This is a genomic window from Streptococcus halichoeri (assembly GCF_009870755.1).
Taxonomy (GTDB): Bacteria; Bacillota; Bacilli; order Lactobacillales; family Streptococcaceae; genus Streptococcus; species Streptococcus halichoeri.
Map to the genome: position 1 here is coordinate 1 of NZ_WLZU01000007.1, position 57,671 is coordinate 57,671.

Here is a 57,671-nt window from a genome sequence, read left to right on the forward strand (position 1 = left end):
AGTCGAGCAATCTCAACGGGTTTCTTTCCCATTTTGAGATAAGCAGCAATTTCACCCCGTTCTGTGGCTGAAAGATGAGAATAGGATGATTTTCTGGTAGAATTAATGTTGGACATGTTCATCTGCTTTCCATACTGAATTGGGGAATTCTAGTATATCAGACGAACATGTCTTTTTTGTTGCACTTGACTTGACAACTTGCGAAAATAGCTGACTCGTAACAATACTTTCAAAATAACTTGCTCACACATTTAATTAAAGACAAACTTCTTTTGGGAAAGCTCTATTATTTCTGTAGAGGCTCCATAAGACCGCAACTGGCCTTATGGAGCCTCTCTTTATTAGTGGCTTTAGTTCGTTTCGCTCCGTAGGTGCGAAACAATGATTTGCTTTGATTTGCTTTGATTTAAATACAAGACGCCTTTTGTCTCCTCTTTTCTGGCTTGGTCATAAGTTTCCCATTACAGTTGGTTGACCCGACCCTGGGCCACTTATATTGTAATTCAAGACACACAAAAAAACTCTACAATAGCCAAAGTGAGCTTACCCACGACAGAAATTATAGAGCTTTTTGATTGTTTGAAAAAATTCCCTCTGACTTATAATGAAAAGCGTTCAAATTCACCTTAGAAAGTGACCTATGGAATATCTTAAGCATACCACAAATTTAATCGGGTTGATTGAAAGATAAAATAGTTCCCATGAGGCTTACTCCTCTCTAAAGTGATAAATATAGAGCTCTTCCAAAGTTGGTTGCACCGATTGAACTTGCTGGTTTGGTCGTTCGTCGCTGACCATACGCAAAACACGGTCAGATGAGGTTAATTTCTCATTGACCACAACATAATGCTCACCGCTGTTTAGATAGGAACCGTCAGGCACAGGAAACTCCCAAACCTTACCAGACATAGTCGCAAGTAGTTCTTGGCTGTTGCCTTTCTGGAGAAATTGCCCATTTTTCAAAATAATGATTTCCTTAGCGATGGTCTCCACGTCAGAGACGATATGAGTGGACAAGAGGATAATCTTGTGAGCAGATAAGTCATTGATGATATTGCGAAACTTAACCCGTTCCTTGGGGTCAAGATCAACTGTCGGCTCGTCCAAAATCAGAATTTTAGAATCGTTTAGCAAAGCTTGGGCAATACCTAGACGCTGCTTCATACCACCAGAATAAGAAGCAATCCTCTTGTAACGAACATCGTTTAGACCAACGAGCTGGAGCAAGTGATCAGCCTCTTTTTGAGCTTGTCTTTTGGGCATGCCCTTTAAGGTTGCCATGTAGAGTAGAAAATTTAGGCCAGTAAAATTTTCGTAATAGCTAAAGTGCTGGGGCAAAAAACCGATATACTGATAAAAATCAGTTGATTGCACTTGATCATCCAGCAAAATCTGTCCCTCATCAGGACGCGTAAAGTGACTAATCAAATTGAGAAGAGTCGTTTTTTTCGGTCCCATTTGCTCCCAAGATTCCATACAGGCCTGGCGTAAACTGAGCGAAAACCTGATGGATAATGGTCCTTGAGCCGTAGCTCTTGGAAATCTTACTGAGTAATAATTTCATAATCTTACTTCCTGATATTAGTAAACTCTCCCTATTCGATAGCCTAAAACTCCAAATAAGGAAAGCCAGCAACTAGCTATTAAGCATGGAAAATGGCACAGGTTGCACCTGAAATGTTTATAGATGCTTTCATATTGTCTTTTTGCTGTAGACCTAAATAAGTGCCAATGGCTAGATTTGCCATCCAAACATGCCCAAGTATATCCAACACCACCTTCTACGGTCGCTAGAACATCAGCATTAAGTGTGTTGAATTGTTTCATTGTTTTTGGATTCATGACGAATACATTCTACATGATGTGAATTTTTTTATTTTGTCCAGTTGCAACCTGGACAAGTTTAGCATAGCACGAGAAAAGAGATTATTACCTCAGAATCTTCAAATGTATGATTTTCATCCTGAAATGTACTTTGAAGCATTTTAGAGAAGAAAACGACTCCAATTCAAGCGATTGCTCGCATTTTTTTACAGTCAAACATACCATTCAGGGTATTATAGATACCATTTAAGAATTTACGATTTTTTTATCAGTTGTTTTGCCATAATGAATCTGTAATTTACTGAAAGGGTATATTAAATGACATCATACAAACGTACTTTTGTTCCTCAAATCGATGCTAGAGACTGCGGAGTGGCTGCACTAGCTTCTATTGCTAAGTTTTATGGCTCTGATTATTCACTAGCACACTTAAGAGAACTGGCTAAGACGACTAAGGAGGGGACAACTGCACTTGGCATTGTTAAGGCCGCAAAGAAAATGGGATTTGAAACACGACCCATCCAGGCAGACATGACCCTTTTTGATATGGATGATGTACCTTATCCTTTCATCGTTCACGTCAATAAAGACGGAAAACTCCAACACTACTATGTTGTCTATCAAAACAAAAAAGACCATCTCATCATTGGTGACCCTGACCCCACGGTCAAAATAACCAAGATGACCAAAGAGCGGTTTGCGTCTGAGTGGACTGGTGTTGCTATGTTTCTTGCGCCAGAGCCTAGCTACAAGCCTCATAAGGATAAAAAGAATGGTTTGATGAGCTTTCTCCCCTTAATTTTCAGGCAACGCTCGCTTATCTTTTATATCGTCTTGGCTAGCCTTTTGGTGACACTTATCAATATCGGCGGCTCTTACTACCTTCAAGGGATTTTAGATGACTACATTCCTAATCAGATGAAGTCAACCCTTGGCATTATCTCCATCGGCCTGATCATCACCTACATCCTGCAACAGATGATGAGTTTCTCACGGGATTATCTTCTAACTGTCCTCAGTCAACGACTAACGATTGATGTCATTTTGTCCTATATTCGCCATATCTTCGAACTACCCATGTCTTTCTTTGCGACAAGACGGACTGGTGAGGTCATTTCGCGTTTTACAGATGCTAATTCAATTATTGATGCTCTTGCTTCGACGATTCTGTCTCTTTTTCTAGATGTCTCTATTTTGATAATTGTCGGCAGTGCGTTGCTCGTACAAAATACCAATCTCTTTCTTCTCTCGCTGATTTCAGTTCCTATTTACATCATTATCATTTTTACCTTTATGAAGCCCTTTGAGAAGATGAATAACGCTGTCATGCAGAGTAATTCCATGGTCAGCTCAGCCATTATCGAAGATATTAATGGAATCGAAACGATTAAATCACTGACTAGCGAAGAGTGTTGTTACCAGAAAATTGATAGTGACTTTGTAGATTACCTGGATAAGTCCTTTAGACTCAGCCAGTACTCTATTTTGCAAAGTAGCCTCAAACAAGGGGCACAGCTGGTTTTAAACGTTATTATCTTATGGTTTGGAGCTCAACGCGTTATAAAAGGAGAAATCTCCATTGGACAACTCATCACCTTTAATACCCTGTTATCTTACTTTACCAATCCTTTGGAAAATATCATCAACCTACAAACTAAATTACAATCTGCCAAGGTGGCTAATAACCGACTTAATGAAGTTTATCTCGTTGAGTCTGAATTCAAAGATGCACAGCTATTGACCAACACTCAATGCTTACATGGCGATATAGAGTTTGAAGGTGTGTCCTATAAATATGGTTTTGGGCCTGATACCTTATCTGACATCCAGTTAACCATTAAAAAAGGAGACAAGGTCAGTCTAGTCGGTATTAGTGGCTCGGGTAAGACAACATTAGCAAAAATAATTGTCAATTTCTTTGAGCCTTACAAGGGACGAATTGCCCTCAAGCAGCACGATCTTAAACTAATAGATAAAAAGATTTTGCGGCAACACATCAACTATCTTCCTCAACAAGCCTATATCTTTAGTGGTTCAATCTTGGAAAATCTGACACTTGGTGCTAATCAAGCGATTAGCCAAGAGGATATTCTAAAAGCATGTGACCTGGCAGAAATTAGAAAAGACATCGAACAGATGCCGATGGGCTATCACACAGAACTTTCTGATGGAGCTGGACTTTCTGGAGGACAAAAGCAACGAATTGCCCTTGCTAGAGCTCTTTTAACCAAAGCACCTGTTTTGATCCTTGATGAAGCAACCAGTGGGCTTGATGTGCTGACTGAGAAAAAAGTCATTGATAACCTTATGGCCATGGCAGATAAGACCATTATCTTTGTCGCGCACCGGCTCAGTATAGCGGAGCGAACCAACCAAGTCATTGTCCTTGATCAGGGGAAGATTATTGAGATTGGTTCACATAAAGAATTAATGGCTAAACAAGGTTTTTACCATCATTTATTTAGCAAGTAAGGAGCATTATCATGAACCCCAATTTGTTTAAAAGTGCTGAATTTTATCAGCGACGTTACCATAATTTTGCGACACTCTTGATAATTCCCTTCGCTTTATTGGTGAGTTTTCTTCTGTTTTTTTCTCTCTTGGCCCAAAAAGAGGTAACCGTCACGTCAAGAGGGGAGATTAGACCAACTAAAGTCATCGCTTCAATCCAATCAACTAGCAATAATCCAATCACAATTAATAAACTCATCAATAATCAGCTGGTCAAAAAAGGGGATAGCATCATTCAACTTGCTTATCATTGTCCAAACTTATATTCAGGTCTTCATCTATGATAGGAAGTTTAAGAATAATTGATTTTAGCAATTGTCCATTTGACTGTTTCTCTTCATAGATTTGGATTTCTGAAATAAGAGCTTCTATAAGTTGTCTGCGTTCGACATCATCCATAACTTTATATAGTTTATCAAAATAAATCAATACTTTATATATATTATCACCAGTCAGTTTTTCTGCTTCTATAGTTTCTTTCTTTGTTTTAGCTTCTATTAATTGAACTTCCAATTCTTCTATCTTATCATACATTCGATAAAGCCTATCGTCTAAATCGGCTTTTCTTCTTTTATAGTGCTTATCATCAACATCTAAATTATCTATTTCTTCAATGATCTTAAATTTTGTTGAATGACTTTTCCTTAGCTCCTTTTGATAATTATCTATCTCATTTTCGATAGCTGATGTATCAACTTTCATGTTAATTTTTTCTTGCATCATAGCTGCAAATTTAGGATTACTCACTAATTTTATTATCACTTCCGATACGGCATCATCTAACAGTTCCTCTCTAATCTGCTTATTAAAAGTACATTTATGTCCTCTATTCATCTGCCTATGTTTACAACCATAGTAATAGAAGTCTTTATACTTTGTCCCATCTTTTTTATATTTTATGGATTTGTTCCCAAACATTCCAGCTCCACATATTGGACACTTTACTATTCCTGATAATAAGTGCGTCCTCATGTTCTTGCCCTTATTCACATGTTCATACTTTTTAGCTTGTGCTTTCAGTTTCACTTGTGCAGCCTGCCATAATTCATCTGGGATTATTGCTTCATGAATACCTTCCGCTACTAAATAATCGTCCTGCTCTACTTGTCTGTATTCATTTCTTGTGCCATGAACTTTTTCTAAAGTTCTTCTTCCAAATGCTATTTTCCCATTATATACAGGATTCTTTAATATCTTTCTTATAAGACCGGCATCAAACAAAGGATTCTTTCCATTTTGTCTTGGTATTTTCCTTATACCATGATTTTCTAAATATTTAGAAAGACCATTCGCTCCAATACTTGTATTTACATACTGGTCAAAAATAGTTCTTATTGCAATTGCTTCTTCCTCATTGATTATCAATTTTCCATCAATAAGTTGATAACCATACGGAGCAAATCCACCGTTCCATTTACCTTCTCTTGCCTTTTGAATACGACCTTCCATTGTTTGGACACGAATGTTTTCTCTTTCTATTTCAGCCACAGCTGACAAAACAGAAATCATCAATTTACCAGCATCTTTAGATGAATCGATTCCATCTTCAACGCAAATAAGATTTACTCCAAAATCTTGCATTATTTGTAAAGTCGAAAGTACATCAGCAGCATTTCTTGCAAATCTCGATAACTTGAATACAAGAACAAAAGATACTCCATCCTTTCCGGATTTTATATCTTCCATCATACGAGTAAACTGAACTCTTCCTTCTATAGATTTTCCAGACTTACCCGCATCTTCATATTCTCCAACAATTTCATAGTCATTATAAAGAGCAAAAGCTTTCATTCTTGATTTTTGTGCCTCTAAAGAATAGCCATCTATCTGTATTGATGTAGATACTCTTGTGTAGAGGTATACTTTTATTTTTTCTTTTGACATAGCATTAACCTCAATATCCTTTTTATATCTTTATATTTTTTCATTTAAGTTTGGACTTATATATCAAGTATATTATAGTACTTTTATTACTTTTTCTCAATCCGTGTTTTTGCCATGTCAAAACCATTTTTATCTTCTATATTTTTTACTGGAGTTGGATTAGGAAGATTATCTAAATCTAAAACTCCAGCATACTTTGTAATTAGATTTGCAATTAAATCTGCCAATCCATTCCAGTCATTATCCACTAATACACCTCCTCTGTTTTAAAGTTTCTATAATAAAATATAATTTTTCTCACTAAGTTTTATGACATTGGTAGGTGCTTGGCAGCAACATAGGAATCTCACCTCCGCCCCTTATTACAGACGAGCCGGCTTAAACTATTGAAGTATCATTATCACTACTTGTATCATTGAACAGATTGCCACTTCTGTTTTTTATGTATTCTTATTTATCGCTCGCTTTCTTGTTTCCTTGGCGAAGTCCAGTATTCATGAAACCAAAATTTATTTCAGCAGAAAGGTCTTGGCGTAAGTCATAATTCTCCACAAGTAGATAAAGTCCTACCTTGGTCTATTCAATTGTCAAAGAACAATATTTGAAAGGGATTATTTTCTTTACATTTTCCTATTTGCCATAAGCAGGCTATCTCTTATTGAAGAAAATAAAGAAGGTCAAACTCCCCTTCACTTTACATAAGGAAAATTTGACCCCTTTGGTTACCGAAGTGCTAAAGTTCTTCGATGAAATTTTTCAGTTTTTCAAGAATTTTGTTTCTTCTTTTGATTAAAGCCGGGTGTGTAATACTTTTGAGTTTTGCCACTGAACGAACAGTTTCATCATTGAAATATAGGCGTTCAATAATATCTCTTTCTTCTGCATTGAGTCTTGATATAGCATTTCTGACTGCTTCAATCATCATCTGTGTTTCTACCAGTTTTTCTACATCTACACTCTCATCGACAATGTTATCTACAAAATGTCCATCATGATCCAATACTGAAAAAAAGAGCAAGTGGTTTTTCTTGTCCACCTGCTCTAAATACCTTTCGTGTTCTCTCTCGCCAGTAGACTTTATATATCTGCTCGCTGACTTTAATTTTTTGTCCATTGACATAAAGATAATATTCTTTTGGCATTTTATTTCCTCCATCTCTTTTTTGTCTGCGTGTTTTGGGACAAAAAAAAGGAGGACTTCTACATCTAAACGTAGTAAGTCCTCTGAAATGAAAGAAACTTCCTCTTTCACAAAAAATATTTAATTTTTCGATATAATCTGCTAATCCATTAACTGCTATAAAGCAAACCGAAAAAAGGTATAAAAATGTTCTTTCTATTTTTCGATATTAGATATAAAGACTTTTTCATATTTTATGTCCCTCCAACATTTAAATATCCATCTCTTACTTCCGCCTTTCTTACAGCCATATATCTACTTTTATCAACGATTTTTTAATTGATTTTCTTTTCTTTTCCCATCTTATTTAATTCTCCAACCATCATTAAAATTCCAACAATAATCATAATGAAATCTACAAGTGGCTGTGTAAACCACACTGCTTTTACGCCAAAAAACATAGGGAGAAAAATCATGGCAGGAACAAACAGAAACAGTTGTCTAAGCATAACGATAATTCCTGCTTTTTTTCCATTTCCTATAGATTGAAAGAATGTAATAGACATGACCATCACACCATATAGAATAAACACAGAATAGAATAATCTAAAGTTGCCAACTCCTTGTGCAATAATATTTGCTTCTACTCCAAACAATGAAAGTATCTGACTTGACAGCAACAAGGATGGAATCCATAAAACTGCTGCAAGAACAAGCCCACCTATAGAAAATACTTTCATAGCCTGTTTTACTCTGTCATATTGCTTTGCTCCAAAGTTCGTTCCAACAACAGGTTGCAAACCCTGACTCATTCCCCAAAGAGGAATAAATGAAAAAGCATATATACGAAGTGATGCAGCCATTAAAATCCCATTAGGATCCCCACCATACTTAAATGCCATTTTGTATAACATTGTCTGCTGTATCATAAAAAGAACCTGCATCATCATAGCTGATGCACCTACTCCAAATATATCCTTCTTTATTTCTGAATCAGATTTGATTTTATGGATCTTAACAACTTTACTTTTTTTCAAAAAGTAATAAAGTGTTACTACTGCTTGAACAAACTGTGCTGTTATTGTGGCAAGGGCTGCACCTTCAATCGCATGCTCTCCCATAAGTATCATTAAAATTGGATCAAGCACAATATTAAGCAAGGCTCCCAGTCCCATAATCATCATAGCTTTTTTCATTACCCCTTCCCCACGCATAACCATATTGGCACTTTGTGTGAAGTTTACAAACAGAGAACCTATAAAAATAACTCTCAAATATCTGACACCAAACTCTTTTATTTCACCTGTAGCTCCAACCATTGACAAAAAATGTGGTGCAAGAAGTATTCCCCCAATTGTAATAATCAGCGAAAATAGCACAACCCAATAGATAAGATTTCCCATGATTTTATCTACAGTCTTTTGATCACCTTTTCCAATTGCTCTTGAAAGAACTGATGCCGATCCAACACCAAGAAGTGTGGACACTCCACTATTAAAGAATGTTAATGGCATAGCAACGCCACAAGCAGTCATAGCATTTTGGCCTATAATTTTCCCTGCAAATATTCCATCCATTAAAGGATAAAGACCAATAACTATCATTCCGATAACAGCCGGAATGGACAATTGAAACAACAAATCTATTGGTCTTTTGGTTAATAATTGCTCTTTCATATCTTGCTTCATAAACGACCTCCCTATTTTTAATGTGTTATTCTTCATATTTGATATTTATAACTTCGAAAGTCCTCTAAGTAAAGGATATAATCAGTTGTTGCATTTAGAAATTCAATATCGTGAGAAACAATAAATATGATGTTATTTTCTGTTTTCATTTCCTTTATCAATTTTGAAATTTTCAGCATATTGTTATAATCCATGCCACTTGTCGGTTCATCAAAGTATACAAATCGGGAATCTTTACACAAAACAGAAGCAATTGCCACTCTTTGTTTTTGCCCACCTGATAAGCTCATGGGATGCCTGTCCTTTAATTTACTAAGTCCAAGACCTAAAAGAACTCGTTCTATTTTTTCTTGACTTAAATCCCTAACGCCAAGTTTTAATTCTTCCTCAACAGAATCAGTAAAAAGTTGATGATTTACGTCTTGCATGACTAGGGCTGAGTTTTTGATTCTTTCTTTTTTGCTTAGTTTTCGACCTTCAAAAACAATTTCATTTTTATCTTTTTTGTTGAGTCCTGTCATTACACGTAAAAAAGTTGACTTGCCACACCCATTTCTACCAACAATGCCATAAATCTTTCCCAAATCAAAAGATACATTGTTAAGTCTTAGTTCACATTTATCTTCAAACTCAATCTTCATCGTTTGAATAATTAAGTCCTTGCCTTGAGGTCTTTGATTCTTAGTTAAAGGTGTTTTTTGTCTTGAACGAAGTCCACACCTAAGTAAATATTCGCTTGGCAAAGATAAAAATTCTTCTTTACTGAAAGCCTGATTTATCCTTCCTTGGTGAATCAAATAAATATGATCAACCAAATCCATTAGGTAATAAATTCGATGCTCTGCAAGAATAAGTGTTACCTTTTTTTCCTTTAGAATTTTCAGCATTTCTGTTAGAACATCAATATGCTTATCATCTAGGTTTGATGACGGTTCATCAAGGACTATGATTTTACACCCTGAGATGTAGCAAGAAGCTACACATAAAATTTGCTTTTCACCGCCGGACAATTCAAAAATACTACGTCCAAGTAAATGCTCTATATGAAAAATTCTTAACATTTCTTCCATACGAACATCCATCTCTTCTTTCGCTAGTCCAATATTTTCTAAATAAAATAAGAGTTCAAGTGTCGTGTTAACATTAAAAAAATGTGTCTTTGGATTTTGAAAAACACTAGCAATAGCTAAGGATATTTCATATAGTTCTAAGTTTTTTATTTCTTTATTATTGACTTTGATACTTCCTTCACTACTGGCGTTTTCATAGGCAAAAGCCAATCCATTGATTGAATTAATAATGGAAGATTTCCCACTTCCACTTTCACCAGTAAGTAAAATACATTCTCCATCGAGAGCTTTAAGGGAAATATCGTCTAATACTCCATTATTTCCCCCATAGGATAAAGAAAAGCCTTTTATTTCAAGCATAACCACCCTCCTATCACTATTGCTGCCATCGTTAGCCCATAGATGAAATCAATCAGTCCTACACCCACAGTAATATATCTTGTTTTCTTTATGGGATTTGCAATACATTTTGTTTCTGCCGCCTTGGATATGTCATCAGCGATATTAGATGAAATAATTAAAAGAGGTACAGCTACATACTCTAAGTATTTCAAAGGATTTTTTGTCTCTATCCCCCTTATTTTCATTGCCATTTTGATATTATTCTTTTCTTCCACAAAAGACGGAAAAAATCGAAACATCACTGCTACAGGAACGGATATAACATTTGGAATCTTTAAGACATCCATAGATGAAATAATACTTCCAACATCTGATGTTTTAATTAAAAATTTCCCTGCAGCATATGGAATATAAAACATACGAAGCACGAAAATCAAAGAAAAAAACATCTTTATTATGAACGGTAACTGAGCTAATACCTTAAAATTCGGTGCAAGAAACAAAATACCAAAGACTACGATATTTTTTACTAGATCTTTTCTAAATCCATTTATTAAATACATTATGGAAATAATAAATATTACTGTCCATTCAAAAACAGGGTTAATAGAATGTACAACAGTTAAACCCAATAACCCCACAACGAAAAACTTCGTTATGGGATTTGGATTTAATCTGCTGCTTTTAACAGCCCACATTAAACAATACCTGCTTTCTTAAAGTGTTTCTTAAGGAGAGCCTTTCCTATATATGCTCCGATAATTCCACCAACAATAGCACCCAAATACACTAATACCATATGTGGATAGGTGATTAACTTTTCTAATGCATCTACATATTCTTTGCCCATCATCATTGATAATTCAATATATTTTTTCTTTGCCCAGAGCATTTGCATTAAAGAACCACAAATCCATGTATTGAAAACAGCAAAAGCTATCATATTGTATTTAAAAGAATTGTATCCACCTGCTCTTCTGATCATTTCAGCGATAAACATAACAACAACAGCATGGACTGCTATTATATAGGTGTGTCCCATGGCAAACATCAGTAATGGCGAAAGTATTCCTAGTATGAATAAGCCCCAAGGCTTTTGTACTTTTGCCATAAAGAGCATGATAATTGTTCCTGTTACAATACCAAGTATTGTAGGGTAGATTAAGAATAAAATCGGCACCATACCAATCATTCCTGCCCCAAACATCACCACAAAATAGATTACAGCAAACACACCGATGGTTACTAAATCTTTGATTTTTAGCTTCTTTTCTTTCATTTTCTTCCTCCTAATAGCTAAATTCTTCTGCTAATTTTGTTTTTTGAATTAAGTTTTTATATACCTTTGATATTTCTTTTAATTCTTCATGAATTCCCTCTTTTTCAACCAAACCATTTTCAATAACAACAATCTTATCGACATTCTCAATGGATTTTAGTCTATGCGAAATAATAATGACGGTCTTATTCTTGATTAGCATATTCAAGCTATCTTGGATTTTCTTTTCATTATCAACATCAAGACTTGCTGAAATTTCATCAAGTATTAATATTGGTGCATCCTTAAGGAAGGCTCTAGCAATAGATAGCCTTTGTCTCTCCCCTCCTGATAACTCTGATCCGTTTTCACCAATAGCTGTATCAAAACCCTGAGGTAGTTTGTCAATAAAATCCATACAATTTGCTAATTTAGCTGCTTCCTTTACTTCCTCATCAGTCGCATTTTCTCTACCAAGACGGATATTCTCTAAAATACTTGTATTAAATAAAGTAACATCCTGAAAAACGATAGAAATATCTTTAAATAGTGAATCAGTAGAGATATGCTTAATATCTTTTCCATCAATTAAGATACTTCCACTATCATAGTCATAAAGCCTAGATATTAGCCTTAGGATAGACGTTTTACCTGAGCCGGACTCACCTACAAGAGCTGTCACTTCACCTTGCTTGGCTGTAAAACTTACATCCTTTAAAACCTTTGTATCCTCATCATAGGCAAAGGCTACATTTTTAAATTCGATGTCGTAATGATTAAAGCTTGTATCTTCTCCCTCTTGAATAACTGCACTCTTCATCTCCTTGATACGCCTTACTGCTGGCTCGATGTAAAACATTTCAATTGTTCCTTCTTTAGAAATATCAAAGAGTTCTTTTACTTTAATTGCTCCAATAATATAGCCAATTAGATATAACAGACTTATTTCATTTTGAATAAGTAGGTTAATGCCCACAGCTATAACTACAGCAACACTGATGTAAGAAAAAAGTGTTGATATCCCTAAAACCGCCATTGATCCAAATTCAACCTTAAAGTGAATCTTCTCACTTTCTTCCATTTTTTCATATAAGGCTTTTTTCACCTTTGCAGACTGATTAAAGCTACTGATTTCCTGTTGTAATTCTATGGTTTCTTGGAACATTTCGGAGTTATCTCTTAAAACATTAAAATACTTGCTATATGCAGACACTTCCTTTTTCTTGGCTAGTGGTAAAACAGCAAAACTTAAAAGTGTTGGAATAATCGCAGCGAGTCCCAGTTTCCAATTACCAATAAACATCGCAAGTCCCAGCAGTGGGAAAAAAAGCCACATACCAATTACTTTAGGTACTGAATGACTCATGGCATGTTCAATTGTTTCCACATCAGACATAATTGTCTGTGATAAATCGGATAGATTATGCTTAGAAAAGTAAGCAATCGGAAGATCTGCTAAATTTTCTGCAATCCCCTTTCTTAATGTAGCAGATTCTTTGTAGGTAACATTGAAAAGGCTCACATATTCATTTGATAAAAGGACATACATCACACCTAAAGTAAGTACAGCAATAGCGATATAATACCAAGTATCTGTGACATTACCTAAAATAAGCTGATTTAAAAGTGCCATTAAAATAAACATCGGTGCTAAATTAATCAGATACGTCAAAAAACAAAACCAAGTCGCTTTTGTTAAATTCTTTGCACCTTGTTCAGACAAAGAATAACGTTTTTTATAATAATTCTTCATTTGACACCCTCCAATCATTTGCAGTTTCATATAGACTTACAAGTCTACTGTATAAGCCTTGTTTTTCTCTTAATGTTTTGTTATCTCCTCTTTCCATAACTTTGCCATGTTCTAAGACAAGTATTTCATCGACATTAGTGATACTTGTTATTCTATGAGCAATCATAATGACGGTTTTATCCTTCATAAGATTCTTAAAGGCTTTTTGAAGTTCATATTCATTGTCCGCATCAATAGAAGCACTTGCTTCATCCATAATGACAATTGGTGATTTTTTAAGTATTGCTCTAGCTATGGCAATTCTTTGTTTCTCACCACCTGATAGATAAACTCCTTTAGTACCTATAATGGTATTTTCTTTATCCTTAAACTTAGAGATTATTTCATCACAGCCTGCAAGACTCATTGCCTGCATCACTTCTTCTCTACTTGCATTTTCATCAGCTAAAGCAACATTTTCATATATGGTTTTTTTGAATAGCTTACTATCTTGAAATACAAAAGAAATGTTTTTTATAATTGCTTCTTTTGTATACTCTTCCAGTGAATGACCACCAATTTTGATGCTACCGCTATCTACTTTATAAAATCCTGATAGAAGATTAGCAATCGTCGATTTACCTGAACCAGAATGACCCACTAGTGCATAAGTCTTTTTCTCCGGTAAAGATAAAGACAAATTTTCTAAAACTTTATTCTCTCCATAAGAGAAACTCACATTGTCAAATTCAATGTTTGAGTTTTCAAAATGTGTTCTCTTACCATAAGAAAGCTTGTCTTCTTGCATTTGGCTATAAAGTTTTTCCAAATTATCAACTGCATAATTTGCCGTAAATATATTTTGCCCTGCCCACATGATTTTCATAAAGGAAACCATCATTACACCACTTAAAAAGAAAATCGTAATGAGTTCTACAGCCACCATCTTAGGATCACTTAAATTAGACAAGAAGAAGCTTAACGGAATTGTGATGATTGCAATCAATCCTAAAAATATAAGCTGATAAATAACATAAGGCTTTTTACAAGAAATCGAATAGTTGTATGCATATTTTGAATAATTCATAATCGCTTCATGAAGTGCCTTAAAAGATTTAAGCTTGCTGCCAAATATTTTTACTACTTGCATTCCTCTTATATATTCCACTGTTTCGCTACTGAGTTTTCCAAGAGAATCTTGATATAATTTCATAAACTCGCCATTACCCATCATACCTTTTAAGATAAGACCGCTAACAATAGATAGAGTAATAATAACAACTCCCACACGTAAACTAATGATAAATGACAATAAAAGGGCAAAAATCGGAACTAAAAATGCCTGCATATTATCAGGAAGCATATGAGCAACTGCCATATGCGTTTTTGCTGCATTATCATCTATCGTTTTTCTTATATAACCTGATGAATTCAAATCGAAGAAACGAAAACTTGAATCCGTCAGTCCGTCAATGCCCTTTTTTCTTAAATTCGTCTCTAATCTAAAAGCTAACTTGTGTGATGCTAATCCCGATAAAAGATAAAGCAAGGCACTTAAGGTTAGGTAGATAACAATTTTGATAGAATGAACACTTGCATTTTCAAAATTGCCACTTACTACAATGTCATTGAAAAATCGGTATATGTAATAGTAGCCATACACCATAAAAAAAGCTGAAACACCAGATATTATAATTGCTAAATATCCACTTAGCTTTTCATCCGGTACATAGGAAAATAATTTTTTATAGACCTTCATTTTGTTCCTCCTCTCCTTGAGTAAATATATAAATAAGCATCTTTTCTAAAAGATTCCTATTTTGCTTAAAATTTTCTCTTGCTTCTAAGACATCCGATGCCAGAATAATTGCGTTGATAAAATCGGTAACCAATTGAAACCTATCCGAGTCAGATATCCATCTTGGAACTTCACTCATAACTGTTTTAAAACTTTCTTTTGTATGTTCTTGTAGTTCTATCATGAGAGTGTTCAACTCTGGATTTCTTTTTTTAGCAATTAGAAACTCAATATAAAGAGGCATGTAAGGATTATCGTCAATCATCTTTGTAACAACCTCCTTGGCCATAAACTCCTTTGTTACAATCTTTTTAGATTCACCCAAATGTTCTTTTATTATTTCGTTCCTATATTCAATTCCATAAATCATGATGTCTTTGAAGATTTCGATAACACTTCCATAATAGTGGTAGACACCACCCTTAGATAAAGTTGTTCCTGCAATAATTTCTTCCATGGTTGTCTTTTCAAAACCTTTTTCCATGATTACCTTAGCCGCTGAATTCATAATTTCTTTTTTTCTTTCAGCTTCAGTTAATCTCTTCGCAGCACACATTCTTATTCCCTCCTTTTTGTTACCGACGATACCGTCTATAAAAATAGAATACATCACTTATCCTTGTTTAACAACCCTTTTTTTAAGTTTTTAGTGTAAAAAGCAGACAGATTTTATTCTGTCCGCTCCTTTTCAAAATTCCTCTCTTTAATTAATGTACACACAATGACATTAGTTTTCTTTTATGATATAATCAAATAATAAATTCAAAACTTGCTTAATGCTTGCTATCTAATACATTCTTTTGTAGCTTTCGTAGCAAGCACAGTAAGTGTACGGACACTTACGAAAAAATTGATGAAGCAGCCCTTTGGGATCTGCTTCTTTTTTTATCAATTTTTAACTTGTTAGGGTGTACCCTAAGACCCCGAAATACATTCAAAGGAGGATTTACCTATGGCAAATAGAATACGAAATGAAAGACTTGAAATTAAATTGACAGAAGAAGAAAAGATTCTTTTTGAGGAGAAAAGAAAACTTGCGAAATGCAAAAATATGAGTCATTTCATCCGCAAGTGCGTTCTAGAAAAGGAAATATATCAAGTGGATTTAGAACCGTTTAGAGATTTACAGGGATTACTTTCCAATGCTACAAGCAATATCAATCAGATTGCAAAGCGTGTAAATTCCACTGGCATAATCTATAAAGACGATATAAACGATATGAAAAAGCAGATTGAATATTTCTCAAAAGAGTTGTGGCAAATACATTCTCTGCTTCTTAACAGAACTTCCGGAGGTGATTAAACTTTATGGCTATTACAAAAATACATCCTATAAAATCAACCCTTAATCTTGCCATTTCATATATTGTTAATGGAGAAAAAACAGATAAGCAAATCTTAATAAGCACTCATAAATGCCATCAGGAAACTGCCCATACCCAGTTTCTAAGAACACGAAATGATGTCGAAACAAACGGAACTGTTCTTGCAAGACATCTTATTCAATCCTTTTTTACCGGGAGAAACAAGTCCGGAAATTGCACATCAAATCGGTCTTGAACTATGTAAAAAGATATTAAAAGATGAGTACGAATATGTCTTATCTACCCACATAGATAAAGGTCATATCCATAATCATATCATCTTCAATAATGTAAATATGGTAACGGGTAAATGCTACCAATCCAACAAGAAAAGCTACCACCAAATCAGGTATCAAAGCGATAAGCTATGCAAAGAAAACAACCTATCTGTGATTGATGAGTTCTACGAGAGCTATAAGAGAAAGTACAAAACGAATGGTAAGTCATGGTATGAAAATGAGCAATCTAAGAAAGGCACTTCTTGGAAAAGCAGACTTCAATTTGATATTGATCGTCTGATAAAACAGTCTAAGGATTGGGAAGAATTTCTAAAGAAGATGGCGGAACTTGGTTATGAAATAAAGTATGGAAAACATATAGCCTTTAAGCCAAAAGATAAGCAGAGATTTACCAGAGCTAAGACGATTGGTGAGGACTATACAGAAGAAAGATTAAAAAATCGTATTACAGAAAATCAAATGATTAAAACTCCACCTATCAAAAAACGAATCGGAAATGTCATCAATATGAATACCAATGCCAAAGTGAAAGAGAGCAAAGGCTATGAATACTGGGCAACAAAACATAACTTAAATACAATGGCTGAGTCGGTTATTTTCATCAGAGAACATGGCATTAACTCCGTTAAACAGCTTGATGAATACATCAAGAAAAGTGCTGAAGAAAGACAGAACTTACAAGATAAAATCAAGGAAATTGATAAGGATATGCAGCTACTTTCTGATACGATGGAACAAGTTCATACTGTTAAAAAATATCGAGCCTACTACAAAGAATATAAAGCAAATCCATCCGATAAGGCATTTTTTGAGGAGCATAAGGCTGAAATCACATGCTATGAAACGGCTCTTGCAAAACTTAAAAAGTCCTATTCAAAGCTTCCTGATTCAAAGGGTATTTTAGATAAACTTGATAAATTGCAAGAAAAAAAGAATACCCTAATGCAAGAGTATTCTTCTACAAAATCTACTATGGACGAGCTTTATCAAATACGAAAGAACTATGGAATTTATATGGATAAGGAGATGGAGAGATAATTTTTCTCTCCACTCTCATTTATTACCAAGTAGACGGTTTGTGCTCAATGCCATATTCGATCAAATCTTCTATGTTATCCTTAATATCATTGTAAACATATTTACTTGATGCATAACTCGAATCAAAACATTTAACATACTTAGAAAGTTTCTCTCCTTCTAATGTCAAATAATCAAATGGATTATTTCCCTTATCATCTTGTTCACCTGATGAATTCTCTAATTTATGAATATAGATTCCTACAATTCCTTTATTTAACTCATATGCTTTTTTAATTTCATAATTTATCCATTTTCTATTTGCAGTCTTTTCTCCGATTAAAACCACTAAACATGAACGCTTATTTAATTGTTCATCAATCCATTCTTTGATTTTACTGTCTGTTTTTTCTTTTACTTCCTCCCAATCATTATCAGAAAAAGTAGAGCTGCTATCCACCTTTCCCATATTGCGTACCTGTCCTGCTCTCCAATTATCATTGTCATAATGAAAACTGAAAAATACTTGCCTTTTTGACATTTAAAAATCCTCCTTATTTAATATTTTAACTGCTTGCACTATGTTTTTAACAGATATATCAATATCTCCATCGCATTGTTTATTTGCCTGTTCAATTGCGCTTATTGTATTTTTATCTGAAATTTCTTGAGTTGTTTTATCATATATTTCTTTAGATGCCCCACCAGTATTTTCAATAGGCAAACATACTAATCCATGCTCTTTAGATAACTCATATTCGTCCATAACTCCACTTGCAATATTTTCTGTTTCATTATTTCCAAAAACAAATATTGCTATGCCACAATTTTCAATCATCTGCTCTCTATTTTCTTTATACAAGGTATCTAAATCTATTTCTAATGAACTATTTTGAGGAAAAGGCATAAGCGTCAAAAAATCATTTATTTTTGCTTTGTGAGTCAAACAAAAATCTGCAACACCATTTAATATAAATTCTCCTACACCTTTTCCATATCCATTAACAATGCGATAACCATTCTTCGATAGTTCAAAAGATAATTTATGAATAAAATTTTGAGCGGTTTCATGAGAATAACCCGGATAATTGTATGCACTGCCTGAAATAAATATTGTTTTCCTTCTAAATCTATCGACAAGAGTGCTTAATAATTCGGTAATTTCATCATATCTATTTACTAAATATGTAAAAATACCATATCTATTTAAATCTTCAATTTGTAGCTCCTGTTTTACTTTTTTGTATTCATAATCCTCATCAGTATCTTGGACTCTTTTCATAATACAATAATGCTTTCTTGTATTCTTTTCATCGAGCAATACCCTTAATCTTCCAATTACATAGTTAAAGTTTGGATCTTCAAAACTAAATCCTAAAAATAGAAATGTCTTGGTAAGCAAATCTCCTTCTAAAACTTCTCTGAATAATTTTCTTTTGTTATATCCAAATTCTTCATAATCACTTCTTGTTAGTACTGCGTCTTCAGGAGATTCTACATCGCCATGCAATTTATATACTATTGCATCAAAATCATGATTTGTACCTCTTAATTGTTCATCCTTTGTTTTTACATAAGGCTTTTTCATATTATCTTCTAAAGCTTTTTCAATTAACTTATCATAATTAGTTGTCCAAAAAGTGAAAATCGGTAACTGTGATAATAATTTATGGTTTTCAGTAGGTTTTACTAATTGAGAAAATTGACCCTTGATCAAGTCATCTATCGATGTTCTTTTTTTTGAATTAGAATAATACTGAGCCAAGTTAACCAAATCATTTTCTTTTTCAACATCTAGTCCAATTTCTTCTGCAGGTTCTTTTAGAAGTTCTTTCCAACTACAAAATCCGGCAGGAATTGATAGTCCTGCTCCAATAAATGCTCCTAATTCATCACTTTTAATAGCTTTTTCAATTTCTCTAATCAAATCTTTTTTTGATACTTCACCTTTAATAATAAGCACCTCCTCCTTTATTTTCTCGGTCCTAAGAATTTATCACCATTTAGATGAATCATATGGTCCGGCATATCCGCAATCCATACTTCCGTTTCCCAAGCTAAAGACTCTGAAAATTTCTTAAATGTTTTAAAGTCTAAAAATGCTGTTACATATATTTTCCCAGCAGAAACATTTTCTGTCATTTCTTCAATTTCTTTTATTCGCTTTGGCTCCATTGCACCCACAGAAGTTACAGACTCAATAAAGTAAATCCAGTTCTTATCCTCTGAATATAAAACAACATCTGGCATCTTATCATGAAGTGTTATCTCAAAACCAAGTTCTTTTAATTTCTCCTCATTTTTCACCAAATCCTTTTGAATTGTATCTCCAACATATAGGCATTCAGAGTTCTCAGCGAATCGGGGAGCAAATTCTTCAATAATCAATTTCTGTAATTGATTATGCTTACCAGGAGAAAATGTAAAATCGACTCCGTTTATTTTAACAGGCATTTTTCTTACTGCCTTTTTGGAACTATACAAATCAATTAAGTTCTGATGAGATTTCAAAAAATTATTTTTTTGTTCTTCCCACTGATTTGATTGAAATGTTTTTACTAATAACAACATTTCATCAGTTAAACGATACCTATAATTAGGGCTATTTGTTGCTTTGCCATTATCCTCAATAAACGCTGCATTTCTAAAATGATGTATTGCTTGCTTACGGAATGTTTCTCTACTATTCTCTGCATATGAAACTTCATAAAAATCTCTAATAAAAGCGATAACATCATGTATTCTTATCCATTTATTAGTTGCATTAGCCCATTCATCATTCTTTTTAATATCTGCCATTGCTAAAATAACATATCCACATAGATCTGACTGCTGTTTTGGTGGAACTTTCAACTCATTCAAAATATTCTTTGCTTCTTCTAATTTAGACATATATAAATCTCCCTAATATTTCATCACAATTTTCTTCAGACATATCCTTTAATTTAATCAGTTCCTTTCCCATATTCTCAATACAGGTTAGTGGTGGAATTGGCATCGAGTTAATTTCAGTAGCATTCACTTGAGTTGATCCATTTAAAATTCTGTAATAATTATCATAAAGCGTAGAGTTCATTACAACATACAAACCATAAACCAAACAATCTGATAATCCTTGTAAGCCTGTAATAAAATTTATCTTATTCTGTGTGCTAATTGCCTTATATGTTGGAAATTTTTTAGCTAAATAAATTCCACATTGTAATCTACGCTTTTCTTCCTTTGCCGTAAATCTTTTCACAAATAAATAATTAGTGTTCTCCTGCAATAATCCTTTTTGCTCCGTTAATAGATACTCATTTTCTTTTCCAACAGGAAAAATCACTTTACCATCTTTTATATGTTGCGAATAAAATAAAGGAACTGCTTTTTCCTCTGCATCATTTCTTAGAGCCTCTCGATTTCTAAAATCAACTGTCAAACCAGTTTTCATTTTCAAGCCAAGAGTTGGCAAGGTATCATTCCATTCATTTACCTTTTTAATCGTATCAGCTTCTTCTTTATCAGTTATCAAAAAAACATATTTGTGTTCTCCAGAAACAACCATATCGTAAGGAGCTTCAAAAACAGTCTTGCTGTCGAAATCAAAATTAGCGTTCGTTGTAGTTATAGTAATATTTTTAGGCTTGTTAGATTCTTTCTTAGCCTTAATAATTATTGTTTCTTGCAAAACAGCTTCCTTATCGAAAACTTTATCTCTGCTCACAAATAAATGAATATGCCTCAAAACTACTTCTCTTAAAAATTTCTCGCGAAACTTTCTGAAATAAGCTCCAGAAGTCCATGATCTCGGAACGATAAATACTAATTCGCCATTATCGACTAAATTAAAACTTGCCATCTCCATAAAAAGAAAATACAAGTTCGGTGCTCCATAACAGATGTCAGGCATAGATAAAGCTTCATTAGACGTTTTCCCAATCTTTAAATAAGGCGGATTTCCTATAATCACATCGTATTTTTCAGGTTTAGTACTCGCCCCCAACATATTGTTATATTCAAGCGTTTGACTCGTTATATAATTATCTTTGACTATTTTGTATTCAATTTTTAATGGTGAATTGTCTCTTATCCACAACAAATTTTTATTTAAAAGTTCTAAAATATCACCATCAGTTTCATAACAAGTTATTTTTATCGTTTTAATCTTATCCGTATCAATTATTCTTTGGACCAGTGCCGCAGTAAGTATCCCTGAACCCGCTCCTGGATCAAGTATAGAAATTTCTTTTGAAAATGATGATAAATCAAATAATGATGCCATAAAAAGAGCTGTTTCTTTGCTTGTAAAAAATTGCCCATTTTTCTTGCGAATTTCTTTTGGCATCTGTTCAATATATTTATTTGTAGATTCAATTACATAATCAATTATTTTCATCATTCACCAACTCCATAATTTCATTTATACCACAGTTCAAACTATCACATATTCTGACAATCACATCAGTAGTGATATTCTCACTATTCTTCATTTTATAAAAAGTACTTCGACTAACTTCCGCTTTTTCCATTAGCTCAGAGTTTTTCATGTCTAAATCTATCATTTTTTTAAATAGCTTTTTATAACTTATTTTTGACACAATTGTCCTCCCCATGCATCTGATTTCGTTTTTATCATTATATCATATTTATTCACTTTTTTCACTACAAACTTCCTTTTACGCAAACATACACCATTTGTATAAAGTCATGTACCACCAGCTAAGCTGGTGGCTTGATTAAGCCCTATAAGGGCATGGTACTGGCAGCGCTACTCGCGCTCTGAAAAACCGACAATCGCAAAACTACTACAGCGGCCATCCTCATCGGATGGCTCTTTTATTTGCTACCTTTTGCCGGCTGTCCCGTAAACGGGTCAATGTATTCTTTCATACTTATCTGCTCTGCTATTTGGTCTTCTTCTAACTGGTTTTGTATATATTTTGCTATTGCAGTTTTATTTCTTCCTACTGTATCAACATAATATCCCCTGCACCAAAAATGCCTATTTCCATATTTATATTTTAAATTTGCAAATCTATCAAATATCATCAGACTACTTTTACCTTTTAAAATCCCCATAAACTTTGATACACTCATTTTTGGTGGAATGCTTACTAACATATGTATATGATCCGGACATGCATTAGCTTCTATTATTTCTACACCATTTCTCCTACATATTTCTCTCAATATCTTCCCAATCTCACTTTTATATTTTCCGTATATTATCTGTCTTCTGTATTTTGGTGCAAAGACTATATGATATTGACACCTCCATTTTGAATGTGTTAATCTGTCTATGTCGTTTACCATGCGACACCTCCTATGATTTATTTGTTTTGCGATTGTCAGTCGATTTCATTTTATCATAGGAGTTCTTTTTTTCTTCAGAGCTAAAGCCTTTTTATCCACTGGCATAGCCAGTGGCTTTCAACGCAAAAAGAGTCGGTGCAGTCCTAAGACCACACCGACCATAAATTTATCTCTCAGCTTCTTTGGTTGCTTCTTTCTTTTCTTCTTGTCCTCTCATCTGTTCCTTTGCCTTTAGTAGCTTTGAAGAAAGTATTCTGATATTGCTATGCTCCTTGCCGTTATCATCAATGGATATTCTGATTTGTCCAAAGAGCTTAACAAAATCTCCCTGCTTAAAGTCCTTTGGAATATCACTTTTTTCTCCATAAGCGGAACAATTATGATATATCTTGTTACCTTCATCATCTTTGGATATTACGGAAAAATTCGCTACCTTGAAGGCTTCTCCGTTTTTGTTTTCCCTTTCTACTATATCGACCTCTCCAACAATATTTCCGACAATATTGATAAGATTATCCTTTTCTTCCTGAACATAAGGTAAGTCTTTTATCTGCCCCTGTTCCCTTAAATCTTCAATCATATAGTCAAATTCCTCATGCAGTAAATTAACAGTGTCATTATCCATATAAGCGTCATAGAGCTTGTCTAAAGCACTTTCATCGTTGATACCTTTTTCCATGCTTATAATCGCCTTAACGAAGTCCTTGTGGTTATCATTTGCCATATCTTCAATCTGATTTCTCATTGTTTTGTAATCCATGTTTTTGTCTCCTTTCATGGTAAAAGGGAGGTTTCCCTCCCCTTATCTTAAAATTTCCTGTTCTTTTGTTTTTTGCTTTTCTTCTGTTTTGCTTTCATTTTGATAGGCTCTTATCTGTCCTAAAATAGATGGCTTATCATCTGATTTTTGTGAGTTTTCTTCTTTGCTATGAAGATTATCCTCCACATCATAAGTGGACTCAAAATAATCACTATCCTTAAAGTCATTGTCATATCTATCAGGGATACCGTCATTATCAAGGTCTTTAGAAAGTGGATCATAAAAGTTACCTTCATCATCAATATCAAGTCCCGTTGCTGCTCTTAAATCTTCGGAATCAACATAAACCAAATCGCTAAAAGAGGACATTTCTATTTCATTTTTCATATTCCTTAGAGCTTCATTTTCTCCTTTATTCTCGTAATCAAAGCTCTCTGTTTTGATAGGAGTATCATCAATGTACTGTGTCCAAGTTTTCTCCTCTAAATCAAGTTCATATTGAATACCATGCCTTTCATCTGGTGTATTGGTATAGGCGATGCCGATATGCTTCAAATCAGGATACAAGGTATTAAATTCATCATAGCTATGATTTTCTTCGTACTCTCTGTTGCAGAAGTCGATGATTGCCCTTTTTACATCTTCTACGAGCGGATTATCATTTCTCTTTTCTTCCACTTCTCCCATATCGAGGAGCTTATTCAGTTCTGCAAGTCTTAATACCTTAGTTTTTAGCTCATCTGCTTTTTCAAAAGGCTTTTTGAGTTCTTCTTTTGCATTTGCCAGTTGTTCCTTTGTGCTAACAAGTTTTTCTTCAAGATGATTTAACTTTTCTGGCATTTTATCAATAGCATTATCCAGTCTTGTAATGTTACCGTCCGCACTTGTTCCAAGCTCTCCTGAATGACTTGCAGCACCATTTAGGCTAAAGTTATGTTCGTTGGTAAAGAAGTTATAGCTTACCTCTAAATCCATATTTCTATACTTGCCTATCACCTTGCTTTCATTGATTTTAACCTTTGAAATAGCTTCAAGCAGTCTTTCTCCAGCTAATTTCTTATCGGTAATCTTTTCTCCTGCAATGGTAATGGAAGTAAATTTTTCCTCACCTTCCGCTTTAGGCTCTACACTTGCTATATCTTTCGTAACAGCTTCTATGAGCTTTTCCGTTCTTGCGATTTCTTCAGGATAGTTTTTCGCCACCTTATCCTCTAATCTGTAACGATTAGACTTATAGTTTACTTCAAGCATTTTAAGTTTTGTAACTTCATTGTCCAAATCCATCTTTTCCTTGATTTTTGGATCTCCTGTGGCAAGTGCCTTAATCTCTGCATAGTTTAAGCTGCTTTCGTCCACATCTTCTGCCACACGAACAGGAGTCTTTGAAGTCATAATTTGAGAAATGAACTTTTGTTTATTCTCTATAGTTTGCCATAAGTATGCATCAAAAGTATTCTCTGTAACATAACGATAGATATTTACTTTCTCATTTTCATTACCTTGTCTTACAATTCTACCTGCTCTTTGCTCTAAATCGGCAGGACGCCAAGGTACATCCAAATCATGAAGTGCAATCAGCTTATTTTGTACATTCGTTCCGGCTCCCATTTTCTGCGTTGAACCCATAAGGATACGAACTTCGCCTTTTCTTACCTTTGCAAAGAGTTCATCTTTTTGCTTATCAGAATTGGCTTCATGGATAAAAGCGATTTCTTCTTTTGGTATTCCCATTGCTACAAGTTTTTCTCTAATATCATCATAAATGTTAAATTCACCATCTCCTTTTGGAGTTGACATATCGGAGAAAAGTAACTGCGTTGACTTATTTTCTTTTGTCTTATCCCAAATTGCAAAAACATTTTTAACGCAAACATTGACCTTACTATCGGGATTATCAGGAAGAAGTGGATTTATCAAACGCTGATCTAAGGCAAGTTTCTTACCGTCATTGGTGATTTTAAGCATATTATCTTCATCAGGTTCAACAACTCTATTTCTTACATCATCTACCCTTTCAGACAGGCTCTTTAAGATTTCCTTTTGTTCTTTAGATGGCTCTGTTTTAATAACTTCATAGTTAGCTTCTGGTGTAGGAAGATTAAGCATATCCGCAGTCTGAATATCTGCAACTTCCTTAAACATACTCATAAGTTCAGGCAAATTATAAAACTTAGAAAATCTCGTTTTTACTCTATATCCTGTTCCTTCAGGAGATAATTCAAAAGAACTTTGCGTTTCTCCAAAAGTAGAAGCCCAAGAGTCAAAATGCTCCAGTCCATTCTTTTTTAGGCTATCATACTGAAGATAACGCTGCATCGTATATAGCTCTGTCATAGAGTTACTTACAGGCGTTCCTGTGGCAAAGACAATACCTTTCCCACCTGTCATTTCATCCATGTAACGGCATTTCATGAACATATCAGAGGATTTAAAGGCTTCTGACTGCCCGATACCTGCAACATTTCTCATTTTGGTATAGAGATAAAGGTTCTTAAATCCATGTGCCTCATCAACAAAGAGCTTATCAACCCCTAATTCCTCGAAGGTAATAACATCATCTTTCTTAAAATCATCGTTTAATTTCTCAAGTCTTGCCTCCAGTTTTTTCTTCGTCTTTTCAAGCTGTTTTACCGTAAAGTTCTGATTTCTGTCATGCTTATATTCTTCTACATAGTTTACGATTTCATCAATCTGATCTTGAATATGCTTCTCTTGATATTCCTTACTCATAGGGATTTTTTCAAACTGCGTATGCCCGATGACAACCGCATCATATTCCCCTGTGGCAATCTTGCCGATAAATCTCTTTCTGTTCTTCGGCTCAAAGTCTTTTTTATCAGCCACCATAATGTTAGCCGACGGATATAGCTGCATAAACTCACGACCTATTTGCCCTGTTAGGTGGTTAGGTACAACAAACAAGGACTTACTGCACATTCCAAGCCTTTTACTTTCCATTGCGGAAGCCACCATTTCAAAGGTCTTTCCACTGCCTACTACATGGGCAAGTAGGGTATTACCTCCATACAAACTTCTTGCTATGGCATTTCTTTGATGAGGTCTTAAATCAATCTCCGTATTCATTCCTTCAAAAGATAGATTGCTTCCATCATATTCTCTATTGCGGATGGAGTTAAAACGCTCGTTATAAAGTTTTACAAGACGGTTTCTTCTCTCCTGATCGTTAAATATCCAGTTCTTAAATTCTTCTTTTAATAACTCCTGCTTTTGTCCTGCAAGCATGGTTTCTTTTTTATTTAAGACAGAAGTTTTAGAGCCGTCCGGATTTACAATCTGGTCAAATACCTTTGTTTCTTTCAGGTTTAAGGCATCTTCAATCAGCTTATAGGCATTTACCCTTGATGTACCAAATGTCATTTCAGCAAGGTCATTTCCTCTGTCCCTGCTTTTTCCTTCTACATTCCATTCGCTTGTAAGATTTGAAAATTTAATCTTAATATCCCATCTTGTATATCCCGGTGTTTTTAATGTTTCAAAGATGAATTTCTCAATATCTTTAATCGGTATCCAAGTTGCACCAAGACGCACATTGATTTCACTTGCTTCTAATTCCTTTGGAAGAACTTTGGTAAGCTCTGCTTTTTGGTATTCCAAGCGGTTCATTTCATAGCTTATCAGCTCCTTTTCTTTTCCGTTCTCAGCAAAACCAAGATGAAGAAGCTCTCGTTCCGTTTGTCTGAGCTTTGATAGATAGCTATCTACAATGGCAATCTTACCCCTGATATTTCCACTTAAATATTCATCTTTTGTTACATATCCATATTTATAGGAATTGCTGTCATTTGCACAGGCAAAAGGCAGATCACCAACCTCCAAGTTAAATGAAAGTGGTCTGTAAAAGTTTTGTTCTTCTATGATATTCAGGTAGATTTCCCCTCGAAGCTCTTCAATTAAAGCCGGTCTGTCTTTTCCGGTAAGACTTCCCATATAGTCAAAGTCCACATATCCTTTTTCAGATACCGATAAAACAAGGGCTTCCAAAGAAGTATCAACATGGTCTATGACTTTGGCTTTTGTAATGGTTCTTTTGGAGAAAATATCTCCCTTCGCCTTGAAGTTTTCTTCTTCATCAAGGATTTCAATGGACGATACCAAAGGGAAGTTGCTATCCTCTTTCAAGGCTCTGGTATTGCTTAGGTTATTTACAAAGCCATGCTTCTTTGAAAAGTTATCATAGACTTCATTTAATTTTTCCTGTGAAGCCTTGATTTCTTCTTCGCTAAAATCTTCTTTCTGCTTGTAAATCACATCTTTTAAGGCAGCAGTCAGCTCAAGGTAATCCTTGATTTTTTCTTTATTCTTGTCTGATACTTCCTTTTTAATAAAGAGTGAGTTTTCTCTGTAATAGACTTCATCATCAATTAAGGTATATGAGAAGTTTTTTACATCATCGGTTGCAGGAATGGATGTTACTTCATCATCTAATAACTCTATTTCTTCATACTTGGTATCTTTTGAAATTCTTTCTCCTGCAATCTCGATACGCTCCTTTAATGAAGCCATATTTATCTCTTGCCCTAAAAAAGCTATCGGTTCACAAGTTAGAGTTTTTCCAAACCTTCCGCTTACTTCACGCATAGAACCAAGCACCTGCTCAGGATGATCGACAAAGTATTTGTTATATACAAGCCCCTTTTCATCTTCCGCAAGGTGTATCCAATCCTCATCTCGCTCTAATACGCTATCTCTTTTCTTTAGGAAGATAATATCCGAAGTTACTCCTGTGCCGGCTACACCCTTAAAGGTATCGTTTGGAAGTCTGATTGCACCCAAAAATTCGGCTCTTGCTGCAAGATAGCGTCTTATATATTCCGTCAATGACTGCTTTCGGTGTGTAAAAACTCGTCAATGTAGATTCTCTTGCAGCTTCGTATTCTGCTTGTGATAGGTTATCTTTTAAGAAGGCTCTTGCCTCTTTCCACTGTCCATCCTTACTTTCATCAAAGACATCTGAAAGTCCTCCCCATCCTACATATTTTGCTAAAATTTCCTGAGCTGTAATATCAAGCTCTCGCTCTCCGCTTTCCACTCTGTTAAGCATAGAGATTGCTTCAAGGTTATTGTTTAGCCTCTCACTTGGAGATAACTTTGCAGGGAGCGTTTCTTCTGTAATCTTGAAATTATGAACTTCATTTTTCTTTATTCCTATTTCCTCAAAAGTCTTTTCGGGCTTCTCATTGGTCAGATTTTCAAAGATTCTATCAAGCTCACTTTCCTTACGATAAGGAATTACATCGGAGCCTGTAATCATACCTCCAAGATATTCGGTATTATCCTTAACTGTTACCGTCTTTAGGTTATTTCCCATATCATCAAATCTTGTGATGGTATAATCTTTCCCCTTATATCTCACTTCATCACCGATGATAAAGTCAGGTCTTTCAAGACTTATTTGGCTTAATAAATCCTCATTATCTGTAAAGGCTACAATCGGAATTTGATGATTACCTTGCCTTACAGGATCAAGCCACAAATCATTTCTTCCTGTGATGTGATTTTTGGAAATCTCTCTTACTTTGTACTCCTCATGATTAAAATAGACGGTATCGCCTTCTTTAACTGCAAACTCATCTAAAAGGCTGTCCTCTTTTTCGTTGAGCTCTACTTCTTCTTTTTCCTTTAGATAATCAAATAAGGTAGCCTGAAAAGGTTCTGCTTGTATGCTTTCTTCTACTTCTTCAGGTGCTTCAAGCTGTGTATTATTCTCCTCAAAACTTAGCTCTCCGTTAAAGACATGATGAAGCTCCTGCTCATCCATCTGCTTTTTAAGTTCACTGTCTTTAAGTTCTCTAAATGTCTTTGGAAAATCTTCTAAAACAAGCCTTTGGGCATTTAGTTCCTTTAGCTCATCAAGATTAAAATATCCCCATTCCGGTTCTATTCCAAGCACAAGACCAAAAGCATCTTTACTTTCCCTATCATATTCCGTCATATACCAAGTCCAGTTACTTCTAAATGGAATGATGTATGCTGCATGAACCTGTTTATCCGCTAAAGCTACATCCTCTTGTGCATAAAGCTCAGGCACTTTCTCAAGCATTTCATCAGTCATTAAATTATATGGATCGTCTTTAGAGTAATAGCTTGGTTCTTTTTGTTCTTCTATCTCTGCCTTACTTTCAATTTTATTTTCTTCAAGATAAAGATCTTTAGAGAGCAGCTCATCTATATGCTTTGCTACATTTGACCATGTAAGAAAAACATCGTTGCAATGATTCTTCTGTAATTTAAGCCCCTTTGCATCGTGCCATTCATCACTTCCATTTGCTCCTGAAACTGCATGAGAATGACCTCCGATTCCGTATTCATCTTTTAGGAAATTCGCTTTTTCCTGCAAGGTATGATTTTCTTTGAAAAACTTAGTAATTCGCTCTTTCCCTTTATCAACTCCACTTCCTCTTGAAATCGTAGCAAGGACTTCATCTTCTGTAATAAAGCCATGTGCCTTTGGAAATTCGGTAAGGTTAGAGGTATATTCCTTTCTTGGGAGTGCAAGCTCCTGTAATTTCTGATAAAGGCTGTCTACCTTGTGATAATGAAATCTTAGTACATCTTTGTTTTCTTTGTATCCTGCTAAAAAACGGCTGTATTCCCTAATTATGTCTTTTAGATATTGGGGATTTTTTAATGCCTCAGATAATCTTTTCGTTTCTTCCGGAAAGCCACCACCTCTTTCTATAAAGCCAAAATATCCCTGTGCTTTCCCTTCTTCGCTTAAATCATGATATAGATACCATAGCGATTCTGAAACTCTATCTCTTTCATAGTCCTGTGCTTCTAAAAGCTCTACATTTGTAGCAAATTCACCTCTATCAAGAAGCTCATTTATTCTTCTTGCAACATCACTCCAGCTTAAAATTTGCGTCATATCATCTCTTGCTGAAGTTCCATAAGCTAAATGAATGCCTTTATCCGAATACCAGGAAGATACTTCTGCTCCATTAAGAAATAAACCATTTCCGCCTCTAAAGGTATCTTTAAGGTATTCTCCTAATTCTTCTACTGTTTTTCCTTTGGAAAATTCAACAATGATAGGAAGTCTTTCACCTTCATGGTTTCCACCGTTTACAAGAATACTGTCAATATCATTTTGGGCAAGAGGTATCGTAAGTTTAATCTGTCCTAAGCTGTTTTCAGGCAAAGAAAAAGAAGCCTTGTCAGCTTCTCTTATCTCTTTATCCGTATTTTCTTTTAGATTTCCACTACTTCCTTGATTGTCATCTCTTTGAGTGCTGAAATCATCGCTTTGTACTGCGAATGGCTCTTGTCCTCTATCTGCCAAGCCATCATCAGTTTCGGCTTCTCTGCTCTCATAAACTCTATCGCTTGTTTCTGAATATCCATCAGGTGTCCCATCAGCTTCTTCTCCTTGTATAGATCCACTAACATCTCGAAGTGGCTCTGTTCCTCGCTGCTTGAAAGATAATCCAGCCTCATCACTGCGTATATCGGATTCGGATATTCCCTCATAAAGTCCATCTCTTCCTCTAACTGATTCATCGTATTCTCTTTGATTTTCTCTATTATCTCGTCCGTACTCTCTATTTCGGAAAATTCGCTCGTTTTCAATAATTCTCTCCTGATCATCTCGTCGAAGTACATTTTCTTCTACCTCCTCTAATTCTTCTTTTATTTTATTATATTCTACTTCTTTACCTCTTAAAACTTCTTTTTGAAGCTCTAACTCTTTACTTTTTTGAATGGTTGCATCAATGACTGTTCCACTAATATCCGACACCGTTTCTCCAAGGCTCATAAGAGAAATGCTGTCAAGCATTGCAAAGTTTTCCTTTAACACTTCCTTATCCACAGGATAGTCTAACTTAAATCTTGAAGCCACTGCATAACTTATCGAATCCCTCACAAATTTAGTAAAGGAAATCCTATCTTCATCGGATATTCTAAGCTCATTCATCAGACTATCTATTTTTTCATCTCCGTAAAGCCTGCTTACAGAAAAGATGTTTTCTAAGGTGCTTTCGCTTTCTTCATAGCCTTCAGCTTTTATCATTTCTTTTAATACATCTCTATGAGCTTCTTTATCAAATCTCCAAAGATTTACCTCATTAACATCTCTATTTTTTGAAACGGTCTGACTTATATCAAAGATATAGTCCACCTTTTTGTATGTGTCATAGTCCTCTAAGATTGGTATTCCTTTTTGCCCTCGCATGACTGTACGATTAAAATATTCTCTCCAGTAATCAAACTTGGCACAAGCTGTCGCTTCAGGATTTTTATCATAAATACTTAACTGACTTCTAAAATCATATCTTTGATTATTTCCTACAACTTTTAAAAGCTTCAGATATTCTGCTTCAGTATGCAGAACATCTTGTTTTATTAGCTCCAAAATGTTATGAAAATCATTTATTCGCATGTTTACCTCCTTCTTCTAATTCCCTCGATTTCGAGGGAATTGATATTCTATTCCTAATTTTTAATATTGCTTTATAACAAATTTTATTTGTCCTTCTATTTCGTTCAAAAATTCTTCTCTTGAAGATTTTCCTTGTGCAATATCCGATAACTCCATTTCCCACTTTGCGGTTGTTTCTGCCGATTTAAAAGTATCTGCTACAATCGTTATAAGGCTAATTCCTTTATGTGTGGCAATAATTTTCTTCTTATCTCTTTCAATAAACCCTTTAAAGATTAAATTTTCAATGATTCCTGCTCTTGTTGCAGGTGTTCCAAGTCCTTTTCTTTCTACCTCTACACCTTTTTCAAGTGCGTCATTTCCTGCAAGCTCCATAGCCTTTAGGAGAAGATCTTCTGTAAAATGTTTAGCCGGTAATGTGTATTTTTCTTTTATCTCTTTGTCCTTAATATCAAGACTATCACCAATCTTTACATCCAGAAGTACTGTATCTTCATTTTTCTTTTTTGAATATTCGTTTAGGTATTTGGTAAAGCCCTCATCTACAATCACCTTGCCACTACTTGTAAATTCAAATCCGTCAAATACAGCTACAATCTTTGTTGTATTCTCAATTAAAGGATACCCTACACTTGCATGTAGCTTATTTAATACAAGTTCATATACCTTCAATTCGCTTTCCGGAAGTGAAGCTAATTCCTCATTCATACTGCTTGCTGTCGGTATAATCGCATGATGGTCTGTAACCTTTTTAGAATTAAATACCGTCTTAATGCGACCTGTATCAAAATCATACTTTCCAATAATGTTGTTGATCGTACTTGTAATCATATCTTCTGTTAAGTATCTACTGTCTGTCCTGGGATAGGTAATCAGTTTTTTCTCGTATAAACTTTGTGCATAATCAAGTGTTTGTTTTGCTGAATACCCGAAATATTTATTGCACTCTCTTTGAAGCGTTGTAAGGTCAAAGGGAAGCTCAGGTTTTGTTACCTTTTCTTTTTGAATAACATCAGTAATTTCTATGGAATTACCTAATAGATTGATAAGCTGCTCTGCAACTGTCTTATCGTCAATTCTATCGGTAGAAAGAGAAAAGCCATCTAAATCAAGCTCTACTGTAAAATATTTTTCTTTCTTGAAATTTGCTATCTCATCATCTCTTTTTACTATCATTGCAAGGGTAGGTGTTTGCACTCTGCCTACACTATAATTTTGTTTATATAGGCACGAGTACAGCCTACTCAAATTCATGCCCACAAGCCAATCCGCAATCGCTCTTGCCTGTGCAGACTCAAAGAGATTATCGTAAAAACTTCCGTCTTTTAGATTATCAAAACCATCTTTAATTGCACTATCTTCCATTGATGAAATCCAAAGTCGTTTCATCTTCTTTTTACAATTTGCCTGATGATATACAAGCCTGAAGATCGCTTCTCCTTCACGCCCTGCATCGCAAGCATTTATCACAATATCTATTTCCTTATCGTTCATCAACTTTTTAAGAATCATAAATTGTTTCTTTGTGGACTTTGCAATCTCATACTTATATTCTTTTGGAATAATCGGTAAATCCACCATATTCCACTTGGCGTACTTTTCATCATAGCTTTCCGGATTTGCCATTTGAATTAAGTGTCCAACACACCAAGAAACCCTATATCCATTTCCCTCATAATATCCGTCTTTCTTTTTTGTTGCTCCAATTACCTTTGCAATAGAGATTGCTACACTTGGCTTTTCAGCAATTACAAGTTTCATATATAGTTTTCCTCCTGTTTTCAATATAAGAGGGCGAAAGATTTTACTCTCCCACCCTGTGTTTTGCACCAAATATTATATAGTTTTAGGTACAAGTTTACTCTAACTCATCATCTTCTTTATCTTGTGTTTCTGCTTCATCTGCTTCATTTTCACTTTCTTCCGCTTCTGAAAAGAAATCATCATCTTCCTCCTCAAAGCCTTCAAGCTCCTTATCTTCTTTTTTCTTAATAATCTTAAAATAATATCCTGCACCTAATGCTCCTGCTACTACAAGAATGAGAATTAAGTAGGTTCCTGTATTGTTGCTTTCTTCTTTTTTAACTGGTTTAGGCTCTTCTTTTTGTGGTTCTTCTTTAACAATCTCTTTCTCCGGTGCTTTCTTTTCTACCATATTTAAGAGATCATCTTCGGATACTTCTGTTAGGAGCATGACATTCTCACTATCCTCATCATGGTTAATGATTAGATGAAAAGGCTTACCATTTTTAGTTGTAAAGGTAACAAACTGTCTTGCATCAGCGGAATATTTATCCATTTCTTTATTATCTTTACTGTCATTATGATGAATAGGATAATCCTTATTTGCATTATCCTTATTTTCCGTAACAGTTCCTCTTGCCTTTGATGGTGCTGAAGCAACCCCCTTATTGGTATTTACATTCTTACTCGAACCGTCCATTGAAGAATCCTGACTACCGTTATTGGCAGGCTGCTTCGGCGTCAGCTTATTTGGATAACGAACTTCCTTTTCTTTCTCCTTTGTTTTATCGCTATTTGTATCTTTTGTATTTGCTCCTTTACTTTCCTGCGTAGCAGAACCTTTACCACTGCTATTTATAGATGTTTGTGGTGATACATTTCCTGTTCCTTGTTTAATCCCGGAGATAGGGCTAATCGGTGTTACAGTAGGATTATGCGTAACAGGAGCTTTACCGACCTCATTAGCCTTTTTCTCAAGATCCTTAATCTTATCAGTTAGCTTGTCTATCTCATTTTTCATATCTGCCGATAAGTCCTTATCGTCTTTGCCCTTTTCAAGTTTTTCCTTCAGCTTATCTATCTTTTCCTCAAGGTCTTTGATTTTATCCTTTTGCTTCTCGCTTAGTTTATCCTTGTCCTTAATATCCTGATTTAGCTTATCAAGTTTTTCTTTAAGTTCTTTAGACTCCTTTTCCATTTTAGAAATATCATCTTTGCTAAGCTCTGTTTGAGTTCCCTTATTTTCTGTCTTTGAAGCATTTGATTGAGAGCTTTGCTCAGATTTTGAGCTTTCATTTTCCGGTTGCGTTTCCTTATCCTTAGACTCAATCTTTGCTACTTTACGGATAATTTCATATTTACCATCACCCTTAACTTCATAAAATAGAAATTCATCAATAAATTTCATATCATCAGGAATCATCGGAAGATCTCCACTATCAAGAAGCTGTCCTTTCTCTGCCTTTATCTTTTCTTCCTTAAATACTTTTTCATCTTCAAAGATATACTTAACATTAACTTCTACTTCTATTTGAGCAACGGCTTCTATCGGATTTACAAGTGTCGTAAACAACCCTCCTTGTGCAAATACAATCTTACTACCTGCAAATAAAGAAATTACTACTCCCACTATCAAAAGCACTGCTCCAAGAATTGATCCCGCAGCCTTTTTATTCTTCATTTTTTTCATTTCCGTTCTCCTTTTTCATTTCTGATTTTTCTCTGTTTACTTTTGCCATAAGAGCAGAAATTGTAATGTTATTTTTTCTGCAAATGGCAATAATTTCTTCGTTTTCAAGTTCTTCTTCACGAATGAACAAAGGCTCCAATTCTTCATCAATCAGAGCCTTTTTATCTTTCAATTTCTTTATCCTATTTTTTACTGCTGTCAGTTCTTTTTTCAAATTGTATCCTCCTATCTTGGTCTTCCAAACCCATAAAAATGTTCTCTCCAATATGGTGAGTTAATAGAAGTATATTGAATAGGATCCCCTGCATGTATCATCATCCCTTTTCCGGCATATATACCTACATGAGAAATCGGGCTTCCACTATTATAGGTATTTTTAAAGAATATTATATCTCCTGCCTTGGCTTCACCTGTACTTACAGGATTACAGTAATCCGTATAAATTCTCCAAGCTGTTGTTCTTGGCATATTTTTAATACCTGAATGAGTAAAACTCCAACACACAAATGAAGAGCAGTCAAAATTTGACGGCCCATTTGCACCAAAAACATACCTCTTTCCTATATGTCTTTCTGCTTCTGAGAAAAGTCGTTTAACCGTTTCTTCATTGAAAGCTATTCCCGGATTGCCAAAATTAGGATTGTTTATTATTTCAGAATAATCATTACTTCCACTTCCAAAAAAGTCACTCATATTACCAAGACTTGCAAGTAATGCTTCATAATGTTTCACATTATCTGGATAATTTTGAAACACTTCTCGAACAACACTATCCATTTCTCTTTTATAAAGAGTTACAATGAGTTTCTTATACTCATAAGGTTCTTCATGGCTTTCGGTATATTCGTTTCCATCTTCATCAGTATAGGTTTCTGTAACTGTTCTGTATCTGATTTCAATTTCTTCCTTATACTCAAGCCTATACATCGACTTAAATAACTCATCTAAAATTCTACTAACTTCTGATATGCTTTTAACATCTCCACATCTCGAAGTAATGTATGATAAAAGTTCATGGGTATTATGACCAATATCTTCCTCTTTATTAACAATATACTCATCATAGCCGGGATGATTTTCTTCAACGCTTTCAAGCTCATCTTGTAATCCTTGCTCCATACTAGAAAATTGTTGGTTAATTTCTGTGAGAACATTGGGCTTTGATAAATAACTTGTTGTAAGAACTGTACTTGTAGAGTTCATAAAACCTGTCATTCCTATCCCTGCAAAGTTAATGAAGAAAGTTCCCAAAATAATAAGACCTATAAAAATAATCATAAGTCCTTTCGTTTTTCTTAATATAACTTCCTTTGAACTTTTAAGACTGCCGATAAGACCTTCCTTAATGCGATCTCTAAGTCTTGACTTATTCTGCCTTTTAATGGAATCTTTCATCTGCTTTCGCTTTTGAAATCGCTTAAAGTTATTTGATTTTTGATACTCCTCTGTCTTTTTCAGTTCCTCTTTGGCATCTCGAAACTCTAATTTGGATTTTCTCTTTCTGATTTTATAGTCCTTATTCGTAAGGTCATATCCTTTTTTTGATCTTTTTTTATCCGAATAGTTTTTAATGCCATGAATGAGTTTTGAGCTTGTATCTGCTGTCTTTTCTCCTGCCTCTACGCCTTGATTTTCATCACTTCCATGAGATAAGTAATCTCTTACTGTTTCGCTTCCTTTTGCTAAGCCTGATAAAGCAGATACTTTAGACGCCTTATTCCTAAAAGTTCTTTCCTGTTTGTTTTTCTTTTCTCTATCAAGGACAGCTTCTTTTCCGCTTTGTTTATTATCCGCCTTTTCCTTTTTGGCTTCAGCATCCTTTTTTCTGGTATAGAACTTATCGGAATAGTTTTTTCTCTTATATTTTTTCTTTTGAGTGTTTTGCTTATTTACTGGATTTCCGCTAATCTCATCTTTTTTTAATCCATCTACATCATAGGTTGACTCAAAGTAGTCGCTATCTCTAAAATCATTGTCATACCTGTCTGTGATTCCATCATTATCAAGGTCTTGCTCTAAAGGATCATAGATTTTGTCTTTCTTTACCTCAGTATCATAGTCAGATTTCCCTATTTCATTTAAAGGATTTACACTGTCTTTATCGGAAGCCCTATACTTTGCATTTCTCTTAGAAGTTCCCTCTATTTTCTCGTTTTCAGAACTTACCTTGCTTGTCTTTTCATGTACCTTGTCCTGAAATCTGTCTTTGTCATGGACAATTTTTTCTCTGTAATCATCGTTATGCTTTAGCTTACATTCTTCAGATATGGAGCTTGTTTCATCTTTAAGCATTTCTCTTTCAAGACTTGCCTTATGCCTTTCCCTAAAATCCTTTTTCAGCTTCCTATCCATAAGCTACCTCACTTCTTCAGGCTTGGTAGTCATCTTTTGATAAAGAATTGTATCTTTCGGAAACTTATCAAGGAAAGGCATAATGGTATTTCCAAAGAAAAGTAGTCCCTCACCCTCATTAGAGTTAGTTACATATCTAAGCTGAGGAAGTGAGATTTTAAGCTTTCTTGCTAAAATTTCTCTATCTCCCGAAGCCTGATTAAGCATTAATACAAAGTCCGTATTATCAAAGATATTTTCGATTTCCTTACTCATCAGTAGGTCTTTGACATTCTGCGTAATACCTGTCGGGATACCTCCCCATTTACGGAATCTTTTCCAAATCTCAACCGAATAGGAAGCTGTCTGCTCATCTTTTAACAGTAAGTGAAACTCATCTATATAGTACCTTGTAGACTTATTTCCTCTGTTTTGCGATACCTTGTTCCACACCTGATCCTGAATAACAAGCATTCCAATTTTTTTAAGCTGAGAGCCTAACTCCTTAATGTCAAAACAAAGAAGCTGCTTATTTAAGTCTACATTGGACTGATGATTAAATACATTAAGAGAGCCTGTTACATAAATCTCCATTTCCGTTGCCAACTTCTTGCCGACTTTTTCTTCCTGATTTTTTAACATATCATACAAATTTTGAAGAATCGGCATATTACAAGGCTGCGGATTTTCAAAATACTTTTCATAAATCTTAGGTAGGCATCTATCTATAACCGACTTTTCTTCTGCTGTAAGACCACTACCACCTACAACAAGCTCAAGCATCGACATAATGAAGTTTGCTTTGTCCTTTAGTGGTGCGTCACCATCTCCATAGTTCATATTTATATCTAAAGGATTGAGATAGTCCTTCGACTTACTGCTGACCTTTATGACTTCTCCCTTAAATTGTCTTACAAGGTTTCCGTATTCGCCTTCCGGATCACAGATAATCACATCGTCATCGGTTGTAAGAATGGCATTTGCCATTTCTCTTTTTGCACTAAAGGATTTACCACTTCCCGGAGTTCCAAGGATTAGACCGTTCGGGTTTTTTAACTTCTTTCTATCTGCCATAATCAGGTTATGACTTAGGGCATTTAGTCCATAGTACAAACTGTTTGCCGAGTTTATGAAAAGCTCCTCTGTGGTAAACGGCATAAAGACCGCCGTAGATGATGAGGTTAGCCCTCTATCAATTTCAATCTTATTTACCCCAAGTGGAAGTACACTGATTAAGCCCTGCTCCTGTGAGTGGTCAAGCCTTTTTAACTTGCAATTATGCTTATTGGCAATGGAGCTAATTTGAGAAATGGTGTTATCCAGCTTTTGAATTGTCCTTGCAAAGTTCATAAAAATGATGGTTACAACAAACATTCTCTCATCTCTTGTCTGTAAGTCTTTTAATAGGCTTTTCACATCTTCCCCATAGGTAATTAAATCACTTGGAAGAATGTCCATGTCATACCCTGACCTTACAGCCTTTTTGTTTTCCTCAATCTTCATCTTGTCAATATCGGTATTTTTTCTTTTGACCATCTTGATGGCTTCTGACTGCTCAATTGCCTTGATATGAAAAGAGATATTGATGTTATCATCTATATCCAAAAACTCTGACAGCATACGATCTGAAAGCTCACTTGCAAGAATTTGAAAATGACTTGCTGCTCCGATAAAATTTCCAAACTTAAAATACCTTGACGGTGCAAAGTTAAATTCATCTGGAGCAATATATGTCTTTGTACTTTCCTTTTTCTTTAAGTCCTTATATGAAAATTCAAAGGTCTTATTCGGATTTAAAACATCATGAAGTATCTTTAGCCTTTCCTCGCCGTTAAGGCTTTCTGCTCTTACTCCCATACTTTTAAAGCTTGATAATATATCTATCTCCATTCTTTCCAGTTTTGATGTTGCCTGTTCTAAATTATCCGCTTCTACTGTAAAAGTTACATATTTTGATTTTTTCAGTCCGTTATTTCCTTTTACAATCTGGCTTTTAAGCATTTCTCGAAATTCAAGACGTATATCGTCAAAACCATCTCCTTTATCCGGTATTTTAATTGCCGATTTCATTTCTTCGTTTCTTCCAAGCTGATTGATGTAAGAAAACTCAATACTAATGCTTGGATCAAATGAATTAAGAAAGTTTGCAAACTGGTTAAATATAAGATCCCTATCTTCTTCTAAAGCAAGCTGATAGTTTATATCCTCAAAGGCGATACTCTTATTAAAATGATTTTCATCAATCTGACATATCCCACTTTTTAATAGTCTAAGGTAGGGAATGGTATCTTCAACAGTATATCTTTTTGGTTCTTTCCTAAAGATAAGGTCAAGTAGCCCGCCTTTATCTTTTTTAGATTTTCCCTTATTTTGCTTTAAGTCTTGTCTTTGACTTCTTAACTTCTTTTTGTTTTGTTCTAACTTTAGCTGCTGAATCTTTCTTTTTTTGTTCAATGTAAACCTCCTTTCTCACTCTTTTTTGTGGCTGATAAAACTTATGAAGGTAAATATATTTAAAATATTTTTCAAATGTTAGTCCGTCCTTTTCAAAAAGAGTGATGAAAAATATAGGGAGAGTGGACACAATGAGAAATAAGACTGCTATATCATTAGGAACGACCTTTCACATAAATAAATAGATAGGTATTCCAATAAGTCCTGCAATCGTAAAACCTATCAGTTGTCTTTTCGTCAAGTTAAATGCCACCTTTGTTTTTACCTTCTTTAAGTCTTTGGGGATAGGTACATACGCCATAACTTACCTCCCATCTTCTTTTCCCTTTGAAAGCTCCTCGATATGCTCATATACGGAGCCGATTTCTTCCTGAATACTTGTAATCTGTTCATCTGTACTTCTGTTAAATCTTTCCTGCATTAAGCAAAAATCATTATGGCAGCGACCAATGTCTTTTGTTCTTTCTTCCAAGTCATTTACCTTGCTGTGAAGTCTGATCCTATCTATCACCGCCATAATACCTGCTCCAATTACTACTATAAATACTGTTTTTCTTTTGTTCATAGTACCCTTCCTTTCTTTTAGTGTGCATTTAATACGCTTTTGGCCAGTGTTCCGCTCTTTAACATCATTAACCCTAGCAAAACCGCATATCCAAGTATCGTAAAGGTACTTGTGTGTATATCTGTTATCTGTATTGTCTTAACTAATACTGCGTATATTCCAAGACAAACCATTAAAAAGAGTCCTTGTAAACCTATGGCAAACAATCCTTTGATATAGTTTGTTCCAATCTGTCCCCACTCTTTGTTTCCCATTGTGGCAAATGGAATGGCTGAAACGGATGAGTAAACATAAATCTCAAACATTCTTCCGTAAACCACAAGCATAATCACAATTGAAATGACCTGTATTGCCACCTTTATAAGCGAGGTTTCAAAGAGTATCATGACAAGCTCTCCAAGACCTTTATCCTTTAATCCATCTACCATTTTTACTATCTGATCTCCGGAGATAACGGCAGAAGTATTGATTACCCCTGCCGCTTTATTTACCATGTGCTGTGCCACATCAAAGACCGCCATTGAAAACTCAAATGCATGTGATACTAACCATACAGCAATCCACATCTTGATGATGTACTTGAAAAATTCAAAAGTATCTGTATCGTGCATATTGTTCTTTTGCATAACCATATTGATAAGCTCAATACAAAGGACTGCCGTTATGATTAGCCCTGCTATGGGGATGATAACGGAATCGTTAATGCTTTTGATAAAGCTGAAAACTTGTCCGTTCCACCCCATCGGTGTCTTTCCTACATCTGTTGCAATCGCACCAACTTTATCGTTGATGTCAAGAAACATAGACTCTAGGTTTGCTTGGATACCGCCCAGTAGAAGTTCTTTAAAAAATTCTTCTATTTTGTCGAATATCCCAAACATAGGCTATCTCCCTACTTTAATACATTAGCAAGCAGTGGAATCAGCTTTAATCCAATAAGAACAATACCTCCCCCAGCCATAAGCTGCTTTATTCCTTGGGATTTAGCTCCGGGATTGTCATTACCATATCCTTCCATAAGATTGATAACACCCCATGCTCCAAGTCCAGCACCTACTGCCATTACTAAAATCTTTAATACATTAACTGCCTGTCCAAAAAATTCCATGATTTATTCCTCCTCGTTTTTTTCTTTCTTTTCAATCTTGTTATATGACTTCACAACAAAATTCTTGTAAGTCTTTCCCTCTTTTTCCCTTTCCTTAAAGTATCCAAAGACATGGATAAAATCTCCTTTTTCAAAATCTTTCGCTGTTTCTACCTTCTCACCATAAGCAGCACAATTGATATATTCCTTGCCTTTTCCATACTTCTTTACAAGGGTAAAATTTGCAACTTCTACCGTTTCTCCGTCCTTTTCAAATTTTGAGAAAGTCGGTTCTGCCAACAAGTTGGCATTAATATTAATCATTTCTTGCTTCATTAAAATTTCTCCTTTTCTTTTAAATAAAAAAGCGACCGGACTTAATACTTTGCCAATCGCTTATACTCTTACTATTTAATTTTCCTTTAAGTAGGACTTCTTATATTTATCATTCTATCTCCTTAAATTTTTACATAAAAAAGGCGATAGCTTTTACTTTCTATCACCTTGTATTTTATATATTTTGTTTTAAAACTATAGACTGAAATTTGTTAAGATTTACATACTGGAATCCAAAGTTCCATTTTGTAGTCTTTACTATACATATCTCCTTCATAATAATATTCAAAGTCCGGCTTTCCTGAATGAACATATCCATGCTCGGGAAAGAACACTTCCATCGCATACTTCCAACCGTTATGAATACACTCTGGAACACTACCTGTTAACTCTACAACCGCATACTCTGTTTCTCCAATTTCTAAAATATCTAGTCCCATACTTCTTGCCTTATCTACATCTGTAACAATATATCCTGCCATATAATTTATCGTGTTGCTATCTAAAACATCATGATTATCAAGACTTAATATATCATGGCATACTCCTACAGTTTCTCCGGTCCCTAAGTTTAACATTTCTTCATGAGATACCTTTGAAAATAGTTTTTGCCATAGGCTTGCACATATTGATGAATTGATGTTTTGCTCATTTACACCTGCAACTGTAAATGCTTTTTTCTTTTGAATCCTAATATTCATACTTCTTCCTCCTCTTACACTTAATGCCAATTGCATCCTGGAAACTAATTTAAATGGTTTTCCATTTCTTACCTCAGAAGGAGTAAATCCATGAAAATTCTTAAAAGCAGTCCCAAACGAATCTGATGACTCATATCCAAATTTGAATGCAACATCAATAATTTTTTCATCTGTATCTCTTAATATAATCGCAGCTTCCGTCAATCTTCTGCTTCTTAAATATTCTGAAAGTGTCATTTCAGTTAGAATAGAAAACAAGCGACTAAACATCGAATAAGAATATCCGGATATTCTAGTTACTTTCTTTTCATCAATTTCATCATCAAGAACTGTTTCAAGATAATCAATTGTACTGTTAAATGACTTGATAATATTCATTCTAATTTCCTCCTTTCTTTCGGTTGATTTTAGTATATAGGAATTTTTCTTTTCCTACCCCACAGTATTAGTACAAATATTATAGGTTTCATACATAAAATATCATTCATATAAACAACATTATACCAAATTTATACATCTATATATAGTAATAAGAAGAATATTACAATCTTGTAATTACAGTATGTCTATTCATTTTCACTTCCCCTTTACGCTTAATGTAGCTCTCTATATCAAACAAATTCCTCTTGTCATAGTCCTCAAGGAGCTTGTAATTTTTATGCTTTGTAATATCGTATTTATCTGATAGAAAAGGTCGAACACCTCTAAGCTGAAATATACATTTCCCACCGTCCATTACTGTTATCTCATCTTGGCTCATTAGCTCCTTTCCTGTCTTTTGATAATTCAATCCAAAGCTCTTTTGATTGCTTCTTGTTTCCGAGGTATTGTAAAGGTCTATCGTTTCCTTTCCAAGTGTTTCAGAAAGCTCTTTTAATGTAGTCTTTTCCTTCCCACCAAGAAACAAGGTGCTATCACAATTACCTACAATGGTATCTGCATTATCTTTGTAGATTGCTTTTAACTGAGATTGTGCTTGAAGTATTATACTTGCTGAAATCTCTCTTGAACGGATTGTTGCAATTAACTTCTCAAACTTAGGAATTAAGCCGATATTAGCGAACTCATCAAGTAGACACCTCACATGGACAGGTAATCGTCCGCCATATACATCATCCGCCTTATCACATAAGAGATTAAATAACTGCGAATACATAATAGACACTACAAAGTTAAAGGTATCATCGGTATCGGAGATAATGACAAAGAGTGCTGCCTTTCTATCTCCAAGAGTATCAAGTTCCAGTTCATCTTCTTTCATCAAGTCTCTCAATTCTTGAATATCAAATGGAGCAAGCCTTGCACCGCAAGAAATGAGAATAGATTTTGCTGTTTTTCCGGCAGCAAGTTTATATTTTTTATATTGCTTCACCGCAAAGTGCGTAGGCTCTCTTTTTTCTAAGGCTTCAAAGAGTCTATCTATTGGATTCATATAGGTTTCATCATCTTCTCTAACTTCTGAAGCATCTATCATATCAAGGAGTGTTGCAAAGTTCTTTTCTTCCCTTGGAGCTTCATAGAAGATATATCCAATCAGAGCTGTATAGTAGAGTTTTTCGGCTTTGACCCAAAAATCTTCCCCCGCTTTTTCACCCTCTCCCTTAGTGTTTGCAATGATTGTCTGCACCAATTTAAGTATGTCTTTTTCACTGCGGAGGTAGGCGAATGGATTGTATTTCATAGACTTTTTAAAGTTAATGGTATTAAGGATTTTTATCTCATATCCGTTATCTTCAAGCATTTTGCCGCACTCAAGGACTAATGTTCCTTTCGGGTCCGTAACGCAATAGCTACTGTGCATTTGCATTAGGTTCGGCTTGACATAAAACCTTGTCTTACCACTTCCAGATCCTCCTATGACAAGCACATTTTTATTTCTTGCATATTTAGGATTAGCAGGTCTGCCGTTCATGGTTAATCGCTCTGTTTGTGTTAGCAAGATATTGTTTTGAAACTTCTCATCTACATAAGGCTCAATATCTTTCGCTGTTCCCCATCTTGCCGAGCCATACTCTTTTCCCTGCCTAAACTTTTTCGCATTTTTCCCTTTTGTATAGACAATGAATTTGATTAAAGCATCTACTCCTACGCCTATTAGAATATCAGTTGGATGAAGACTTGGAAGAAAGCTCATAGTATTAAGCTCTAATATTCCTTGAAAGATTTTGTCTATCACATCGCCACCAGTATATGCTCCTACATGATGAGAGAAGATATTACCAACATAGAAAAATGCAAGATAGGGAATGTTTTGCTTGAAAAACTTTGCCTTATCTTGCACATTAAATAAGCCTTTGATGTCTTTTAGTATCTTATCTATCATAGGCTTTGCTCCTTTTGTTTATTCTTGACTTTGTCTTTAGAAATAGTATTCTTTGCCATTTCCTTGAACTTCTCAATATTCTTGTGAATGGATTCTTTCCTTTCCGTTTTCTTTTCTGATTTTGAAAGAGCGTGCTTAAAAGCTTTATCCATCACTTTCATATCTTTGGCTTGAAAGAATACAGAGTTTTTACCTGTCTCTTTATTTTTCATCACTGAAAATTTAACACCGTATCTATTCAACTCTTTTTTAAGTTCTTTAAGCTCAGCTTCTTCCACTGGGATTTCTTCAAGCTGTCCCTTTTTAACCATATCTTTTAGCTTTACTTCATTTCCGTTGGCATTGACCAGTTTTTCAAGTCCTCCGAATTTCTCCGCTTCTTTCATCAATTTTTTTAATAAGTTTAATAGAACTTTTCCAGTAACTTTACCAGCATTTATCTCCATATTTAAGGTCTTTCTTGCTATTTCTTCATTGATCACATCAATATCCTCCTCTCATATCATAGCTTACAAAAGCCGAATAATAGGCATCTATTCCACTTGGTGCATTATAAGCGGCGGTCAGGACAAAAGCTCTTATATTTCTAATCTTATATTCATTTTCTCTTAATACTCCTACTAAGTACTCTAAATGTCCTGAATTAAGTTTCCTAAATCTTTCCTTTACTACTTGTACAGATATCTTTGTTTGGTTGATAGTAATGAAAGATTCATCATCTAATACCATTACATCTGCCAGTATCTTTAATATTTCATCAAACTCTTCAGCCACACTCTTATTCCCAATACTCATATGTTCATAATATCCTGTTTGGTGTCGCAATTCTTCTAAACAATTTTGATATATATTTTTATAGCTTATATCTATCCTCCCTCCCTTCATATTCTCTGAAAATAATTGATTCTTTTCTTTGATGGAAGGATGGATGGAAATATATGCTGAATTATTTGTAGTATTATTTGTTGTATTCTCTGGTAATGGTTGGTGCAAATTATCCTTTTGCATTAGTGCATTTTGAACCTGTGCATTAGTGCAATCTGCATTATTGCATTGGCTGATTTTGCCCTTATCCATTGGTGCATTTTGCCCTAATGCATTGGGCATAGAATTTTTTAATGCTTCTGTTTGTATTTTTTGTTTTTTTAAATCCATATCCATATATAATTCTTCAAGTTTATCATTATTAATTGTATACCATTTTGTTTTATCTCTTGGATCCTTATTGTAATTTCCAACTAAAAGATAACCTGCTTTTTCTAACTTTGAAAAAGTTCTTTTTACTGTATCAAAGCTCATATAGTCAAAGTCATTTTCTTGCCATGCTCGAATTGAATTATATGTCCAGTATTTCCCATCATGGTAATTCTTTCCCGATTTTTTATTTATTTCTATCCAATAATTGATCTGCTGTAGTACAAGCGCTTCGTTTAATCCTAATTCTCTTGCAAGAGTTTTATTCGCGACTATAGGTTGTTCATCAAATAAATACATACCATCAAACACTCCTTTCTTTTTTCAAATAAAAAGACGATAGTTTTTCTATCGCCTTTGATAACCTATTTATGAAGTTTTTAACTTTACTGTCTGTAATTTATAATACTATTTTCTTCCATTTTCTAATTTTGTTCCTGAAAGTTTTAAAAGGAGCTACAGTATTCACATGAATAAACTTATATACTTCCCACACTGCTGTTTTAGTCGCATCATCAGCCCATTTTCTCATATGTGGTTTAAATAATTCTTCATCACTTAATGAATCAATCATTACATATATAGAATTAATATTTTCATTTAATTTAGATTTTAACTCTTCCAATGATAAATAAGCGTAAGTATCTGTGAACCATTGATATAATTCACCAAGTTGATTCCATTTGAATTCATCCGATGGTGTCTTTACTTGAAGCCCATTTCTTTCATCTTCTTCCCATTTAAGAACTAAAGTTGTCCATCCCACCTGATAGGCAAGATTTTCTGCCGGCGTTCTGTCAACTTCATCAATTCTTTTATCTTTTAAGCTTTCTGGAATATTTTCAAATTCTGCAATATACTTATCAAATGTTTTATTTATTTCAGTTTTGAGTTCTTCTTTATTTTCGTATACTAGCATAAAATTACCTCCACAACTTCTGATTTATCAATTCTCTGATTTAAACTGACATTATTTTCTCGTTTATACCTTGCAATAATGCTATAATTGACGCTCCAAGCATCGGTATCCCATAAGGACTAAGTAAAAATCCTATAATTAAGGCTTCTATACCAATGGTAACCTCTTTTTGTAAAAAAGATGCTATTGCTCCAAATATGCAGAACACCATCAACAGGTAAAGTATTGCTGTTCCGATGCCAAGTAAAAATGAAAGAAATGCAGTGAGGATACTTAAAAGCAAGCTAATTGGAAATAAGATAATTTTTAATATCCATCTCATAAATACTCTCCACTTATACTAAATCATCTTAAAGTGCCTTAGAGCATCCATAATGGCTTCTTCTTTTTCAGGTGTACATTGTGGAATAATCTGTTTTTGTTTTTTTGATTTATTATAATGCTCTCTCAGTTCAATTCCACATTTCTTTTTAATCTGTGCAATATATAGTGTAGAAACTTTTAGTCCAAATTTTTCTAATACATACTCCTTGATTTGAGCGTATGTTGCTTTACTCTCTGCACTTGTCAAATCAAGCTCATCCAGCTTAATTTCAACATCAATATGCTTATCGGTATTAAGTTTGGACAATAGTGCTACCGTCTCCACGTGATGCGTTTGCGGGAATAAGTCCACAGGCTGCACCTTGGTCAACTGGTAGCCCAGTTCTTGGTAGTGCTTGATGTCACGCGCCATGGTAGCTGGGTTGCAAGAGATGTAAGTGATTTTTTCTGGTGCCATGGCTGCGCTTGCTTGGATAAAGCTCTCGGTTAGCCCCTTACGCGGCGGGTCAACGATTAGCACATTTGGTTTTACGCCCTCTTGAGACCATTGGGTCATTGCTGTTTCAGCTGCGGCAGCAAGATAGGTCACATTCGTGAGGCCATTACGCTTGGCATTTTTCTTAGCATCCTCAACTGCGGCAGCGATTACTTCAACGCCATAGACGTGCTTGACTTGCTTTGCCAAGGACTGGCCAATGGTGCCAATACCTGAGTAGGCATCAATGACAATATCATCTGGCGCAAGGTCAGAAAAATTGATCGCTGTTTGGTAAAGTTTTTCAGCCATGACGGTGTTGACTTGGTAAAAGGACTGTGCTGAGATGTCATACTGGTTGCCAAGCATGCTGTCAGTGATGGTTGCTTTGCCATAGAGAGTACGATAATCCTTTCCCATAATGGCATTGCCTGTTTGGTCATTGATATTTTGGATAATGGATACCACTGCTGGGAAGGCTGCAATAATTTTCTCAATGACTTGGTCTATTCGAAAGAGTTTGGGGCGGGTAGTGACCAGAATAAGCATCATTTCACCCGAATAATGGCCCTTACGCACGACTACATTTCGGATAAGTCCTGTCTTTTCGATTTCATTATAGGGGCTCAGGTCATAGTGACGCAGTAAGTCCCTGGTAAAGTTGATTAGGCGATCAATCTCTGGATCTTGAATCAAGTAGTCAGAAATTGGCATGAGCTCATGGGAATTTTTCCGGAAAAAACCAGTTTCTAGTTGACCATTGACACGACGGACAGGAACTTGTGCCTTATTGCGATAAGCATAGGGCTGATCCATCCCCAAGGTTGGTAACACTGCAAAATCTGGCAGCTTAGCTATTTTATAAAGAGCATCACTCACTTGCTTCGCTTTAAACATCAGTTGCTGGGGGTAAGCTAGGTGCCCAATATCAGCAATCCCTGTGCGTAAATAAGCCAGATTAAGTCCTTGATTGCGGTTAGGCGAGAGTTCTAAAAAGTTCTCCACTTTACCAAAGCCAATCTTTTTAGTGATTTTCAAGACACGCATCTGGATTTTTTCCCCGGGCAGGGCATTTTCAACAAAGAAGACAAGGCCGTCATATTTGGCGATACCTAAACCTTCATGAGTCAGATCCTGAATCTCCACATCTACAATATCATTTTTTCTTAACATACGTTTTCCTTTTTCTAGGGGGCAACTCAAAAAGAGTAACTAGCGTTACTCCTTATTATATCACATTTTAGCGTAAGCCTAATTGTGCCAATTGATCTTGGTATTTTGCATAATCAATGGCCAAGGCTTGTCCTCCATACATATCATATTCATCAACCCAGTCCCCGTTTTGGGGAATAGTGACCCGCTCTACACCCTTACCAGCTGTCACACTGCTTAAGCCTTTATGAGCAATAAAAGGAAAGGAGAGATTGGTCGAAGTCAAAGCATAAATCTTACCGATTGCTGCTGAGCCGGTAAATAATTTACTTGGGTCTTTAATCTGTTGCATGACCGCAGACATGACCTGCTGCTGGCGTACTGTGCGACCATAGTCACCTTGGTCATCCTTACGAAAACGAGCATAGTTTAGCAGGGTTCGACCATCCATGCGTTGCTCGCCTACTTTGATAGTCTGATCAGGCACCACCCCATTTTTCATTCGCAAATCATCAGGAACCTCTACGTGATCGACTGCTGTTCCATTAATCGTGGCAAACTTCGCATTGATTTTTACACCATTTGGGAAAAGGGTGTCAATCGCTTGCGCAAAGGTTTCAAAGTCCACCATGACATAATATTTACAGTCAATATCAAAATTGCGTTTCAAAGCTTTGCGGACAAATTCGGCCCCCTGATGTTTATCTTGCTCGCCAAAATTGAAAGAGCTATTCAGTTTCAAATCATAACTCTCATCGCTATAACTATAGCCTGGAATATTGATGAGGGTATCGCGCATGAAGCTGACCATCTTCATTTTTTGGGATTTATTGCCGACATTGATCACCATAATGGTATCTGTCCTAGCATCGGTTGATTGCTGGGTCACTCGCTGATCTGAACCTAGGACCAAAATATTGGTGCCATCTTTGGTATCTTGGCCATGAAAGGTTTCCTTAATAGCTGGTTGAACATCCTTGGTACTGTGAGAGACATCAAAGATCCCCTTGACAAACATGAAAACCATCCCAAGAAACACCAAGAAGAGGAGCCAGGCAAGCCATTTAAAATAAGTTCGATACTTTCTTTTACCTTTTTTAGTAGTGCGGGGGCTGCCATCATCTGAGTCATACGCAGGGGTAACAAAAGTTCTGGTTCTCTTAGGCTGGGCAACAGCAGCGGGCTGTTTTTTGTGCCGGATTGAACGCTTCTGCTCCGTCGGATAAGCCATAATACCTTTTGGAGTGTAGCCTGCTGTGTCATCAGCTTCAAAATCAGCAAAAGGATTGTCTTGTGTCTTTCTGCTGCCTTTTGGTCTCTGGGAATGAGCTGCGCTGGGATCGCTCGTCAAAGCTGTTTGCCCCTGCTCCAGTTTAGCCTTTAAATAGCGAAACTCGCGTTTTTCGCCATCGCTGAGGTAAGTTAGATGCCGCAGCAAATAATAATATCTTAATTCTTCATGGTGGTTTAAGCCACCTTTTCCATTTCTTGTCATATCATATCCACGTTATTTTCATTTTAGATCTTTTTGAATAATTCTATTATAACCTAACTTGATGTGAATGTCCTTGCTCATTCCTAAGCGGTGCTAAGAAAGAGCTCGCTTAACTGCTTAAATGCTATTGATGATACGCACAATCTCCTCTGGTGTCCGATGATCCACATTAATCACTAAATCAGATAGTCCTTCATACAGGTGCATTCTGCGCTCAAAAATACCGTGGAAATCTTCTTTTGAATTATTAAGAAAAAGCGGCCGCTGAAAAACTGTGTCATTTTTGATTCGGTCATACAAAACTTCAAAGGAAGCCGTTAATAAAATATTATTTTTTCGATTGCGACGTAGCAACGTTCGGTTTTGTTCACTGATTACAACGCCTCCTCCAGTTGAAATGATGTGCTGATCTGAACAAGTGCTTAAGAGCTCTTGGAGTAATTCTGACTCAAGCTTACGAAAAGCCGCTTCGCCTTTGAGAGCAAAGAGCTGGGCGATGCTCATTCCAATGCGTTCTTCAATAACAGTGTCCATATCAATGAAGCGATCATCTAAAAGAGAGCCAATCGTGGTTTTTCCGGCTCCCATAAAACCTAATAATAGTTTAGCCATGTTGTTGTAACCTTTCTAAATCATGAAAAAATTGCGGATAACTGGTTTGAATGGCCTGGGCATTTTCTAAAAAAGCTGTGCCTTTTGTAACCAAAAGTGCTGCAATGGCAGCAACCATGCCAATCCGGTGGTCCCCTTTAGCATCTGCTTTAAAACCGTGCAAGGGCGTTGGCCCATGGATAATCATACCATCGGGCCTGGGGGTGACCTGAGCACCCATGGCTTTGAGAAGATCAGCGACAACTTGGATACGATCTGTCTCTTTTACCCGCAGTTCCTGAGCATCTTTAATCAGGGTTTGCCCCTCTGCCTGAGTGGCCATCAGGGCAATAATGGGCAATTCATCAATCAGCCGGGGAATAAGGCTGCCTTGAATCGTTATTCCTTTTAAGCTGGAGCTACGAACCAGAATATCAGCCATTTCCTGCTGTTTGTCCTGGTTTTTGAGCTCAATGTCTCCACCCATTTGCCTAATCACATCTAAAATCCCTGTCCGAGTGGGATTAATCCCCACCTGTTTTAAGCAGATTTCCGAATCAGGAACAAGAAGACCCGCAGCTAGCCAAAAGGCAGCACTGGAAATATCACCAGGAACCCTAATCTGAGTTCCCCGTAAAGTCTGGGGACCACGGATTGTTATGGTATGACCATCAGTCTTAATATCCCCGCCAAACAAAGTAATCATTTGCTCAGTATGATTGCGGGTAGGCACCGGTTCAATGATAGTTGTTTCGCCCTTGGTTTGCAATGCAGCCAGGAGAATAGCTGATTTGACTTGGGCTGAAGCAATAGGCATCTCATAAGTGATTGGTCTGAGATTTGGCTGACCTTTAACGCGTAAAGGCGGATAAGCCTTATCTTTTTGACCTGTTACTTGAGCTCCCATGCGATTTAAGGGTAAGCAAATCCGGTCCATGGGGCGCCTTGAGAGACTGCTGTCGCCAACCATGCTAACTGTCAAAGGTTGAGCAGCCAAAACACCGGCAATGAGTCGCATGGCAGTTCCGGCATTGCCCATATCAAGCTGATGATTTAGCGCAGCTTTGAGTTGCTTACTGCCGCGCCCCTGAACGATTACTTTATCGGACTCTTCAATAATAGTCACCCCAAGCTGACAAAAGGCCGTCTGTGTGCGCGCCACGTCTTCGCTATCTAGTAGACCTAAAATCTCTGTATCGCCTTGGGCAATGGCCCCCAAGATAAGTGCCCGGTGGCTAATCGATTTATCACCTGGTAGGGTAATTGTTCCTTGTAAGGTCTGACTCTTGGTTATTAATTGCATGATAACTCCTTCATTCCTGTACTATTTTAGCATATCAGATAACTTTTTGTCCTGCCAGCAAAAAAAAGAATAGCAGATTTTCAAGCTTGCTGGCATAAGCATCTGCTATTCCTATTTCTGAGATTCTCATTGCGTTAAGTTATCGTGCGCATCAGATTATTTGGTTTTTTCCTCCCGTGTGGTGCTGTCATTGCCCAGGGTTTTCTTGATAATGGAGGCAACATCTCCCTTACGGGTTTCCAAATGTCCCTGGTCTAACTCTTGGTAAGTGGCATTCAAAATTGCTCCTAAAATCAAAATCCGGGCTAAAAAGATAAACCACAACATGATAATAAAGATCATAACCGAACCAAAAGCTTTAATATCAACCATTTTCTCGACATTGCGTACAACATAATTGGCAATGATATTACTTAAAAAGGTTAAAACAAATGCGGTTAATGCTGTTCCTGGTAAAATGTAGCGAATCTTATGAATCTTGACATTAGGTAAGATAAAATATAAAACCATCAGTCCCAAGAAAATAATCAGCAGTGTGGCAGGCTGAATTAAAATTAAGAACAAAGAGGTTATATTATCACTTAAATGATAATGGTTATCTAAAACCTGAATGGTAGCTCTTGAAAGTGTTGAAAAAATCATCACAAAAGTTAGCAGGAATAAGATAAAAATACTGATAAAAAGGCCAACGAGATGTCCAATTAAGTAATCTCGATGTTGAGTCACATCGTAAGCTTTATTAATTGCCCGTTGTAAAGACGTTAAACTCTTTGACATGGTCCATAGCCCCGTGAGTGTTGCAACCCCAAGAACCGAGCCAGAAGGCTTAGAAAAGATATTCATCACCACCATTGCAGCTGGTCGATAGATGTCATGCGGCAAATTTTGTTTCATAAAACTTAAAAGGTCATTAGTATTAATATTTAAGTATGGAAAAATATTGGCTGCGATGATAATTAGCGGAAACACTGTAAGAATCAAATAATAGGCCACAGCAATAGATGATAAATCCATCTCCGCACTCTGCAAATGTCTCATGAAGGCTTGGATTGGCTCATACTGCCATTTGTCCATGATCCGCTCAAAGAATTTTTTTTGCGCCATTCTAGTAAGTTCTTTCTTCTCCCTGACTGGTTAAGATGACCGGACCATCTTTGGTAATTACAAATTGGTGCTCATATTGACAAGAAAGGCCACCATCTAAAGTTTTATGCATCCAGCCTGTCTTCATATCGGTGTCAATTTCCCAAGTGCCGGTATTAATCATTGGCTCAACGGTTAAGACCATGCCTTCTTTCAAACGAAGACCGCGCCCTGCTCGGCCATAATTAGGAACCATTGGTTCTTCATGCATAGTTGGTCCCACTCCGTGGCCAACCAAATCACGAACAACACCATAGCCACGACTTTCAGCATACTCTTGAATCACAGCTCCGATGTCACCAATGCGGTTACCAACTTGGGCTTGCTCAATGCCTAAATACATGGCTTCGCGTGTCACATTCATCAAATCTTGCACTTCTTTTGAAGGGGTGCCTACAGCATAAGCCCAACAAGAGTCTGCTAAGCCACCTTGATAGGCTTCTGTTACTTCTCGCATAGCAGCAGTGTTATTGAAATCCAGTGCCGAAACATCTAAGGATGCTTTATCCAGAGGTTCACTTAGGACCATATCAACTTTTAGTAAATCACCATCTTTTAAAATATAGTGTCTAGGAAAAGCATGAGCCACTTCATCATTAAGGGCACAACAAGTGGCATAGGGATAGTCCATGATCGTCCCATCAACTCCAATCTGCAATGGTAAGACATTTTCTTCTTTGCAACGTCGGCGGACATATTCTTCTACTTTCCACATATCCACACCTGGTTTAATAATCTGACGTAAGCCAATGTGGATACTTGCTAAAAAATCTCCAGCTCTATCCATAGCTTTAATCTCGCGATCAGATTTTAATGTTATCATTTAATATTGTTCTCCTCTATCTAATTAAATTTCGTGGTAACAATGGCTTTTGCAACAATAGTATTCTCAACATAGATTTCAAAATCCAAAGTTCCATTACGTCGATTTTCTGTTATCAGTTTTGGGTAAATTTTTAAGTGATCGTCAATCTGTGACGCTTGTAAAAAGTATAACATCATTTGTTCAATAATGATATTTTTTTGGTGTTTGCGGGTGAAAACTTTATGAGTAATCAATTTTAACAGCTCCGAGATAACACCATGTGTTAAGTTGCCCATATTGTCAATCATATTTGCTTCAACAATAGTTTGGAAAAAATCCTGCTTTTCTTCTAAACCGGTTGCTAACTGCTCACTATGAGTATTAAGATGGGAGAGTTGTGATTGTTGGAGATTTTCCATTGCTTGCCGTCTTGTTATAACACCAATCAAGTGCTCAGCGTCATCTACTACAGGCAACATATTCAAATCTTCAAAAATCATTTTCTGCGTAATATTGGCTAAACTCATATTAGGTCTAGCTATGATTGGATTGTGACTCATGACGTGTTTAATAGCCGTTGTGCTAGGATGATCCACGACATCACGCATACTAACAACACCAACAACCCGATTAGCCTGATTTACTACTGGAAATCGGACTTCCTGCGTATCTTTGATAAGACCGTTGTACTGCTCAATACTGTTATCTTCCGACAGGTAACCATATTCTGATGGCAAAATGAACACTTGCCCGACTGTTTTCAAGTCCGTTTTAATTCGGAAATTGGCCAAGGCCTGATTAATCAGATTAGCAACTGAAAAAGTATCATAATGGGTCACCATCACCGGAATCTTTAAGTGATTAGCCCGATCAATGACATGCTCTGAAACGTCAAAACCGCCCGTCACCAGGACTGCATTGCGATTTTCCAAAGCCAGTAATTGAATCTCCTCACGGTCACCAACAATCAAAAGACCACCCTTGACTAAATAGCGAAGGATATTCTTTTGCGTCATGGCACCAATTGAGAACTTACTAAAAGCGCGTGCCAGGCCGCTCTCTCCAGCAACGACCTTGGAATCACTGATCCGCGCAATTTCTGTATAGGTCAATTTATCAATGCGCATCTTGCCCTTTTTTTCAACTCGGACAGTCCCACTACGTGGCTTGGTTTCCACAATACCACGATTTTCCGCTTCCTTAATAGCCCGATAGGCCGTTCCATCACTAACCTTCAAGTGGTTGGAAATACTACGGACACTGACGCGTTTTCCAATAGCAAGATTTTCTAAATAGTCGAGGATCTCTTGATGTTTACTCATAGTGATAATCACCTAGTTTCATTTGATATCTGACATAGTGCCTTGTTTTTTTAGTAAAGCGGTCACTTCCTTTAAACTGCTCTTGCTTTTTAAAACCAGCCTTCTTAGCAACGCGTTGACTCGCTTGATTTTCCAAATGTGTCAAAATAGTCAATTCTTGCAAACCAAATTCGTTAAATGCAAACCAAACAATCGTGCGCAAAGCCTCGGTCATAATACCTTGCCCCCAAGTCTGTCGCTTAATAAAATAACCAATCTCAACTGATGATTTGTGGCTGATTCTATTTTCAAAGGAAAGGGCCCCAAGCAAGCTTAAGCTAACCTTATCACAGATGGCCCACGTTCCTAAAGGTTGCTTTAAAAACTTATGAGTCAAGAGGTAATCACTTGCCACCTTATCTGGGCAGGCAGGAAAAATAAAAGGTAGATTTTCAGGTTTCCCTACAATTTGATAAAAGGCCTCGCTATCTTGAAATGTAAATGGCCGTAAAATGAGACGCTCTGTCTCAATCACGGAAAAACGGGTGAGCTGTGTCCAGTAATCCATATTGCCCCCTAAGCCTAGTTTAGATTCATTATAACAAAATCCAAAGCATTTATCTATAACAGTTGTTTTTTTGATAAATCTGTACTAGTATTGCCACAAGAAAAACTATCTGTGCTAATGCCCCCCACTCAAGCAAATAGACTAATAGTTGATGCATTTACTGAGCCTTATAGTCCTACTTTTCTTAGTTTCGATGGATGAAAAAGATTTATTTTTTAAATCTGCAAAATCCTAGCGTTTTTTACGAATATAGAGATGACACCCATTTGCCAGTGTTTCAGTAGCCAAGTACCGCTGCTAGCGCATTAGCAATTAGCCGCTGCACTTTTAGCTATCATGCATGACTACTTAACAGCATCGCCCACATGATGTCAGCTTTTCCATCTAGCTAGCCTTCATAGTCTCACCCAACTGTAGCTTGCCTGAGCCAGTTCAACAAAAAAGATTAAAGAAATCGTCCTAAAATGGAGTATTTCTTTAATCTGAAGGAAATGTCAGGTTTTCCTAATCTTCTTCAACCAAGGAAATATCGGCACCTAGAGCTCTTAATTTTTCAATAATATCAGCATAACCACGTAGAATAAACTCAATATTAGTAATCACCGTTTGCCCTTGTGCAATTAGCCCGGCTGTCACTAGAGCTGCGCCTGCTCTTAGATCAGTCGCTTTTACTGGTGCTCCGATTAACTGATTAGGCCCCTGATAAATGATTTTGCCCCCCAATAGTGATATATTGGCCCCCATGCGAGCCAATTCTGGTACGTGATTAATACGCTTTTCATAGATTGTATCAAAAATACTTGCTCGGCCATTTGCCATCAGTAATAAGGGCGTTAAGGGCTGCTGAAGGTCAGTAGCAAAGCCTGGA

General features: G+C 35.8%; 41 protein-coding genes and 8 pseudogenes (1 of these 49 running past the window's edge). 4 read left to right on the forward strand and 45 right to left on the reverse strand.

From position 1 onward, the window contains the following. Both GWD08_RS02970 and GWD08_RS02975 read right to left on the reverse strand, forming a co-directional pair. Window positions 1-116, reverse strand: a pseudogene (locus tag GWD08_RS02970) (IS30 family transposase); the annotation flags it as partial. 592 nt (window positions 117-708) lie between these two features. Further along, a pseudogene (locus tag GWD08_RS02975) lies at window positions 709-1,564 on the reverse strand (ATP-binding cassette domain-containing protein). A gap of 578 nt (window positions 1,565-2,142) precedes the next feature. Here GWD08_RS02975 and GWD08_RS02980 point away from each other — a divergent pair. Next, window positions 2,143-4,296: a peptide cleavage/export ABC transporter gene (locus tag GWD08_RS02980; protein ID WP_159564141.1), complete on the forward strand. Its 2,154-nt coding sequence runs from the start codon at window positions 2,143-2,145 to the stop codon at window positions 4,294-4,296. 11 nt (window positions 4,297-4,307) lie between these two features. Then, window positions 4,308-4,574: pseudogene (locus GWD08_RS08730) on the forward strand (bacteriocin secretion accessory protein); the annotation flags it as partial. On the opposite strand, the gene GWD08_RS02990 reads toward GWD08_RS08730, so the two are convergent. The 10 genes and pseudogenes from GWD08_RS02990 to GWD08_RS03035 form a co-directional block, all read right to left on the reverse strand. Further along, window positions 4,567-6,219, reverse strand: coding sequence for a recombinase family protein (locus tag GWD08_RS02990; RefSeq protein WP_159564143.1), 1,653 nt, complete (start codon window positions 6,217-6,219; stop codon window positions 4,567-4,569). The pseudogene GWD08_RS08730 and the gene GWD08_RS02990 sit on opposite strands and share 8 nt — an antisense overlap. Before the next feature lie 86 nt (window positions 6,220-6,305). Further along, window positions 6,306-6,467, reverse strand: a complete 162-nt coding sequence (locus tag GWD08_RS02995; protein ID WP_159564144.1) for a hypothetical protein — start codon at window positions 6,465-6,467, stop codon at window positions 6,306-6,308. A gap of 485 nt (window positions 6,468-6,952) precedes the next feature. Then, a pseudogene (locus GWD08_RS03000) lies at window positions 6,953-7,361 on the reverse strand (sigma-70 RNA polymerase sigma factor region 4 domain-containing protein). Between the two features lie 313 nt (window positions 7,362-7,674). Beyond that, window positions 7,675-9,027, reverse strand: coding sequence for an MATE family efflux transporter (locus GWD08_RS03005; RefSeq protein ID WP_159564145.1), 1,353 nt, complete (start codon window positions 9,025-9,027; stop codon window positions 7,675-7,677). Window positions 9,028-9,059: 32 nt separating this feature from the next. Continuing rightward, entirely contained in the window at window positions 9,060-10,457 is a 1,398-nt protein-coding gene (locus GWD08_RS03010; RefSeq protein ID WP_159564146.1) for an ABC transporter ATP-binding protein, read from the reverse strand. Then, on the reverse strand, window positions 10,445-11,137 hold the full coding sequence (locus GWD08_RS03015) for an energy-coupling factor transporter transmembrane component T (RefSeq protein WP_159564147.1): 693 nt from the start codon (window positions 11,135-11,137) through the stop codon (window positions 10,445-10,447). The genes GWD08_RS03010 and GWD08_RS03015 overlap by 13 nt, the downstream gene beginning before the upstream one ends. Continuing rightward, window positions 11,137-11,718, reverse strand: coding sequence for an MptD family putative ECF transporter S component (locus GWD08_RS03020; RefSeq protein WP_159564148.1), 582 nt, complete (start codon window positions 11,716-11,718; stop codon window positions 11,137-11,139). Before GWD08_RS03020 ends, GWD08_RS03015 begins: the two co-directional genes overlap by 1 nt. A 10-nt stretch (window positions 11,719-11,728) precedes the next feature. After that, a complete protein-coding gene (locus tag GWD08_RS03025) occupies window positions 11,729-13,450 on the reverse strand; it encodes an ABC transporter ATP-binding protein (protein ID WP_159564149.1) in 1,722 nt (573 codons plus the stop codon). Beyond that, complete coding sequence (locus tag GWD08_RS03030; protein WP_159564150.1) at window positions 13,434-15,188, reverse strand: ABC transporter ATP-binding protein; 1,755 nt, start codon at window positions 15,186-15,188, stop codon at window positions 13,434-13,436. Before GWD08_RS03030 ends, GWD08_RS03025 begins: the two co-directional genes overlap by 17 nt. Further along, the gene (locus GWD08_RS03035; protein ID WP_159564203.1) at window positions 15,175-15,783 is read right to left on the reverse strand and encodes a TetR/AcrR family transcriptional regulator; all 609 of its coding nucleotides are present in this window, start codon (window positions 15,781-15,783) and stop codon (window positions 15,175-15,177) included. Before GWD08_RS03035 ends, GWD08_RS03030 begins: the two co-directional genes overlap by 14 nt. Before the next feature lie 396 nt (window positions 15,784-16,179). Here GWD08_RS03035 and GWD08_RS03040 point away from each other — a divergent pair, with 396 nt between their 5' ends. Continuing rightward, window positions 16,180-16,530 (forward strand): plasmid mobilization protein, encoded by a 351-nt coding sequence (locus GWD08_RS03040; RefSeq protein WP_159564151.1) that lies wholly within the window; start codon window positions 16,180-16,182, stop codon window positions 16,528-16,530. A gap of 5 nt (window positions 16,531-16,535) precedes the next feature. Beyond that, window positions 16,536-17,868, forward strand: a pseudogene (locus tag GWD08_RS03045) (relaxase/mobilization nuclease domain-containing protein). Window positions 17,869-17,890: 22 nt separating this feature from the next. On the opposite strand, the gene GWD08_RS03050 reads toward GWD08_RS03045, so the two are convergent. The 33 genes and pseudogenes from GWD08_RS03050 to GWD08_RS03215 all read right to left on the reverse strand — a co-directional run. Beyond that, on the reverse strand, window positions 17,891-18,388 hold the full coding sequence (locus GWD08_RS03050) for a TIR domain-containing protein (protein ID WP_016182935.1): 498 nt from the start codon (window positions 18,386-18,388) through the stop codon (window positions 17,891-17,893). Further along, window positions 18,389-19,810 carry an SIR2 family protein gene (locus GWD08_RS03055; RefSeq protein ID WP_159564152.1) on the reverse strand — a complete coding sequence of 474 codons (1,422 nt, stop codon included), beginning with the start codon at window positions 19,808-19,810 and terminating at the stop codon, window positions 18,389-18,391. It lies immediately after the preceding gene. A gap of 8 nt (window positions 19,811-19,818) precedes the next feature. Further along, entirely contained in the window at window positions 19,819-20,739 is a 921-nt protein-coding gene (locus GWD08_RS03060) for a BsuBI/PstI family type II restriction endonuclease (protein WP_159564153.1), read from the reverse strand. Continuing rightward, window positions 20,732-22,228 carry an Eco57I restriction-modification methylase domain-containing protein gene (locus GWD08_RS03065; RefSeq protein ID WP_159564154.1) on the reverse strand — a complete coding sequence of 499 codons (1,497 nt, stop codon included), beginning with the start codon at window positions 22,226-22,228 and terminating at the stop codon, window positions 20,732-20,734. Before GWD08_RS03065 ends, GWD08_RS03060 begins: the two co-directional genes overlap by 8 nt. Beyond that, entirely contained in the window at window positions 22,212-22,427 is a 216-nt protein-coding gene (locus GWD08_RS03070) for a helix-turn-helix domain-containing protein (RefSeq protein WP_000036627.1), read from the reverse strand. Before GWD08_RS03070 ends, GWD08_RS03065 begins: the two co-directional genes overlap by 17 nt. A 238-nt stretch (window positions 22,428-22,665) precedes the next feature. Next, a complete protein-coding gene (gene tnpA / locus GWD08_RS03075; RefSeq protein ID WP_111944857.1) occupies window positions 22,666-23,142 on the reverse strand; it encodes an IS200/IS605 family transposase in 477 nt (158 codons plus the stop codon). Window positions 23,143-23,317: 175 nt separating this feature from the next. Beyond that, window positions 23,318-23,902: pseudogene (locus GWD08_RS03080) on the reverse strand (single stranded DNA-binding domain-containing protein); the annotation flags it as partial. Window positions 23,903-23,944: 42 nt separating this feature from the next. Next, window positions 23,945-32,303: pseudogene (locus GWD08_RS03085) on the reverse strand (helicase-related protein). Window positions 32,304-32,363: 60 nt separating this feature from the next. After that, window positions 32,364-34,064 (reverse strand): DNA topoisomerase 3, encoded by a 1,701-nt coding sequence (locus GWD08_RS03090; protein ID WP_159564156.1) that lies wholly within the window; start codon window positions 34,062-34,064, stop codon window positions 32,364-32,366. Between the two features lie 97 nt (window positions 34,065-34,161). Beyond that, the gene (locus tag GWD08_RS03095) at window positions 34,162-35,736 is read right to left on the reverse strand and encodes a CD1107 family mobile element protein (protein WP_167547762.1); all 1,575 of its coding nucleotides are present in this window, start codon (window positions 35,734-35,736) and stop codon (window positions 34,162-34,164) included. Further along, on the reverse strand, window positions 35,717-35,950 hold the full coding sequence (locus tag GWD08_RS03100; RefSeq protein ID WP_159564158.1) for a conjugal transfer protein: 234 nt from the start codon (window positions 35,948-35,950) through the stop codon (window positions 35,717-35,719). The genes GWD08_RS03095 and GWD08_RS03100 overlap by 20 nt, the downstream gene beginning before the upstream one ends. 11 nt (window positions 35,951-35,961) lie before the next feature. Then, the gene (locus GWD08_RS03105) at window positions 35,962-38,088 is read right to left on the reverse strand and encodes a C40 family peptidase (protein WP_159564160.1); all 2,127 of its coding nucleotides are present in this window, start codon (window positions 38,086-38,088) and stop codon (window positions 35,962-35,964) included. A gap of 3 nt (window positions 38,089-38,091) precedes the next feature. Further along, on the reverse strand, window positions 38,092-40,521 hold the full coding sequence (locus tag GWD08_RS03110; protein WP_159564162.1) for a VirB4-like conjugal transfer ATPase, CD1110 family: 2,430 nt from the start codon (window positions 40,519-40,521) through the stop codon (window positions 38,092-38,094). Continuing rightward, window positions 40,433-40,822: pseudogene (locus GWD08_RS03115) on the reverse strand (PrgI family protein). The gene GWD08_RS03110 and the pseudogene GWD08_RS03115 overlap by 89 nt, the downstream one beginning before the upstream one ends. A gap of 3 nt (window positions 40,823-40,825) precedes the next feature. Continuing rightward, window positions 40,826-41,086, reverse strand: a complete 261-nt coding sequence (locus tag GWD08_RS03120; protein ID WP_159564164.1) for a conjugal transfer protein — start codon at window positions 41,084-41,086, stop codon at window positions 40,826-40,828. 17 nt (window positions 41,087-41,103) lie between these two features. Then, a complete protein-coding gene (locus tag GWD08_RS03125; RefSeq protein ID WP_159564166.1) occupies window positions 41,104-41,967 on the reverse strand; it encodes a VirB6/TrbL-like conjugal transfer protein, CD1112 family in 864 nt (287 codons plus the stop codon). Between the two features lie 11 nt (window positions 41,968-41,978). Continuing rightward, on the reverse strand, window positions 41,979-42,194 hold the full coding sequence (locus tag GWD08_RS03130) for a Maff2 family mobile element protein (RefSeq protein ID WP_129545000.1): 216 nt from the start codon (window positions 42,192-42,194) through the stop codon (window positions 41,979-41,981). A 3-nt stretch (window positions 42,195-42,197) separates the two neighbouring features. Further along, entirely contained in the window at window positions 42,198-42,509 is a 312-nt protein-coding gene (locus GWD08_RS03135) for a single-stranded DNA-binding protein (protein WP_159564168.1), read from the reverse strand. 212 nt (window positions 42,510-42,721) lie between these two features. Continuing rightward, entirely contained in the window at window positions 42,722-43,588 is an 867-nt protein-coding gene (locus GWD08_RS03145) for an AraC family transcriptional regulator (protein WP_159564170.1), read from the reverse strand. A 163-nt stretch (window positions 43,589-43,751) separates the two neighbouring features. Then, complete coding sequence (locus GWD08_RS03150; protein ID WP_159564172.1) at window positions 43,752-45,533, reverse strand: VirD4-like conjugal transfer protein, CD1115 family; 1,782 nt, start codon at window positions 45,531-45,533, stop codon at window positions 43,752-43,754. Further along, window positions 45,530-46,015 carry a PcfB family protein gene (locus tag GWD08_RS03155; RefSeq protein WP_159564174.1) on the reverse strand — a complete coding sequence of 162 codons (486 nt, stop codon included), beginning with the start codon at window positions 46,013-46,015 and terminating at the stop codon, window positions 45,530-45,532. Before GWD08_RS03155 ends, GWD08_RS03150 begins: the two co-directional genes overlap by 4 nt. Window position 46,016: 1 nt before the next feature. Further along, a complete protein-coding gene (locus tag GWD08_RS03160) occupies window positions 46,017-47,027 on the reverse strand; it encodes a DUF6017 domain-containing protein (RefSeq protein ID WP_159564176.1) in 1,011 nt (336 codons plus the stop codon). Between the two features lie 100 nt (window positions 47,028-47,127). Next, the gene (locus GWD08_RS03165) at window positions 47,128-47,646 is read right to left on the reverse strand and encodes a ClbS/DfsB family four-helix bundle protein (protein WP_159564178.1); all 519 of its coding nucleotides are present in this window, start codon (window positions 47,644-47,646) and stop codon (window positions 47,128-47,130) included. A 40-nt stretch (window positions 47,647-47,686) separates the two neighbouring features. Continuing rightward, window positions 47,687-47,968, reverse strand: coding sequence for a CD1845 family protein (locus GWD08_RS03170; protein ID WP_159564180.1), 282 nt, complete (start codon window positions 47,966-47,968; stop codon window positions 47,687-47,689). An 18-nt stretch (window positions 47,969-47,986) separates the two neighbouring features. Beyond that, the gene (rlmD, locus tag GWD08_RS03175) at window positions 47,987-49,618 is read right to left on the reverse strand and encodes a 23S rRNA (uracil(1939)-C(5))-methyltransferase RlmD (RefSeq protein WP_159564182.1); all 1,632 of its coding nucleotides are present in this window, start codon (window positions 49,616-49,618) and stop codon (window positions 47,987-47,989) included. Window positions 49,619-49,685: 67 nt separating this feature from the next. Continuing rightward, window positions 49,686-51,092, reverse strand: a complete 1,407-nt coding sequence (locus GWD08_RS03180) for an LCP family protein (protein ID WP_159564184.1) — start codon at window positions 51,090-51,092, stop codon at window positions 49,686-49,688. Window positions 51,093-51,209: 117 nt separating this feature from the next. Further along, entirely contained in the window at window positions 51,210-51,704 is a 495-nt protein-coding gene (locus GWD08_RS03185; protein ID WP_159564186.1) for a shikimate kinase, read from the reverse strand. Next, a complete protein-coding gene (aroA, locus tag GWD08_RS03190) occupies window positions 51,697-52,986 on the reverse strand; it encodes a 3-phosphoshikimate 1-carboxyvinyltransferase (protein WP_159564188.1) in 1,290 nt (429 codons plus the stop codon). Before aroA ends, GWD08_RS03185 begins: the two co-directional genes overlap by 8 nt. A gap of 156 nt (window positions 52,987-53,142) precedes the next feature. Then, window positions 53,143-54,090 carry a YihY/virulence factor BrkB family protein gene (locus GWD08_RS03195; protein WP_159564190.1) on the reverse strand — a complete coding sequence of 316 codons (948 nt, stop codon included), beginning with the start codon at window positions 54,088-54,090 and terminating at the stop codon, window positions 53,143-53,145. Window position 54,091: 1 nt separating this feature from the next. Beyond that, entirely contained in the window at window positions 54,092-54,952 is an 861-nt protein-coding gene (locus GWD08_RS03200) for a methionyl aminopeptidase (protein ID WP_159564192.1), read from the reverse strand. Between the two features lie 20 nt (window positions 54,953-54,972). Next, window positions 54,973-56,256 (reverse strand): CBS-HotDog domain-containing transcription factor SpxR, encoded by a 1,284-nt coding sequence (gene spxR / locus GWD08_RS03205; protein ID WP_159564194.1) that lies wholly within the window; start codon window positions 56,254-56,256, stop codon window positions 54,973-54,975. Beyond that, window positions 56,249-56,803, reverse strand: coding sequence for a GNAT family N-acetyltransferase (locus GWD08_RS03210; RefSeq protein ID WP_159564196.1), 555 nt, complete (start codon window positions 56,801-56,803; stop codon window positions 56,249-56,251). The genes spxR and GWD08_RS03210 overlap by 8 nt, the downstream gene beginning before the upstream one ends. A 504-nt stretch (window positions 56,804-57,307) precedes the next feature. Further along, window positions 57,308-57,671, reverse strand: the 3' end of a protein-coding gene (locus GWD08_RS03215) for a UDP-N-acetylglucosamine 1-carboxyvinyltransferase (protein ID WP_159564199.1). 899 nt of this gene lie beyond the right edge of the window; 364 of the gene's 1,263 nt are visible here — the last part of the coding sequence; its start codon lies beyond the right edge, outside the window — the gene reads right to left on this strand; the stop codon is at window positions 57,308-57,310.

Excerpts from the sequence above, each read along its gene's own strand:
- GWD08_RS03035 (WP_159564203.1), bottom strand. The coding sequence starts at position 15,783 with ATGTGTGCTGCGAAGAGATTAACTGAAGCTGAAAGAAAAAAAGAAATT.
- GWD08_RS03005 (WP_159564145.1), bottom strand. The coding sequence starts at position 9,027 with ATGAAGCAAGATATGAAAGAGCAATTATTAACCAAAAGACCAATAGAT.
- GWD08_RS03195 (WP_159564190.1), bottom strand. The coding sequence starts at position 54,090 with ATGGCGCAAAAAAAATTCTTTGAGCGGATCATGGACAAATGGCAGTAT.
- GWD08_RS03145 (WP_159564170.1), bottom strand. The coding sequence starts at position 43,588 with ATGAATATTATCAAGTCATTTAACAGTACAATTGATTATCTTGAAACA.
- aroA (WP_159564188.1), bottom strand. The coding sequence starts at position 52,986 with ATGCAATTAATAACCAAGAGTCAGACCTTACAAGGAACAATTACCCTA.
- GWD08_RS03165 (WP_159564178.1), bottom strand. The coding sequence starts at position 47,646 with ATGCTAGTATACGAAAATAAAGAAGAACTCAAAACTGAAATAAATAAA.
- GWD08_RS03105 (WP_159564160.1), bottom strand. The coding sequence starts at position 38,088 with ATGGATAGGAAGCTGAAAAAGGATTTTAGGGAAAGGCATAAGGCAAGT.
- GWD08_RS03120 (WP_159564164.1), bottom strand. The coding sequence starts at position 41,086 with ATGAACAAAAGAAAAACAGTATTTATAGTAGTAATTGGAGCAGGTATT.
- rlmD (WP_159564182.1), bottom strand. The coding sequence starts at position 49,618 with ATGTTAAGAAAAAATGATATTGTAGATGTGGAGATTCAGGATCTGACT.
- GWD08_RS03160 (WP_159564176.1), bottom strand. The coding sequence starts at position 47,027 with ATGTATTTATTTGATGAACAACCTATAGTCGCGAATAAAACTCTTGCA.
- GWD08_RS03060 (WP_159564153.1), bottom strand. The coding sequence starts at position 20,739 with ATGTCTAAATTAGAAGAAGCAAAGAATATTTTGAATGAGTTGAAAGTT.
- GWD08_RS03185 (WP_159564186.1), bottom strand. The coding sequence starts at position 51,704 with ATGGCTAAACTATTATTAGGTTTTATGGGAGCCGGAAAAACCACGATT.
- GWD08_RS03050 (WP_016182935.1), bottom strand. The coding sequence starts at position 18,388 with ATGTCAAAAAGGCAAGTATTTTTCAGTTTTCATTATGACAATGATAAT.
- GWD08_RS03200 (WP_159564192.1), bottom strand. The coding sequence starts at position 54,952 with ATGATAACATTAAAATCTGATCGCGAGATTAAAGCTATGGATAGAGCT.
- GWD08_RS03180 (WP_159564184.1), bottom strand. The coding sequence starts at position 51,092 with ATGACAAGAAATGGAAAAGGTGGCTTAAACCACCATGAAGAATTAAGA.
- GWD08_RS03210 (WP_159564196.1), bottom strand. The coding sequence starts at position 56,803 with ATGGATTACTGGACACAGCTCACCCGTTTTTCCGTGATTGAGACAGAG.
- GWD08_RS03065 (WP_159564154.1), bottom strand. The coding sequence starts at position 22,228 with ATGATGAAAATAATTGATTATGTAATTGAATCTACAAATAAATATATT.
- GWD08_RS03125 (WP_159564166.1), bottom strand. The coding sequence starts at position 41,967 with ATGTTTGGGATATTCGACAAAATAGAAGAATTTTTTAAAGAACTTCTA.
- GWD08_RS03015 (WP_159564147.1), bottom strand. The coding sequence starts at position 11,137 with ATGTGGGCTGTTAAAAGCAGCAGATTAAATCCAAATCCCATAACGAAG.
- GWD08_RS03135 (WP_159564168.1), bottom strand. The coding sequence starts at position 42,509 with ATGAAGCAAGAAATGATTAATATTAATGCCAACTTGTTGGCAGAACCG.
- GWD08_RS03095 (WP_167547762.1), bottom strand. The coding sequence starts at position 35,736 with ATGAAAAAAATGAAGAATAAAAAGGCTGCGGGATCAATTCTTGGAGCA.
- GWD08_RS03130 (WP_129545000.1), bottom strand. The coding sequence starts at position 42,194 with ATGGAATTTTTTGGACAGGCAGTTAATGTATTAAAGATTTTAGTAATG.
- spxR (WP_159564194.1), bottom strand. The coding sequence starts at position 56,256 with ATGAGTAAACATCAAGAGATCCTCGACTATTTAGAAAATCTTGCTATT.
- GWD08_RS03030 (WP_159564150.1), bottom strand. The coding sequence starts at position 15,188 with ATGAAGGTCTATAAAAAATTATTTTCCTATGTACCGGATGAAAAGCTA.
- GWD08_RS03010 (WP_159564146.1), bottom strand. The coding sequence starts at position 10,457 with ATGCTTGAAATAAAAGGCTTTTCTTTATCCTATGGGGGAAATAATGGA.
- tnpA (WP_111944857.1), bottom strand. The coding sequence starts at position 23,142 with ATGGTAAACGACATAGACAGATTAACACATTCAAAATGGAGGTGTCAA.
- GWD08_RS02990 (WP_159564143.1), bottom strand. The coding sequence starts at position 6,219 with ATGTCAAAAGAAAAAATAAAAGTATACCTCTACACAAGAGTATCTACA.
- GWD08_RS03170 (WP_159564180.1), bottom strand. The coding sequence starts at position 47,968 with ATGAGATGGATATTAAAAATTATCTTATTTCCAATTAGCTTGCTTTTA.
- GWD08_RS03150 (WP_159564172.1), bottom strand. The coding sequence starts at position 45,533 with ATGATAGATAAGATACTAAAAGACATCAAAGGCTTATTTAATGTGCAA.
- GWD08_RS02980 (WP_159564141.1), top strand. The coding sequence starts at position 2,143 with ATGACATCATACAAACGTACTTTTGTTCCTCAAATCGATGCTAGAGAC.
- GWD08_RS03020 (WP_159564148.1), bottom strand. The coding sequence starts at position 11,718 with ATGAAAGAAAAGAAGCTAAAAATCAAAGATTTAGTAACCATCGGTGTG.
- GWD08_RS03040 (WP_159564151.1), top strand. The coding sequence starts at position 16,180 with ATGGCAAATAGAATACGAAATGAAAGACTTGAAATTAAATTGACAGAA.
- GWD08_RS03090 (WP_159564156.1), bottom strand. The coding sequence starts at position 34,064 with ATGAAACTTGTAATTGCTGAAAAGCCAAGTGTAGCAATCTCTATTGCA.
- GWD08_RS03025 (WP_159564149.1), bottom strand. The coding sequence starts at position 13,450 with ATGAAGAATTATTATAAAAAACGTTATTCTTTGTCTGAACAAGGTGCA.